Source organism: Abditibacteriota bacterium (assembly GCA_017552965.1).
Lineage (GTDB): Bacteria > Armatimonadota > UBA5829 > UBA5829 > UBA5829 > RGIG7931.
Genome location: JAFZNQ010000117.1, coordinates 1 through 57,671 on the forward strand (window position 1 = coordinate 1; position 57,671 = coordinate 57,671).

The following is a 57,671-nucleotide window of genomic DNA, read 5'->3' on the forward strand; positions in this document are numbered from 1 at the left end:
CGGCGTTTGGCCATTTCCGGGAAGGGATCTCGGGGGGGACCCGTCTGACTCATCCTTGCTCACGCTTGCGTGAGAAGGCAGACGGGGAGGACCCGGTCCTCGGTCCTGACATAAAGACCGGATAAGAGCACGGACCGTTCCGAGGATGAAACAGTTTTCTTTACCTCGTCCTTTGTCGTCACTCGTTCAGGCAAGGGGGGCTTCCCCCCTTCGCATACCCCCCTTTTTTCGTGGGTATTGCATATTTTGCCCCAGCGAAACTTTTTTCGCCGGGGACCCCGTACACACCCGCCCGGGTTGAACAGCTCGTCTCCGGACCACTCTCCTTGGGGCCCCCGCAAAATCGAATGATTTTGTGGGGTGAGAGCGAGCAGGGCCGGCTGCCCCGGACCCCGTCTGCGCGCCCGCCCTTCGCTCTGCGGCGAGGCAAGTCAGAAGCTGCAGACTTGCTATTCTCGCCTTGCGCCTTCGGCGACGCTTGACCGGTCGCTTGAGCAGGGGCTGCGCCCCTCCCACCCCGGGTGATCCGACGCTCCTCTTTCTATCGATGCTCTGCTTTGTCCCGGTAAAGATGTGCTTTTGGCGGGCGCGCAGCGCCTGCCCACACACATTTCACTCCCGCATCGGCCTGCCGTTGCTCTCTCTTGACCACGCCGTTGCCGGGCTGGTATAATAAAGGATGGGGAGCTTGCTTACGCAGGCTGAGAGGAAGCCCGGCTTCGACCTTTGACCTGATCCGGATAATGCCGGCGTAGGCTGCGAACGAATATGCGTCCCCCGGGGCGCTTTTTTTTGTGAGGACAACATGCACACTGCTTTGACTATTGCGGGAAGTGATTCCATAGGCGGCGCCGGCATTCAGGCCGACATAAAGACCATGACCATGAACGGGGTGTATGCCATGAGCTGCATCACGGCCCTGACCGCCCAGAACACCCTGGGAGTTACTGCCATACACGACGTGGATCCGGAGTTTCTCGGCGCTCAGCTCAAGGCTGTGTTTGAGGACATCGTGCCCGACAGTGTCAAGGTAGGCATGGTGTCGTCCGCCCATCTTATACGGCGCATTTCCCTCGCTCTCGGGGAATATGAGCCCCGCACCGTGGTCATAGATCCCGTGATGGTGTCTGCCAGCGGCTCCGTGCTCATTTCCGATGACGCCATCGACACCCTGAAGGAGTCCCTGCTGCCTTTCGGCAGCGTCCTCACTCCCAACGTCTATGAGGCCGCGCTCTTGTCCGGCAGGGAGATCCATTCTCCCGGGGATATGGAGCTGGCTGCCGAGGCTATCTACCGCCTTTTCGGCGCCCCCTGTCTGGTAAAGGGAGGGCACGGCGTCAATGACGCCAACGACTTCCTCTTCGGACCGGACGGCGGCTGCTGGTTCGAGGGAACGCGGATAGACAACCCCAATACTCACGGGACCGGGTGCACTCTGTCCTCTGCCATTTGCGCCGATCTGGCCAAGGGCTTCGGACTCGCGGAGAGCATACAGATGGCCAAGAGCTACGTGTCCGGCGCTCTGGGAGCCATGCTGGACCTGGGCCATGGCAAGGGTCCCGTGCGCCACAACTTCGACCTCTCCGGCAAATACGCCGCCCGGGCATAGCAGACGAAATAATCAGCCGGCCTCGGGCCGGCTGTCTGTTTTGATGCGGTGATCTGCCGCAAAGGATGCGGAGGTCTTCAAAAGTCCACCAGGTATATGCCTATGGCGATCTTTGTATAGGTGCCCTGTTTTTCGACGCCCGTGATCCTGGCTGCCAGGAGCTTGCCTGCGTCCATGAGCCGCGAAAAGATGACGTTGTCTTTTTCGGGCACGTAGCCCAGCTTTTTGCCGCTGTCCGTCAGGACCAGGATAGCCTTGGCGTCGTATTTGTTGTCTTCTCTCTGCAGAGTCAGCTTGTCTCCGGTCCTGATGGTATCCAGCACGCTCTTGTCCTTCAGATGGGAGGTGCCCGCCACGAAGGTGTCAAAGAGGTGTATCTCCTCTATCAGGGGCTTGAGCAGCTCGCCCAGGCCTTTTTCTTCTATGACCGTAACCAGGGAGCTCTCAGGGTTTTGCTTGGCCAGCTTGTCGGACATTTGTTATCCTCCTTGATCCTGCAGTCTGTCTATCACCTGCTGCAGCTCTTCCGCATGCCTGAGATATGCTTCTGTTTCTTCCTTCAGCTCTGCGGTCTTGTTTTCCGTTTCCTCCGGATCCTCGATGATATAGCGCAGGATCCAGGGCTCCGTGGTCATGATCTCTTCTATCTCTGCCCTCAGCTCGATGATCCTGCCCTTTATGTCGGGGATGTCGATCTGCAGTCCGTCCCTGCCCATATCCGTCAACAGCCTGTTTGCCAGTATCTCCAGCTCACTGAGCAGCTTGGCGTCATTGGCGTAGTAGGCCTCTGTTATGCTCAGCCACAGCTCCTTCAGGGGTCCGTCGGATCCTGTCTCGCGGCATATATCGGGATGGAGACGCTTTGCCAAGCGCCGGTAGATCTGCTTGCTCTTTTCCACGTCCTCCGCGGAGGACCGCTCCGCTTTTGCGGCCCGGGCTGCATCTTCCTGCATCTGCAGCAGTCTGTCCCGGTACACCTCCATCTCCTTTTGGATCCGGGCCAGCATTTCCTTCCTGTCCGGCTGCTCGCCCCGGTTGAGGGCTGCCTGGATAAAGGCGATGATCTTTTTGCACCTGATACATTCCACCTTTGCCCGGTAGTTCTTGACCATCAGATCGCCGAACAGCTGCAGATACTCGATGCGTATGGAGACCGCTTCCTTTTTCAGAGCGTCTCTTTTGACCAGCAGGTTCGTGTATTCGAGAGTGTCCGGATCGGAGGCTTTGACTATGTTCATTGGTCTATCCCGTAAACTGTGATATATTCGTAAAGGGCGGTGATGGGCTCGCCCTCTATCTCTGCCTTGGCGAAAAAGTCGTCTATGGTGCGGAACCACCTGTCTCCGAGGCGTATCCCCAGTCCGTCGCCGTCGGGGACTGCTTCCGCTTCATAGTCCTTACCGCCATAGCGGAGCAGCGCCTTTGCGGGGGAGGCGAACACGTGATACAGGTCGTATATGTCCGCGTTCCGGGGATCAAAGGGGCGGAGGGCGTAGATGCCCTCTATCAGCCATTTCATGATGGTCAGGTTGCCGAAAAAAGGGTTGCGGGCTATCCTCTCCGCCAGGACTCCCCTGGCCGTATCCCGGAGCTCCAGGGCTTCGGCGGTCCTGCCCTCTTTGTCGTATATCCCGGCCAGACGGGAATAGATCTCCGGCAGGTGTTCGCCGGGCTTTTTGTAAAGGTCTTTGATGATGGACGCGTATTTGTCATAGTCCCGCTCTACCCAGTAGCCGTTTTTGTACATATCGGCCACCTTGTAGGCCGCCGCAGTGTCACCCATTTTGGCCGCCCTGTCAAAGTAATAAAAGGCCTTTTCGTAGTTCTTTTCCCCGGTCCTGCCGTAGTACCAGATATAGCCCAGATCCGAGATGGCGTATATGTTGTCGTATTCGGCCGCCTGCTCGTAATACTTCAGGGCCAGGTCAAACAACCGCTGTCTGTAGTAGTGGGCTCCCAGCTCCACCATGCAGTTGGGATTCTCGGTCTTCTCTATAAGGAAGCCCATAGCTTCGGTGAACATAAAGGAGTCTTCTTCCGAGGGATTGGAGAGATGATAGAATCGTCTGCGTATTTTTTCGGCTTCGCGAATGGTCATATGTTTCCTCCTTAATAGCTGTTGCCAGGCGCCGGCATTGCGATGGGTCCGGGCTGTAAAAAAGCTCCTTTGCCGGACGGCAAAGGAGCGTGTGTTCTGGGAGCGGGGACAGGATTTGAACCTGTGACCTCCGGGTTATGAGCCCGACGAGCTACCAGCTGCTCCACCCCGCGTTGACATTTATATTATACCACAGAAGGCGCGGTTTGTAAAGAGGCCCGGGGCAAATAGCGAAAAAAGAGGACCGTTTGACACCCCGCCCGCTTTTGGGGTATAATATATATACAAACTAATATATTTGACTGCAAGGAGAGTATTATGGACTTTGAGCCTTTGTTCTACGCAGACAAGCTGCGCCTCGTCAACCCTTCCGGATGCATAGGGGTAGTGTGTCTGTGGACCAAACAGGAACATGCTCTGAAAAAGCTGGCCGAGGCGGGGATCGATCTGGGGCCCTCGTCAAAGGTGGCCCTGATAGGCAACCTGTACGGCAACGGCATTTCCGAGCTGGCTGCCAATCTGATGTATAACCCCCAGATACAGGGGTTGCTCATATGCGGCTCCAACATGTCCGGCTCTGCCGAGGACCTGATAGCCCTGTACACAGACGGCATACGCGAGACCGAGCAGCTGGGCTGCAGGGTCAGGGTCATAGCCGGCAGGGACCGGGTGGTGAACAACGCCCTGGATATGTCCCTCGCAAGTCAAAAGCCGGTCCTCTGCTACGCCGGAGACTTCTCTTCTCCCGACACTCTGACAAAAGCCGCGGATTTCGTCAACGGCTTCACACCCTCTCCCGTGACCTCCGAACGTATAGCCATCACCATGGAAAAGCCTGCGGTGACAGTGTGTCCCACGGAGCCCCGCAGCCTGGTCATCACCCGGGACGACCCTCTGAGCGCCTGGCGGGAGCTGGTGTTCTGCCTCAACAGGTTCGGGGTCCCCGTGATGCTCAGAAAAGGGGAGCGGCGGGAGCTGCAAAACGTGAAGGTGGTCATCCGGGACTTTGACGTCGATGAGGAAGAGCTGAAGAAATACGGCTTCAGGCTCTCCGAGCTGGAGGACTACCGCCAAAAGCTGCTCTCCGGCTATCTGCCTCCGGACCAGGAATACACCTACGGCAACCGCATCAGGGAATACTTCGGCTTTGACTTTCTGGAGAACACCATAGACAAGCTGTCGGCCTATGTGAATGACCGGGACTGCTATCTGTCCCTGTGGGACCCCAAGCGCGACACCTACGGCAAAGACGCTCCCTGCATGGTGAGCCTCTTTTTCAGAGTCTTTCAGGGCGAGCTGACCCTCACTGCGTTTTTCCGCACCCACAACGGGATGGACGCTTGGCTGAAAAACGCCTGGGGCATCAGGGGCCTGCAGGAATACGTGGGGGGCAGGCTGGGAATGAAATGCGGCCCCCTGACCGTCATCAGCCACAGCATCAGCATCGACACCACCAGAGGCGATTTTGCCCAGAGGGTGGCTGCCGGCAAGCAGTTTGCCCTGCACACCGACTACAACGGTCAGGTGGAGATAGGCATAGAGGATGGCGAGATAGTGGTCACCCACGCCCGCCCGGACGGGACTCCCATCAACGTTTACCGGGGGACCGTGACCGAGCGGCTCCAGCATGAGCTGTATCGGGACCGGGTCCTGTCGGACATAGAGCACGCCATCTTCGTGGGCAGAGAGCTGGAAAAGGCCAAGGCGGTCCTGGATGACCGCATCTCCGGGGAGGAGCGGCCCGCGGCGGCTCCCCGGCGGACCCGGCAGCTCTCCACCGGCTGTCCCACGGAGCCCCGGAGCCTGGTTATCACCCGGGACGACCCTCTGAGCGCCTGGAAGGAGCTGGTGTTCTGCCTCAACAGGTTCGGAGTCCCCGTCATGCTCAGAAAAGGGGAGCGGAGTGAGCTGCAGAACGTAAAGGTGGTCATACGGGATTTTGAGATCAGCGAGGACAAGCTTGCCGGCTATGGCTTCAGCATGTCCGAGCTGGAGGACTACCGCAGAGAGCTCTTCCGGGAGGAGCTTCCGGAGGGAGCCGAATACACCTGCGGCAACCGCATCAGGGAATACTACGGCTTTGACTTTTTGCAGTGTGTCACAGACAAGCTGTCCGTGTATTCCAACGACCGGGACTGCTATCTGTCCCTGTGGGACCCCAAAAAGGACACCTTCGGCAGGGACGTCCCCAGTCTGGTGAGCCTGTTTTTCCGGGTCTTTCAGGGCGAGCTGACCCTGACTGCCTCATACCGCAACCACAACGTGACGGACGCCTGGCTGAAAAACGTGTACGGCCTCAGAGGCCTGCAGGAATACGTGGGAAAAAAGCTGGAGCTTGAGTGCGGCCCTATGACCGTGATCAGCATGTCTGTCAGCATCGACGCCAAAAGGAGCGACTTTGCCCGGAGAGTGGCCGGAGAAAAGGGCTTTGCCCTGAATATGGACTACAACGGCCAGGTGCTCATCATGCCGGTGGACGGTGAGATAGTGGTCACCCACACCCGCCCGGACGGGACTCCCATCAGGGTGTACAAGGGGACGGACACGGCTATGCTCCAGCATGAGCTGGCCCGGGACAACGTCCTGTCGGACATCAATCACGCCATCTACATAGGCAGAGAGCTGGAAAGAGCCCGGGCGGCCCTGGAAAAGGGCGCGGAATACGTCCAGGCATAGAGAGGCAGCCGGCAGGGCCGGCTGCTTTTTTTCTGTGACGTCAGAGTTCTATGGCCACGGCCCGCACCGGCGAGCTGTCGCAGGGGATGCTCAGGGGAAAGGCCGCAAAGACAAAGCGCGCGCCTGCCAGCTCCCGGGGGATGACCAGCCCCTCCACCAGAGGTATATCTTTTTCCTGCAGGGCGTTGTGACAGCGAAAGCCCGGCAGGGAGTCCACCGAGGGGACGTCCGTGGCCACCAGTCTGAAGCCCCGGTCCAGTATATACCTGCACAGCGCGTCGGAAAAGCCCGGAAAATCCAGCAAAAAGCTCTTGCCGTCCCGGGTCTTCCTCTGCCAGAAGGTGGCCACCACCAGTATCCCGCAGCCCTCCGCCTCGCAGTCCGGCGCCTGTATCAGTCCGTCCCTTATCTCCGGAGCCACGCACAGGGCTTCTCCATAGAAGGTGGAAAGGGGGAAGGAATCGATCTCCCTGCCGCCGGGAAAGGCGTGCCGGGGAGCGTCTATGTGGGTGCCTATATGGCTGCCCGTCTGCAGATAGGTGGTCTGGGGGCAGGCCTGGGTCACGGTCATGGAGAGGGGATCGTCGCCGGGATAGGTCAGGGTGTCCGGCCCCAGAGGCTGCGAAAGATCGGTGATTTTCATATGCACGTCCTGTCAAAAGATATTCACCTCTATTATACCACAGCTTTCCGGGCGGGAGCTCCGGCCGGGGCCAAAACTATTTTGACGCCGCCTCAAAAAAAAATAGTATTACGGTTGAAATAGACGCGTGCGGGTGGTATAATAATAATGTGTGTGTTCGCAGTACAACGGAATACATTATCAGATAGTTTGGGGCGATAAGGTCCGATTGAGGAGTTGTAGGTTAAATGCCTGTAGTAGAAAACGATATCAACATGGAAGACGTAATGGCTACTCTTCCTACCGAAGACAAGCAGTTAAGAAAGGGCGAGCTCGTAGAGGGCGAGGTGGTCCAGGTCAACAAGGACGAGATCCTGATCAACCTGACCAGCTATTCTCTCAAGTCCGAAGCGAGAATGCCTCTGGATCAGCTGACATCCGACAGCACTGTCACGAGCTGCGAGGAGCTGGTCAAGGTCGGCGACATCATCAAGGCCAGAGTCATAGTGCCTTCCGGCAAGAACGGCATCATTCTGTCCAAGAAGAGCGCGGACTACGATCTTCGCTGGGATGAGATCAAGGATATATACGAAGAGGGCAGGATAGTCAAGGCTGTCGCCAAGGAAGCCGTCAAGGGCGGTCTGGTGGTGGACATACTGGGCTACAGCGCCTTTTGTCCCGCATCTCAGGTGGCCGGGAAGTATGAAAACTTTGCCAAGCATGCCGGAGAGGACATGGAGTTCAAGGTCATAGAGATCGACAAGGCAAAGAGAAGGATCATCCTGTCCAACCGCAAGGTGGTCAACGAGCGCAGACAGGCTGCCAAGCGGGCCTTCTGGGACAACATCCAGGTGGGCGAAGAGCGCGAAGGCACTGTCAAGAGCGTGCTTCCCTACGGCGTGTTTGTGGATATCGGCGGCTTTGAAGGCATGCTCCATATCAGCGAAATGAGCTGGAACCGCATCTCCGATCCTTCCAAGATGTTCAAGGTGGGAGACAAGGTCAGAGTCATAGTGCTCAGCTTTGACGAGACAAAGCAGAGAGTGTCTCTGGGCCACAAGCAGCTGCTGCCCGATCCCTGGCGCTTCGTCAAGGAAAACATCGTGGAGGGCGCCGAGTTCACCGGCAAGATCACCAGAATAGTGGCCAAGGCCGCTTTTATGGATATGGGCAACGGTTTCGAGGGCCTTATCCCTATCTCCGAGATGGCCAACGAGCGCATCGAGACCCCCGACAAGGTATTGTCCGAGGGTGAGGAAAAGACCGTGCTGGTCAAGCAGGTCATCGACAAGGACCGCAAGGTGATACTCTCCATCAAGGCCCTTCTGCCGGCTCCCGAGCGTCCTCAGAGAAGGCACGCCGCCGTCAGCGACAACGATGATTATGACAAGGACTTCGGATACGCCGGCCACGAAGAGGGCGGAGCATCCACCAGCATCGGAGATCTCTATGGAGATCTGCTCAAATCTACAGGCGAAGACGAAGAAGGATAATCCATACGTCAAACAGGAGTGCTGTGTTATCACGGCACTCTTTTATTAAATCACGACACAGCCGAGCCCGGCAACAAGGACAGACACAAATGAAAGGCATTTATTCGAAAGCGGCCATTACCCGGAAGCAACAGTATCCCGCAGGCGACGTGCGCAATTATGCTCACCTGGTGCGAAAAGAGACCTGGCTGGAAAAGGAATTCCGCACCGGCTACTACGTGGACCGGGTCCAATTTACCGAGGGTGAGATATGGACCGACGCCATACAGGCGGCTCTCGACGAAAACAAGCGCGTTTACGTCCCCTATTTCCCCAACAGACTGTACATAGACAAGACCCTTTATATCGGGTCCGGCACCACCCTTGAGGTGTGCGAGGGCACCGTGATCTCCCTGAAGCCGGACAGCAACTGCTGTATGCTGACCAACAAGAACTTCAAGGTGAGCCGCAGCGTCTTCGAGTTTGACTGCCCCGATACGGATATCTGCATCACAGGGGGGACCTGGTCCCTGACCAACAATGGCAGCTACGGCGGCAACGGCAACGAATCCGGCAAAGTCCGGGACAGCGCCGGGGTGGAGCACAACGCCTTCTCGGTGATGAGCTTTACCAACGTCAAGGGGCTGCGGATAAGCAACCTCACCTTTTACGACATTACCCCCTTTGCCCTTTACGTCAGCGGCATAGAAGACTTTGATATAGAGAATCTGAAGTTTGACAAGTGCTACCGGGACGGCGTGCACGTCTGCGGCCCCGCCTCCGGGGGCAGGATACGCAACCTGACGGGCGTCACAGGAGACGACTTTGTGGCCCTCAACGCCTACGACGACTTTGGCTGCGCCCTGAGCCTGGGCAAGATAGACCACGTGCTGGTGGAAAACATAGCCTCCACTCCCGGATGGATGTGGAGCGAGAACAGGCTCCTGGCGGGAATATTCATTGCGGAGGACGGCAGGGAGATAGACTGCAGCGTGGAAGACTGCACCTTCCGCAACTGCCGGGGCTTCCACACCTACAAGGGATATCTGCAGGCCAATCTGGTGCCCGCTCCAGTTGACCGGCCGGACCGGTCCGGGCATATGGACAACCTGACCTTTGAAAACATATTCGTGGACTATATACAGCCCTCTGACTACTATACGGTCAAGCGCTCCGCCTTTGAAATGGGCACCAGCTGCAACAACTTTACGTTTCGCAATATATACTTCAGCTTCCCTCTGGGGGACCCCGAATACGGCGACTGGAGCTGCGTGACCTTTGGCCCCTCCTTCGCTGCTTTTCTGGATTCCAGAGGCATTATGCCCAGCAGGAATATCAGGTTTGAAAACGTGTTCCACCGGGTCGGCGGACGATACGTGGAGGCCGATCCTTCCCTTTGCGCCAGAGTGGTCACTGCCGAAGAGGACGGCGAGGTCATAGGCAAGGGCACTGCAACAGAAATCTATTATAACGAGGAAGATAAAAATGAGTAAAAAATTCAGGATAGGCTTGGTGGGAACAGGCTCCATCTGCAATTACGCCCACATACCCGCTCTGAAAAACATGCCCGAGATCGAGATAGCCGCTATCTGCGACATCGATCCCAAGGCGCTGGACAACACCAAGAAGAACCTGGGCAACGACACTATACCCGCGTTCCTCAGCCACAAGGACATGCTGGGCGCCCGTCTGGATCTGGATGCGGTGCACATCTGCACCCCCAACTACGCCCACTCGCCCATAGCGGTGGACTTTCTGGGAGCGGATATACACGTATTCTGCGAGAAGCCCATTTCCATGACCCGGGCCGAGGCTCAGAAGATGCTGGACGCCGAGAAGAAGTCCAAGGCCGTGCTGTCCGTGGGACACTGCTGGCGCTACAACAACGAAATGGTGGCTCTGAAGAAGTTCGTGGACGCAGGCCGGCTGGGTGAGATATACTACGCCAAGGCCATATCCAACCGCCGCAGAGGCATCCCCGGCTGGGGTGTGTTCTGCGACCTGGAGAAGCAGGGCGGCGGCTGTATGATAGACTGCGGCTGCCACGCTCTGGACACTGCTCTCTGGCTCACCGGCAACCCCAAGCCCGTGTCCGTCAGCGGATGCAGCTACTCCAAGCTGGGCAACAATAAGGATATCGCCGATATGGGAGGCGACTGGGCCTGGGACAGGGACACCTTCAACATAGAGGACTTCTGCACCGGTCTGGTGAAGTTTGAGAACGGTATGACCATGTATATCGAATCCAGCTTTGCCGCCCACATAGAGAAGGATTACTTCGGCGTGCAGCTCATAGGCGACAAGGGCGGAGCCACCACGGCCCCCCTGAAGATATACACCGACGAGAACAAGGTGATGCTCAACATCACTCCCGCCCATCTTCAGCCCTCTTCGCCCCACGCAGACGAGATCAAGGACTTTTACACCGCTCTGGCTGAAGGCGGGGAAATACCCATCAAAGCCTGGCAGGCCTACGACGTGATCAGCATCATAGACGCTATATACGAGTCCGGCCGCACCGGCGAGACCATCAGGCTCTGACGGGCTTACGATCGGGATCTGGAAAAGCATCCCGGAAAATGTGTTCTGCCCGGACTGTCCGGGCAGAACAGTTTTTTTTGTCGCAAGTCACACGATCCGTATCACCTGACAATAAACACTTCGGAGGCGTTGTTTGTGGGGTCGTGGGAATCGCCAAAGAATTTCTTTTCCATACGAAAGCCTGCGAACTCAATTATGATGATCGTCATATTCCCCGCGTCTACCCAGGTGTATTCTGTGTTGGAGGTTCTGTGCTGTGTTACATCGCAGGGGCCCAACAGGGCCTCCACATCCCCGAGGGTCATGGCGCCTGTGATCTTCAGATAGTTGTCTTTGGTGACGAGCGGATTCTTGGTGGTCACGCACGTCATGCTGCCCTGAGCTGCTCCGATCGCTGAGGTTCGTTCTTCTTCAAGGACTTTGGCGCGGACGTGTAAGATGACGCCGCACAGTATCAAAAGCGCGATAGCTATTGCTGCTCCGACGCCGATAAAAATACGCTTCTTTTTCGCTAAATCCATATCGCTTGCTCTTCTCCCTGATTATTATAATTGCTGCAGAGATGTATATCTCTTCATGTACTTATTATATCATTTTTTTTTTCTGAAATCAAGCGGCGGCGTTTTGGGCGATGAGGTAATGTCATACGCCTGCGAAAGACAGCCGGGCGCACACGGCTCCTTTCTATTGAATATGGAGAGCGTTTTTGCTATAATATATATTTGGAATAAGTAGTTTTTCGAGGATAAATATGGCAGAATTTGCAGAATTAGAGCTTCTTCTGAAGGAAGCCACCGACCGAATAAAGCAGGCGCTGCACACAGAGGAGCTGGAAGCGGCAGTCACCGGTTATCTGGGCCGCAAGGGCGAGCTCACCGGGCAGCTGAGAAAGATAGCCACTCTCCCCAAGGAGCAGAAAAAGGATTTTGGCCAGAGAGTCAATCAGATCAAGGACGCCCTCACAGCTCTCGCAGAGGCCAGGAGAGAGCAGCTCGCCGACTCCGAAAAGGCTGCCAGACTGCAGGCAGAGGCCGTGGACGTCACTTTGCCGGGCAGGCTCTTCCGCACCGGGCACACCCACATCATGTTTGACACCATATTCAAGGTGAAGGAAGTCTTTGCGGGTATGGGCTACGAGATAGTGGAAGGCCCCGAGATAGAGTATTATAAATACAATTTTGAAGTTCTGAATTATCCTCCCGAGCACCCGGCCATGGACGAGCAGATGTCCTTTTATATCACTGACGAAAGGCTGCTCCGCACCCAGACCACGGCTTATCAGGGCCGTCAGATCCCCCTGCATTCCATTCCCATGAAGGTCTGCACCGTAGGCAAGTGCTACAGAAGGGAGAACGTGGACGCCACTCACGGTCACACCTTTCATCAGGTGGACTGCTTCTGCATAGACAAGGGCATCAGCATGGCCGACCTGAAGGGCACGCTGCAGGAATTTGCCTCTCAGATGTTTGGCAAGGACGTGAAGGTGCGGTTCCGCCCGGACTTCTTCCCCTTCGTGGAGCCCGGCGCCGAGATCGCCATCAGCTGCGTGCTGTGCGGCGGCAAGGGCTGCAACGTGTGCAAGGGCTCCGGCTGGCTGGAGCTGGGCGGCGCCGGCATGATACACGAAAACATCCTGACCGCCATGGGCATCGACCCCAACGTGTATTCGGGCTTTGCCTTCGGACTGGGCATAGAGAGGACCCCTATGCTCCAGAGAGGCATAAAGGACCTGAGGCTGTTTACCGAAAACGACTTGAGATTTTTGAGGCAACTGTAAAATGAAATTAGCTGTTTCCTGGTTGAAGGATTTTGTACATACGGGCACCGATATCGATTCTCTTGCCGCCGCCATCACCATGAACGGTCTGGAGGTGGAGGAGTCCTACGTTCTGGGCCCCGAGGATTTTGCCGCCGCCGGCGGCGCGAAGGCCGAAGAGCTGTGCTGGGACGTGAAGGTGACCCCCAACAGAGGCGACTGGCTGTCCATACTGGGCGTGGCCCGGGAGGTGGCCATAGTCAACAACGCTCCCATCCGGATGCCCGAGGTCAGGGACGTCCCCATGGGCAAGTGTCCCGTGAGCATCAATATAGCCACGGACAAATGCCGGAGATATATAGGTGTGGCCATCAACGGAGTGCGCCTGGCTCCCTCGCCGGACTGGATGGCAAACAGGCTCATCGCGGCAGGCATGCGGCCCATCAACAACGTGGTGGACATCACCAACTACTGCATGCTGGAGCTGGGGCAGCCCTTCCACGCCTTTGACAGACGGTTCATCAAGGGCGACGAGATAAACGTGCGCCAGGCCTCGGAAGGGGAGAAGCTCACTACCCTGGACGAGACGGAAAGAGTCCTGGATGCAGGTATGATGGTCATAGCAGACAGCGCCGAGCCCGTGGCTCTGGCCGGCATTATGGGCGGCCTGGGCTCGGAAATACGGGAAGACACGGCGGACATCTTTCTGGAGACTGCCATATTTGACTGCACCAACGTGCGCCGCACCTCCAAAAAGCTGAATCTGTCCACCGAGAGCTCTTACCGTTTTGAGCGCACCGTGGATGAAGATATGGCCCTCTATGCTGCCAAAAGAGCCGTGAGCCTCATTCTGGAGCTGGCGGGCGGCGTGATCGAGGGCGGCATGGACGACGTATATCCCGAGCCTTTGGAGCCCCGGATCATCATCTCCAACCCCGAGCGCATCAACACCATGCTGGGCATGGACCTGGACCCCGGCTTTATGGCGGAATGTCTGAACATCGGTCTGCTGCCCACTGTGATAAAGGACGGCTTTCTGGTCACCGAGGTCCCCGCTTACAGGACCGACCTGGTGAAGCCGGTGGATATGGTGGAGGAAGTGGGCAGAGTCTTCGGCTATGACAAGATCGGCACCACTATGCCCAGGACCGACAATGCCGGCAGACAGTCTCCCGAGAGCCTGTTTCATCTGAAGCTGAGGCAGACCCTGCTGAGCGTGGGCGGCCAGGAAATACTGACCCACAGCATGATCAACTCGGATCAGAACGCCTTTTTTGAGAATGCGGCCAGCCAGGTCAAGGTGCGCAACGCCCTGTCAGGAGAGCTGGACGCCATGAGGCTGAGCCTGATCCCCAACGCTCTGGAGGTCATCACCACCAATCAGGCCCATCAGGAAAACGACATCAACCTCTTTGAGATAGCCAAGGTCTATTTCGTCAACGACGAGGGCGTCATAGACGAGGCTATGAGGGTGTCCGGCGCCGCTGCGGGAGGCCTGTGGAACAACAGCTGGGGCATCAACTGCGCGGACTGCAAGACGGATTTCTTCACGGTAAAGGCCATAGTGGAGAACCTGCTGTCCGCTGCGGGCATCAAGGATGCGGAATACAAGCCCTGCGCCCGCAAATACCTGCATCCCACCAGGGCTGCCGAGGTGTTTGCCGGCGGCAGGAGCCTGGGCTGCTTTGGCGAAGCTTCCGCCGAGATATGCGACTATGCGGGAGTAAGAGGCAGAGCCTACGTCTATGAGCTGGATTTTGAGGGGCTGATGGCCCTCTCGGACACCGGCTTTGCATACACCCCTGTGGAAAAATTCCCCGCTATCATCAGGGACATCACCGTGGTGCTCTCGGGCAAGACCTACGACTCCATACTGCAGACCGCCTGGGCTGCGGCGGACGATATAGTCCGGGATATCACCCTGAAGGACGTATTTGAGAGCGAAAAGCTGGGCAAGGGCAACAAGTCCTACACACTGCAGATACTCATGAGGGCCGGGCGCACTCTGACCGACGCGGAGGCCAACGACGCTCAAAACAGGATCAAGGCCGCTCTGGAAGCGGAGCGATAATACAAGGGGCTCCCGAAAGGAGCCCTTTTATACATAAGGCGGATATATTATGATAAAGGTAGCTGTTCTCGGAGCCTGCGGACGGATGGGCTCTCAGGTGATAGAAGCTGTCCTCTCTGACAGCGAATGCGCGCTGACCGGTGCCTGTGACGTGGTCAGAGTGGGCGAGACCATAGGCGGAGTCGTCATCAAGGGGTTTCCGGCCGAGATGATAGCGGAGGAAAAGCCCGACGCGGTGGTGGATTTTGCCAAGCCCTTCAGCATGAAAAACGTGCGCATGCTCATGGAGGCGGGCATAGTCCCGGTGATCGGGACCACCGGCCAGACAGAGCAGGAGATAGAGGAGATGAAGGAGCTGTCAAAGGCCACCGGCTGCGCCTGTTTTCTGATCCCCAACTTTGCCATAGGCGCCGTGCTCATGATGAAATACGCCGGCGAGATAGCCAAATATATGCCCGACGCCGAGATCATAGAGCTGCACCACGACAAAAAGGTGGACTCTCCCTCCGGCACGGCCCTGAAGACTGCCCGGATCATTGCCGAGAGCCGCAAGGCCGCAGGCGTGGAGCCCTCTCTGCCTTTGGGCAGCTTTTCCGACCCGGCCCGGGGCTACAGCGAGATAGACCGCATACCCATCCACTCCGTGCGCCTGCAGGGCTATGTGGCGCACCAGGAGGTCATATTCGGCGGCAAGGGCCAGACCCTGACCCTGAGGCATGACAGCATAGACCGCACCTCCTTTATGCCCGGGGTGCTCCTGTGCGTCAAGGCGGCGGTCACCCGCCATGACTTTGTGTACGGCCTGGAGAACCTGCTCTGATGTATACCCGGGAGCAGTTGACCGAAGACGTGAAGTCCCTGGGTATAGACCCCCGGGGCGTATTGCTGGTGCACTCTTCCATGAAGGCCATAGGCCCCGTGGAGGGAGGCGCCGACACGGTGCTGGACGTGTTTTGCGATTATATGCGGGACGGGCTGCTGGTTTTCCCCACCCATACCTGGGCGACCATAAACAGCAAGCATCCGGGCCCCTATGATTACCGCACCGAGCCCTCCTGCGTGGGGATCCTCACCGAGCTTTTCAGAAAAAGACCCGGTGTGGTAAGGTCCCTGCATCCCACCCATTCGGTGGCCTGCCTGGGCAAGGGGGCCCGGGAGTTCGTCCTGGGCGACCATCTCACTCTGACCCCCTGCGACCCCCGGGGCTGCTGGGGCGAGCTGCACAGGCGCAACGCCCAGGTGCTGCTGGTGGGCTGCGGCGCCAAGCGCAACACCTTTTTGCACTATGTGGAAGAAGCGAACCATATCCCCGACCGGCTGAGCGCCGAGCAGGTGACCATAGATATCGTCATGCCCAACGGCTCGATGTATAAAAAGAAGAATATTTTTCACTCGTCGTCCCGGGGCGACGTGTCCCAGAACTACGACAAGATGGCGCCCGTTTTTCTCAGAGAAGGAGCCATGCGCATGGGGCGTTTCGGCGACGCCAGGTGCTATCTGGGCTTCTGCGGCCCCATGGCGGAGATCACCGGCCGGTATCTCCGGCAGGATCCGGACTTGTTTTCGGACGACACTCCTGTCAAAATGTGAGACTGCCCGACGGGCGGCTATGGCGCTGCTGTCGGAAAAGTGCCCTGAGACGGCGCGAAAGCGCCGCGGCAGGGCATAATTAAATAATGCGTGTCGGAAGCGTATGCGGGCAACAGGACCATAGTGGAACCAGGCGCCCGATCTCCCGAATACAAGATACTGTCGGACAACGTAGTGTGTCAGTCCTATTCCGACGGCAGTGTGGAGCATTGGAAGATCAGCCTGTCGGATGAGGATATTGAGAAAAACCGGGAGAAATGGCGCGAGGAATATACCCGGGAAAACGGCAAGTTTGCAAAGTATGACGCGGGGAACAAACATCTGTTGTGGTGGAACGGAGTCGGCAAGCGCAGATCAATAATGGATGACACCCATATTCAGGCGATGTGGTGTTATCACGAAGGGGGAGAAGAGCCGTCCGCCGAGTCTTATGCTTCAATGATTTTTGCCAAGACAATGGGCGAACCTGCGCGTGTCTCCCGGTCCAGGAGCGCCGCAGGTCCCTCGGCGCAGCGCGCCGAAGCGACCTCAAGCGAAGAAATGGGCAATGCCGCTCCGAGCCTGTTTGCCCGGCTGATAGCGAAGGTGAAGGACTTCTTTGCCGGGCTGTTCGCGTAAGCCGCCGGTATAAATGAACGAAAGCAGGTCTCGGGCGAGACCTGCTTTTTTACCCGGGGTGAATTATACTTCCGCCTCGCCGGGCTTTTTCTTCCACACCTTTTCCGCCAGCATCAGAGCCGCGGGCTTGGGCCTGCGGTGAAAGTCCACGATGGAGGTGTTGCAGGGGCAGGGGTAGTTGTCATGCCCCATCCACAGTATGAAGCCTCCGCAGGCGGGGAATTTGTTCTTGCACAGGCCAACGGCCCGGGTGAGAAGCTCCGCCTGTCTGGCCTGAGACCACAGCACGTATTCCTCGCAGCTCTTGGGCTGCCTGCCCGTTTCCTTGCGGAAGGTCCCGGTCTCCGACCACCAGCCCATGGGTCTGAACCAGAAGGGGTTGTCGTCGGTGATGGGGTAGGGCGACAGGTCGCCTTTGTATTCCTCCAGTATGTCCATGGGTGAGGCTCCGGGGGCTCCGGTCTCCGCCCGAAACATGGAGTCCTCCCGGGTAAAGAGCTCTGTCCACTCCTCCCTGTCCCCGGCCAGCCAGGGGCCGTGGGTGTTGTGGTGGAGTCCCTTGCCGGCGTCTGCGGGGTCGCAATACATCCTGGGGCCCGTAGGCGACGCGGGGATATACCTGCGGCCGGGGTCCAGGGCTGCCACCGTGTCTCCCAGAGCTTTGAGCATGGGGTGCTCCATGCCGCAGGGAGTCGCTATGCCGTCCCTGACGGAAAAGAGCTCGTTGCCGCCGCACCACAGTATGAGGGAGGGGTGGTGCTTGCGTCGCTTGATATAGGTCTCGGCGGTGCGGACCATCATATCTATGACTGCCGGGTCCTCGGAGGGATAGTTGTCTATGGCGGAGGAGCTCTGAGGGAATTCCTGCCAGACCATGATGCCGGCTCTGTCGCACAGGTCGTAAAAGATCTCTCTTTCCAGGATGGCGCCTCCCCAGACCCTGAATATATTGACTCCCAGGGACTTGTAGAGGTCTATGAGCTCCCTGTACATATCCTCTGTGACGTCGGCAAAATTGTGCACCGGGGGCACCCAGTTGACTCCCTGCAGGAACTGAGGCTCTCCGTTGACCGAGCACAGCCAGCCGTCGGCGCCTTCCGGCGCTCCCGCAGTGGGAAGCCACTCTACACGGCGGAAGCCCACCTGCCTGGTGATCTCTCCCAGCTCGTCTCCCTCCGAGGAGATGACGGAGGCTGTCAGGGTGTAGAGGGCGGCTCTGCCGGCGCCGTTGGGCTGCCAGGGCTCCACCGGGAGCCCGGACCAGCTGGCGGTGAAGCGGTCCCCGTCTATGAGCACTGTGTCAGACTTCAGGATAGCGGCGCCGTCCGACAGCTCCAGACTGGCGGTGCCGCCGGTGCTCCCTGTCAGATGACCCGTGAGCTGCAGGCTGCCGCCGTCGCTGTAGTCAGTCTCCATATCGACCCAGTCTATCATGGGGCCGTTGGTCTCGGTGATGGTGATGCTGTCCCAGATGCCCGTCTGGACCAGACGGCAGGTCCAGTCCCAGGTATAGTAGTATCTGGGCTTGCCGCAGGTCATTTGGCCGGTGCTGCCAAAGCAGCCCAGCCAGTAGGGGTTGGCCGTAAACACTATCCTGAGGGAGCAGTCCTCGCCTCTGGACACGCAGTCCGATATGTCTATGCGGTAGTTCTGCAGACTGTTGGCAAAGCGAAGGACGCAGCTGCCGTTGACGAATATCTCGCCCGCGTAGTCCAGCCCCTCGCAGCACAGCCAGGTGTGCCGTTTGCCGGAAAAGCAGGAGCCGGGCACCGTGGTGTCAAACACCCAGTGCCTGTGCTCTATCCATTCGATGCTTCTGTGTCTGTCCCCCGTGAGCCAGTCTTCTATCACCCCGGCATCCAGAAGAGCCTTCTGGACAGAGCAGGGGATATGGCAGCTGACGGGCTTGACGTCGGGCTTGCCGAAGCTTGTCCGCCAGCTGTCGGGATGATAGCCTGTCAGGGTCCAGGTCAGACCCGAAAGATCAAAGGTCATCTATTCTACTATCTCCGTGTCGTATGTCATTTCTCCCAGACCCAGAGCCTGGGCCTCCTCGCACTGGAGATAGGGATTCTTGCCGTGTATCTTCTCCATGAGGTGGCAGTCCTTGTCCTGCAGGGTCAGCTGCTCGGGCAGGGAGGAGGGGATGAAGTTCTCGTATTTGATGCTGTCTATGGAGGCGGTCTCCACCGAGACTATGTCCTCGCCGGCAAAGATGCCTATGTCGGGCACCAGCGAAGGGGAGCTGAAGCCCCAGCAGTCGCAGAAGGGGGTGATGTCTCTCATAAAGTTGATAAAGAGCACCCGCCCGGGCTCAAATTCGTCCAGACAGGCCTTGGTGACCCGGGCCATGCCGCTCTGGAAGGCTCGCATGCTCTCTTCGCCCACCTTGATGGCCTTGGTGGGACAGGACAGGGTGCAGTGCATACAGTAGCGGCAGCTGTGGAGGTCCAGATGAAGGACGTCCTTGTCGTCAAAGGATATGGCGCCTGCCGGGCAGTTGGTCTGGCAGAATTTGCAGTGAGAGCATTTGTCGGCGTCCCAGGTGACCTCGGCTTCCTGCAGCCTGTGGATCTTGCCTCTGGTCTGGTAGGACACGTTGCCCATGCCTATATTCTTGATGGCTCCGCCAAAGCCGCACATGCCATGTCCCTTGCCGTGGGAAAAGACCACCATGGCGTCTGCGTTCACTATCTCGCCGCAGAGCTCGGCTGTGTCCAGGCAGCCGTAGCCGATGGGCACGCTCTTGTAGTAGTTTTCGGTGGCTCCCTGGGCGCTGATGACTGGGCAGCCCAGAGTCTCCTCTGTGTAGCCTCTGTCCTTGGCGGTGGGCACGGCGCTGCCGCCGTCGCACACGAAGGGCCGGCCTCCGGCTTCCTTGATCTTTCTGACCAGTATGCCCATAAAGAGCACGGGGATGGTGGTGTAGCCCAGATGCCCTCCCAGATGCACCTTGATCGCTACTCTTTTGCCGTCAAATCTGTCCGGGAGCTCCAGCTTGTCCAGCATTCTGATGAATTTGGCGGGCAGGGAATAATCGGGGCTGAGTTTTTTGAGTCTTGCGTCTGCAAAGTATATGTGGCTCATCAGTGTCTCCTTTTTGATGAATGCTGCGGCAGGCCGGGCCTGCCGCAGCTAAAACGTGTGTTTATTTGTAGGTGGCCTTCAGGGCTTTGCCCTGGGCGGCGCTCTTGTTGGCCAGATCCAGTATGTGGATGGGTCTTCTGGCGAATTCGCCGGTGATGATCAGGTCATCTTCGCCCATGAGAGCGTCGGACACGTTCTTGTAGTAGGCGGCCCAGTCGGTGGGCATGTTCTTGCCTTCTATGGTGATCTTTTCGCCGTTCAGATTCTTGATGATCTTGTAGCCGTCAAAGTTCATGAGATAGGTGCCTTCGGTGCCCGTGATGCACATGAGGGCCGGCTTGGGACCGCCGTCCAGCTGGGAAATGGTCAGGGTGGAGTAGGTGCCGTTGGCGTATCTGACGACTATGAAGCCTTCATCGTCGTTGGTGTCGTCCTTCCAGGCAGTCTTGTCGTTCCAGTAGCCCTTGTGGATGTAGCCGGACACTTCGTCTATGTCGGCGTTCATGATCTGCAGGGTGTATTCCAGAATATGGACGCCCCAGTCATAGGTGATGCCGCCGGATATGGTCCTGGAGGTGCGCCACCAGTCGCCGGGATTGGCGTAGCTGGCCATATTGGCGTTGACCTTGAAGACGTCGCCGATCACCTTTTCCTTCAGCACCTTCTGGACAGCGGTGAGGATGTGGCCGTCCCAGTGCCTGTTGTGATAGGTGGAGAGCAGCACGTTCTGCTTTTTGGCTTCGTTGATGATGTCGGTGCACTGCTCGGTGGTCAGGGTAAAGGGCTTTTCCGTGATGACGTGCTTGCCTGCCTTCAGGGCCTGCATGGCCAGCTCGTAATGGATGTTGTGAGGGGTGATCACCACCACCACGTCGCAGGCGTCGTCGGCCAGCATGTCCGTGGCGTTGGAGTAGGTCTTGATGCCCGGAAAGTCCTCTGCGCCCGCCTTGGTCCTCTCGGGGTCGATGTCGCAGATGGCCGTGGGGGTCATGCCGCCCGCTTCCCTGGCCTGGTTGAGGTGGGTCCGGCCCATCATGAAGGAAGCGCCGTAACCGATAACGCCTATGCGGATGTCCGCTCTTTGTTTGAAGTTCATGATCTTCTCCGATGTGAATAGTACTTATAATGATTATACCACAAAAGACCCGTGATATATGCTCTGCCGGGAAAAAAGACGCTATCTTTCTACGCTTTCGCCGGTGATATTGTCCTTGATGATGTGCTTGCCGTTCTTGTCATAGACTATGGCTCTCTCGGTGAAGTGCCTGAATATGTTGTCCTTGATGATCCACTCCTTGCAGGTGTCGGACAAAAAGAGGGAGTTGCGGGAGGCCGTGGTCATATGGTTCCAGCTGAAGATCTGGTTGCCCGTAAAGGTGGTGTTGTTGGCATTCATGGCCTCCACCTGATTGTAGGCCCCGTAATTGTTCTTGGAATTGGTGTGTATGGTGTTGCCTATGATGATGTTGTAGCTCGCCTCGCCTCCGCTGTCTCCTATCTGGAGCCCGCAGGCGGCGGATTCTTCGAAGCGGTTGTTTTCGATGCGGTTGTAGTTGGAGCCGGCTCCGGCTATGAGGCCCTTGACGTTGTCCCAGTGATAGTTCATGGAATAGGTGCCGGCGCTGCAGCCGTCCAGAAAACACCCCGAAAGAGGCAGGACGCCGGGGGAGGCGCCGAATTGATTCTGCACTATGTGAAAGTCGTTGGAGGCCTTCATATAGAGCTGGTGGCTCTTGTTGTTCTGGAACAGGCAGCCGGATATCACGTTGGAGGACTGGGGCTTGGAGGGGCTCCCCTCAAATCTGACGCCGCTCTGGGCAAAGCCCATGATGCGGCAGTCCCTGATGGTCACGGAGCCGCAGTGGTCGCCTTTGCCGTCCGGCACGAACACTATGCCCGAGCTCACCTCAGCCGCCGGGTCTCCCTCCAGGGTCAGGTCCCTGATGGTATCGTGCCAGCAGTTGCCCTCGAACTGCATCAGGTCGCCGGGCCCTTCCTTCCTGATCACGGTGGAGGCTCCCGCCCCCTCTATGGTGAGAAAGCAGGTCCCCCGGAAATACAGCGTGTCGGCGACCCTGTATTCTCCGGGCCCGAGCCGTATCCGGCCTCCTGTCCAGGGCATTTCCTTTACGGCCTCCGCCAGCTCCGCGGCGTTGGACACGGTGAACTCCCTGGGCTCCGGCCGCTTTTCCTGGGCAAAGCATACGCCGGTCAGCAGGACGACAAATATGAGGATGGCGATTTTCATACTATGATACCCCTGTAGTTTCTTAATCACATTATAGCATATCGGCTTTCGGCTGTCAAAGTTTGACAAAGCCGCCGGCGTATTCTATAATACTTATGAGACAGCAAAAGAGAGGCGTATGAAAGACATCAAGGGAAAAGCCAAATCCGGCTTTTTATACAAGTTTGCGGAAAGAGCGGGAGCTCAGGGCACCAGTTTCGTCATATCCATGATCCTGGCCCGCCTGCTGCTGCCCGAAGAATACGGTATAGTGGCCATGGTGCTGGTCTTCATCAGCATCTGCGACGTGTTTGTGGCCAGCGGCTTCGGCAAGTCGCTGATCGCCAACAAGAATTCGGACTATCTGGACTTCAGCACCTGCCTGTGGTTCAGCCTGGGGCTCAGCGTGGTCATATACACCCTCGTCTGGTTTTCCGCGCCCCTTATCGCCGCCTTTTATCATGAGAGCATGCTGGTGCCCGTGGTCAGGGTCATGGCTCTCAGACTGCCCGTGACCAGCCTGGCCTGCGTGCAGGAATCCTATACCTCCAAGAACATGTTGTTCCGCAAGTTCTTCTTTTCCACCCTTACGGGCACCCTTGCCTCCGGCGTCATATCCATCACCATGGCCTATATGGGCTGCGGCATATGGGCTCTCGTGGCCCAGAATATCTCCAGAGAGGTGATCAACGCTCTGGTGCTGTGGATCATAGTGGGCTGGAGGCCCCGGGCCGTGTTTTCCTTCGCGAGGCTGAAAAAGATATACGACTTCGGCTGGAAGATACTGGTCATAGGCCTCATAGACACCATCCACAGCCAGCTGCGGAACCTGATCATAGGCAAGCGCTACACCGCCGAGGACCTGGCCTTTTACAGCAAGGGGCATCAGTTCCCCCACACGGGCATCATGTTCATAGAGCCCACCATCAGCGGCGTGCTGTTTCCCGCCCTGTCCCAGGTGCAGGACGACAAGGACCAGATGAGGGATATCACCCGGCGCATCACCCGGGTGTCCAGCTACGTGGTCTTTCCCGTGATGCTGGGCCTGGCTGCCATGGCGGAGCCCCTTATCCGGGTGATACTCACGGACAAGTGGCTGGAAAGCGCCGTGTATCTGCAGATCACCTGTCTGGCCCTTCTGTTCCGCCCCCTGCAGTTCGTCAACAACAGCGTCATCATGGCCAGCGGCAACAGCGCTCTCCTTCTGAAGCTGGACATCCTGAAAAAGGCGGTCAGCATCCTGCTGCTGGGCGTCAGTATGTTTTTCGGCGTCATCTGGGTGGCCTGGAGCCTGGTGGGGGCGAACCTCTTCGCCGCCCTGGTCAACATAGCCCCCAACAGAAAGATACTGGCCTACGGCTACATAGACCAGTTCGGAGACGTGTGCCGGAGCCTCTTTATGGCCCTTGTGATGGGCGGCTGCATGAGGCTGATACTCTTTGCCGGCCTTGCCGGCTGGCAGACCCTGCTGCTGCAGGCCTTCTGCGGGGTGGGGATCTATATGCTGCTTACCCGGCTTTTCCGGGAAGACAGCCTCGCCTATATCATCAAGACTCTGGGCGACCTGGCCCGGGGCAAACGGACCGGCAGGGAAAAGGGAGAAGAAATATGAGCTTTGACACCAAAGACGCGGCAGCCCTCTACAGAGAGGCGCGCAGCCTCTCGGAGAGGCTCGGGCAGGTCAGGCAGGAGGAAGCAAAGGCCCGGCAGGCCATAGTTTCCGCCGCGGAAAAAGCCATCAAGCCCGAGATAGAACAGGGTCTGAGGGATACCCCGGTGACGGCCCTGCAGGATGAGGTGGTCGGCTGGAAGCCGGAGCTGCTCCCCGACAGATACACCAATTATCAGGAGCTGAAGCGGGACATGGCAGGCTCACTGAAGATGTATCTGAAGCCGGAGCCCCTGGCTGCCGTGAAAAAAGCGGTGGAGGACAAGGAGCGGGAGCTGCGGGGACGGGCTGTCCCCCGGATAGACGCGGAGAAAAAGGACCCGATGTCGGCGCTGCTGATGATGGCGGCTGTGAACTACTACAACGACCGGGCGCTCTTTGACAGCATCAGGGATTTTGACGCCCGGCACCCGGACCTTGACCGGCTCACGGAAGAGCTGAAGCCCCTTGCCGGTTTCTTTGGGCGCCTCTTTGCCTCCGGAGACAAAAAGAAGAAGGCTCTGGCGGCCGGGGAGGCTCTGTCCGGCATGGTGCAGGAGTGGAAGGAACCCCGGAGCTCCAAAAACGTCTTGTCGGCCCAGAAGGCCTGGGAGATATACGAGAAAAACAGCATAGCGATATTCGGCATGCTGGAGCGGCTGCTGCCGGACCTGTTCACCGTCAGTGAAGAAGCCGGCGAGGTGTACGGCCTGCCCGAAGAGCTTGCCGAAGCGATAGCCTGCGAAGACCTGAGTCTCGAGGGTCTGGAGTGCACTCTCAGGACATATCAGGAGTGGGGCGTCAGGTATATCCTCAGGCAAAAAAGGACCCTGCTGGGAGACGAGATGGGCCTGGGCAAGACCGTGCAGGCCATAGCCGCCATGGTGTCCGTGCGCAACAGCGGCGGCTGTCATTTTCTGGTGATATGCCCGGCGGCGGTCATAGCCAACTGGACCAGAGAGATAGAAAAGTTTTCGGACATCACCGCCTACCGTATCCACGGGGCCGGCAAGGAGGAGACCATCAAAAAGTGGCGCAGCGACGGCGGCTGCGCGGTCATGAGCTACGAGGGGACCGAGATATTCACCGACGGGGACAGGACCCAGATAGACCTGCTGGTGGCGGACGAAGCCCACTACATCAAGAATCCCGAGGCCCAGCGGACTCAGCGGGCCGCAAAGCTGGCCCGCCGCGCCGGCAGGGTGCTGTTTATGACCGGCACCCCTCTGGAAAACAAGCGGGAGGAGATGGTCAGCATCATCGATATGCTGCAGCCCGAGGTCAGCCGGAGCCTCCGGCGCCCCATGTCTCCCCGGGAGTTCCGGGAAGCCGTGATACCCGTGTATTACAGGCGCAAGAGAGAGCAGGTGCTGGGAGAGCTGCCGGAGCTGACGGACGCCAAGTCCTGGGATGATATGAATCCCGAGGATACGGAGGCCTACAAGAGGGCTCTTGCCGGCGGGAACTTCCACGACGTGAGGCGTGTTTCCTGGATAACGGAGGACATGACCCGGTCCTCCAAGGCTCAAAGGCTTCAGGAGATCATAGAGAATGCCCGGGCCCAGCAGCGGAAGCTGATAGTCTTTTCCTGCTATCTCAAGACTCTGGAAAGGGTGACGGCCCTGCCCGGCGTGGATTTTATGCCCGCCATCACGGGCTCTCTGCCTCCACAGAAGCGGCAGGCTATCATAGACGACTTTGAAAAGGCTCCCGCGGGGACCGTGCTCCCTGCCCAGATACAGGCGGGAGGGACCGGCCTCAACATACAGGCTGCCAGCGTGGTGGTGCTGTGCGAGCCCCAGCTGAAGCCCTCCATAGAAAACCAGGCCATCTCCAGAGCCTACCGCATGGGCCAGACCCGCAACGTGCTGGTGTACCGCCTGCTGTGCGAGGACACCATTGACGAGCAGATACTGGACCTGCTCAAGGAAAAACAAAATATATTCGATCAGGTGGCGGACGTGTCCGAGGCTGCCGGCAAGGACCCTCAGATGGTGAGTCTGCTGAAAGCCGAGCAGGAACGCTACGCCTGATATACGGAGGAAAGATATGCGTTATTTGACCCTATGCGCGCTGGTCGCGCTGTGCCTTGGGGCCTGTTGCTTTGCCCAGGATGGAGACAGATTTGCCGATGACACCGTGTGGTACGACGCGGCAAAGGCTCCCATGACTCTTTGCGGAGTGCTGGCTCCCACGGAAAAGGAGCCCTATTACCACCGGCTGCCCGCAGAGGTCGCCGAGAGCACTTCCGAGGCAGTGGCCCGGCTGAGCTGCCAGACGGCGGGAGGCAGGGTGCGTTTTTATACGGACTCGCCCTACATCACCATCCACGCCTCCTTTTGGGTCTGCGACCCCCTCCTGAATCTCACCCAGATATCCTCCGCCGGCTTTGGCATATACACCCAAAAGGGCCGGGGCCCCGAAAAGTACCTGGCCAAGGTGGTGGCCGGCATGGGGCATTATGACGACAACGAATGGACCGTGTATCTCTCGGGAGAGGGGGAGACGGTCACCATATACCTGCCTCTCTACGGAGGCGTCAGAGACCTCTCTGTGGGAGTCAAGACGGGCTCTCTGGTCCGGGAGGCTCCGGGGTACCGCATAGACAAGCCGGTGGTATTCTACGGCTCCTCCATCACCCAGGGCGGGTGCGCCACCCGTCCCGGCAACAGCTATCAGGGCATGATGGCCCGCTCCATGAGTATGGACTACGTCAATCTGGGCTTTTCCGGAGCAGGCAAGGGCGAGCAGTCCATGGCGAATTATATAGCGGGGCTGGAGCTGAGCGCCTTTGTGCTGGACTACGACCACAATGCCCCCACTCCGGAGCACCTGCGGGCCACCCACTACAACTTTTATGAGACCGTGCGCCGGCAGCATCCCGACGCGCCCATCCTCATGGTGTCCCGGCCGGTCATTGACCCTTCTCCCGAAGAGGTCGAAAGAAGGAACATCATCAGAGAGTCCTGGCAGAAGGCCAGGCTGGCCGGCGACAAAAACGTGTATTTCATAGACGGCTCCAAATTCATGACGGGCTACGCGGCGGACTGCTGGTCCGTGGACGGCTCCCATCCCAACGAGCTGGGCTTTTCGCTGATGGCACGGGCCATGGAAAAGGTGCTGAAGCCCGCTCTGAAAAAATAGACACCGGAGGAACTGTATGCTGCATCTCTTTTTGATATCCCTTATGACTCTGGCCCTGGCCTCTGTTTGCCGGGCCGTCCGATACGAGTCCTCCGTCCTGAAGGAGGACATAGATTGGTATGACGCCACGGAGAGCCCCATGACCCTTTGCGGTGTGCTGCCCCCTGACGACAAGGAAGATTATTACCACAGGATGCCGCTGGAGGTGGCCCGCAAGGCCTCCGAGGACGTGGTGAGCATGTGCCGGCAGACTGCCGGAGGCAGAGTGCGCCTTGTGACGGATTCGCCCTTTGTGGCGATCCATGCGGACCTGTGGCACAATTATCAGTATCCCAATCTCACCCACATTGCCTCCGCCGGCTTTGGCATATACGCCGGAGAGACAAAGGAGGAATACGCCGGCGTGGCTGTTGCCCCCATAGACAACAACGAGGGCAACGACTGGCAGGTGCCCCTGCCCGCCGGGACCAAAAGAGTCACCGTGTGCATGCCTCTCTACGGAGGAGTGAAGACCCTGTATATAGGCGTCCGGCGGGGCTCCCTGCTGAAGAAGGCTCCCCGGTACCGGTATGACAAGCCGGTGGTGTTTTACGGCTCCTCCATCACCCAGGGCGGGTGCGCCTCCCGCCCCGGCAACAGCTATCAGGGCATGATGTCTCTGTCCATGGATATGAATTACGTCAATCTGGGCTTCTCCGGCTGCGGCAGGGGAGAGCAGTGCGTGGCGGAGTATATCGCCGGGCTGGACATGAGCGCCTTTGTGCTGGACTATGACCACAACGCCCACACCCCCGAGCACCTGCGGGCCACCCACTATCCCTTTTTTGAAACGGTGCGCCGCAGACATCCGGAGCTGCCCGTCATCATGGTGTCCCGGCCGGTCCTCAGACCCACTGCCGAAGAGCTGGAGAGGATAGCCATCATCCGGGAGTCCTGCTGCAGGGCCCGTCTGGGCGGCGACAACAACGTGTATTTTGTGGACGGCTCCTGCTTTATGAGAGGCTATGCGGCGGACGCCTGGTCCGTGGACGGCTGTCACCCCAACGATCTGGGCTTTGCGCAGATGGCGCAGGTGCTGGAAAACGTCCTGAGGCTGGTCCTGAAGCCGGACGGCGCATAGCGCAGGTTGATTTTTTCTCCGAAAAGTGGTATAATTTTAATGTTTTTCGCGTTGCGAGCCAATATTGGAATATCCGTGTTGCCGGAGGATAAGCTCCGGAATAGTCTGAAAATAGTCTGAAATATGTTATTCAAAGATTACAAATCCTTATCCGAGTCCAATCTCAACAGAGCCGTGATAGCTCTTGCAGCCTGCTGGGTGGTGCTGCTGGTGGTTTTCGGCATCGGCACCATCAGGGTGGCCGGCTATGCCTCCAAGGCCGAAAAGCAGGTGTACAACCTGTCCGAGATGTCCAACGCCGCCTCTATGCTCATGCAGGGCTCAGCCGTGCTCACAGAGCATGCGAGGCTGTTCGTCATCACAGGCAACAGAGATTATATGGACGCATACTTCAAGGAGGCGGAGGAGGATCAGCACAGAGACAAGGCTCTGGCCATAGTCCGCAAGCAAAACGATCCCAAGCTGGACAACATCTTTCTGGAAGGCCTCAACGCTTCCCGGGAGCTCATGCAGACGGAGTATCACGCCATGAAGCTGGCCTGCCAGGCCTACGGCATCTTCGGCGTTCCCAGGGAAGTGGCGGATTATCCCCTGACCATGAGCGAGATGAGCATGAGCTTTGACGCAAAGAAGGCCATGGCAGTGGACCTGCTCTTCAACAAGGAGTATTCCGCCGCCAAGCTGACCATCACCAATGCGGCTACCGAGTATTCCCGTATGGCGGGCACCCAGTCGGAGAGCTCCGTGTGGTACAACGTGCACCGGCTGAACAGAAACATCATGCTCATGCGCCTGGGTCTTTGCGCCTCCATGGCCGTATTCGTGGGCTTTATGTTCGTGTATCTGATCCTGGGCCATCACAGGCAGAGCCAGGCCAAGAGGCTGAAGGAGATCACCGCCAAGTCCAAGGAACAGGAGCGCAGCATCATCAGCGACCATCTGACCCAGCTGCCCAACAGACTGGGACTGTCGGAGTTCCTGAGCCCCAAGCTGGCCAACCTTTCCAAGGAAACGGATCTCTATGCCGCCTATCTGGACATAGACTTTTTCAAGTCCATCAATGACACCTACGGCCATCTGGAAGGGGACGGAGTCCTCTGCAGGGTGGCGGACGTGTTCCGCAAGGTGTGCGGCGAATACGACGCCTTTTGCGCCAGGATAGGCGGAGACGAATTTGTGTTCGTGTTCAGGGCTGCGGACAACGCGGAGGCGGAGCTCTTCAGATTCAGAGTCAAGGACGCAGTGTCCGCATCCAACGAAGGCCAAAAGATCAAGGTGAGCATATCCATGGGCTACACCCGCTGCGATACGGGAGAGCTGACGGAGATACTCCGCAAGGCGGACGAGATGCTCTACGAGGACAAGAAGAACAAGCATATGAACGTGACCCATTAGAGGCGCGATATAAGCGGCGGGAATACCCGCCGTTTTTTTCGGCTGAGCGCGCCCCTTGCCGGCCTCTTGCGAGAGAGCAGGAAGCCCCGTTTTTTGCGAGGCTTTTGTCGGCTGTCCGCTGTTGAAAGGGGCGCTTTTGATGTGTTATAATATATCTATCAAATACAGGACGGAGACCCTATGGCAAGAATAATCAGCGACAAACCCCTCGAATATATTCACCCTGACCTCAATTCTGCAGAAGGCCTTATTCTTGACGTGTTGTCCCGGCTTCCTGGCGATTATGCCGTCATTACCCCCGACGCTGTCAAATGGTCTTATTTCGGAAAAGAAACAACGGGCGAAAGAGTATTTGTTCTGCTGCACCTGTCCGGAAGCATGCTGCTGATTTACCCTTCGGGCCTGAAAAGCGCCGAGTTCCGATCCAATGCCTGGCATGCAGGAGAGGATGCTCCTGCCGGCGCCGACAAAGCCATAAGCAAAGCAGAAAAACATCTGAAAACGATCCGCGACTCATTTGCCAGCAAACTTTCCGGCAGCAACGCCGAAAAAAATCTGCTTGCAGAGCGGATCCACATGTGCATATGGTTCCCCTTTGCGGATAGTATCGATTACGCCGAGAACCACACGGCAGGCATCAGGCTTTTGTGCGGCGCCGAATACGCAGGGATCAGTAAATATATAGATGAACATACACGGAAAAGAGCAAACAGCTATCCCTTATTCCTTTCCCGCTGGAATGCCCTTGCGTCTGCAATATGCCTGGAGGGGGCAGCTGAGTCGAACAAGGCTTTTGAACAATATGTTGATAAGCTGAAAAGGTTTCGGGCGTCGTCGTTGGACAACTTCACCGGGACAAAGTCTTTCGCTGTATGCGGCGGAGATGATTCCGGCAGGGAAGAGTTTGCCGCTGCGCTCATAGGCAGTATGGAGCACCCGCTTCTCGTATCCCGGGGAGAGCCTTCCTTTGACCGGGGCAGCGCCCTGGTCTGCTCTATGGAGCAGGCGCTTGACGCTGCAGAGAAGTGCGATATATTGGTATGGAACGCCGGTGATTATACCCCGGATGACCTTCGGAAGCTGAAGGACAAGCCGGATCGGGGTATTTTTGCAGTCTTTTATTCTGCCGGCAGTCCGGCTGCCCGGTGGGCCGACGGCTGTGAGGATCTGTGTCACCTGACCTTTGCGGAGCCGCTGGCCTGCAACCGATCGATATTGCGGACGGCAAACAGCCTTTATCCAGCCGACAGAGAGCTCCTTTGGAACACGGAGGAAGGACAGAAGCCCAAGCTGCACCTGCTTACCCGCGCGGTTACCGGAGCCCTGTCTGCCGATGACAAGCGTGCAGCGGAATACAGGATCGTCGAAATACTCCAAAAGCATAAATATGCCACTGGGGACAGCGCGGCTGTTGTCCGTATGTCAATGAGCGGACAGGCGGCAGGAGGCGGTATGTCCTTTATGTATCGGTCGCAGGAAAACGGTGAGGAGACCCGGATCCCTGTCATTTCCCCTGACGCTAAGGACCGGTATGAATGCGTGATCCTCACTGACGTGAGACCGGAGCACTTTGAGGGAGAAAGCCCTCTGCTGTCCCGGGCGACGCTGCGGGGCCTGAGGTTCGTCCATATGATCATGCTGCTGACGGAGGCAGAACAAAAGGAGCTGTTTGCCAAATATGGGGGCAGCCCCGGTGCCTTCCGTGGTGCAATGGAGGAGCAATACGGAATACAAACTTATACGAGCAGCGGCTGGCTGAAGGATAATGATCTGATTAACAGCGCAGGGATCATATACGGCGATTTCAAAAAAGGTGACGCTGCGCTGGCCGAGAAGATCCTCGATCTCAGGAATGAGCCCGGCGGAGAGCTCACCGTCTTTGTGCTGAATCCGCGCCGCGAAGCCTTGATAGAAAAACTGAAGAAACATGGGATAAGCGCAATTGCGTGGAAGGATATAGAGGACAGGCTGGAGAAAGGCGGGCAGCTGAAGCATGTGGCGATCACCGACTTTTCGCCGGTCACTCTGCAAAAGCCTGAAAACGGTCATATTCTCTTTTCCCTTTTCCGACGGGCCTACAAAGCGTTCCTGCTGTCGGACCGGCAGCATAAAAGAGAGCTTGATGCCCTGTGGGAGCCTGAAGGAGCAGAAAGATGAAAGAATGCGATCTCGTTTCAAATCTGGATTTTAACAAAAGCCGTGCCGAAGAACTGCTGTTCTATGCTTTCAAGAATGACGTTGCCGACAGGGGCTGGTTTATCGTTCACTCTCTTCTCCTGAAGGAGGGCGAGTCGGATTTTCTCATTCTGGATAAGGATATGGGCATACTGCTTGTCGAGACCAAGTCGGGCTGCTACCACTCGAGAGACGGCAAGATCTTCTGCGCAAATGACAGAGACACCATAGATCCACTGGAGCAGCTGGACAGATGCAAAAGGTCTGTGGGATCGTATCTGAAAGGGCTGAGAAAGCATAATATCATAGGCGAAAACGAAAAGGTGGAGATCCACCGCTGCGTGTGGATGCCGGACTCAGAGCCCCTGACAGACATTGACGAAGGTGGCGCTGTCTGGATGTATATGCCTTTGCTTGATTATAACCCCCGCAAAAGCAACGATATCCGTCGCAAAGCAGTTGGCGATCAAAAAGTGCAGTTTGAGTTATATGACAGGTGGCGAAAATTGGTGACACCCGGGGGGACCTGTCTGTCGGAGGAATCCTTTGAAACGCTGAAAAGGAAGTTCAACCCCCATCGTTTGGTAGGACAAAGCGCAAACTGGATACGGAAGAGAAAGACATCGGTGTCTGAGGATCTGTGCCGCAGTCAGAATGCCTTGCTGGGTATGCTTGCGCATCAACGGAAGGCTATAGTTGAGGGCGGCGCCGGCACGGGCAAGACCGTGCTGGCTCTGGAAAAGGCATACCGGCTGGCATACGGCGGCGCTGAAGGCAGTGTGACCTATATTTGCTATAACGATTTGCTCAGGCAAAATCTGTCCGAGACGTTTTACAAAGAACGGGATCCGGACAGAAGAGTCCGCTTTGTTAATCTGTTTACAAAATACGGCGTTGATTATACAAATTGCGCTAATCCGCAGGAAGAGGTCGCAAAGGAGATCAGAGCGCTCGGGGACCGGTGCGATCTGTGCAACGTGATCATTGACGAAGCCCAGGACTTCGGACAGGATGTGCTGCAGGCTCTCTTTGACGCCTCGGACGCAGCCGGCGGCGCCTTTTATGTGTTTTGTGATCTCAAGCAGTGCGTCCATAAGGACAGTCCCGCTGCCTGGCTGAAGGATGAGCATCCCGGAATGCCCCGGATCACCCTGAGCCGCAATCTGCGGAATACCCGAGAAATTGCCGTGTCCGTCGCCGGCCCTGTCGGTCTTCCGGACGCCTACTGCAACACCAGTCTCAGCGGGCCCAAGCCCAGAGTGTGGCTCTCCGCTCCGGCGGACAGGTTTGATCTGGCAGGCAAGATAATAGCCAATTACAAGGCGGAGGGCGTCGATACGGACACGGTGATCCTGACCGTGATGGGAATAGGGAGTTTAAGGTATAAATATAACGAAGAAAGATTTATCAGAGTGGGAGAAATAAAGCTTCTCCCGGACAACGAGGACAAGAATAAGGTGAGTTGTTTTTCGGCTAAGGACATATTGTTTACCACTGCCCGCAAATACAAGGGCCTCGAAGCCAATCATGTGATAGTCATAGACCTGGACGGCCATTTTCTCGATGACGACGAACTGACTTATACTGCCGCGTCCCGTTCCTGTATGTATCTGGACGTGATCCTGTCCTCAAGGAGCATGGATACCGGGCTCCTTGAAAAGGCTGTGAAAAAGCTGAATATGGAGCCCGGCAGTTTATGACGCGCAAAAACACACAGGCGGAGCCGCGAGGCTCCGCCTTTTTCTCTTGTTTGCTTTCGGCTGTCACTCCACCGTGAGGGTGAATACTTCTCCGAAGGAGCAGCGCTCTTTGGCCAGGAGCCTCAGCTCCAGACTGCCCTTGCTCTCTGCCTTTACCCTGAGGGTGACCCTCTCTCCGGTTTTCACCGGCCGGGGCAGGGTATAGGCCTTGCCGTTGGCCGTCAGCTGCACGGAGCCTTCTCCGTCTCCGTCCAGCCATGTGGCTTCGTTCAGGTTGGCGATAGTGACCTCCAGCAGGTCGCCATTCTTCACAGTGGCGCCCTTTTCCAGCCTCTTGCCCCTCAGAAACACGCCGTCAAAGGCGCCGTCCACGTATTTGGGAGGATTCGGGACTCCCGGGACAAAGGGGTCGTTGGTGACGGACACGTAGTCGCAGGTCCGGGTGTCCGTCCCCCGGGCTTCGGCTCTCAGTCCGGGCTTTTTGCCTGCCTCAAACAGGGCGGGGTATCTGTCCTCCACCTGATTGTAGAGCATCATGGCGTCGGTGTAGTCCACGTTTTTGGAGGTGTCCACCGTCAGATAGCAGCCGGGCTCAAAGGAGGGGCTCGCGAGGAACCTGGGGCCCATCTCCCTGATCACCCTGGTGACGGGCTTGTCCGAATCGTCCGGATTGATGATGCCGTAGTCGCTCGCCTCCAGCACTCTGTAGCCCCCGGGCCAGAACCACCAGAAGACTCCGTTGACTCCGCCCTCTATGAGCATCCTGTAAAAGTCGGCGAAGTACTGAGCCTGCTTGGCCAGTCCCTGCTCCGTGACGTAGGGGCTGTCGCCCTCGATGGTCTTGTAGCCCACCTCGGCATACACCATGGGAGACTCCGGCGCGGACATTTGGGCTATGGCTCTGGTGAAGGCGCCGGTCTTGATATGTTCGTCCCAGGTGGTGCCCATAGCGTAGGCTTCGGGAGCAAAGAAATCCACCGCCTTGCCCAGATAGTAAAAGCTGTAGGGCAGCAGTCCGTACCAGGAGCAGACGTCTCCCGCTGCGTGCATCCTGAAGGACACCAGGTGGTTGGGGTCCGCTTCCCTGTAGAGGTCCCGGGCCAGCCGGTATTTTTTGTAGCACTCGTATTCCAAAAAGCGCCTGTAGGCCAGGGCCTCGCCCCTCTTGGGGGAGTCTCTGTGCACCGTGGGCACGTCGGGATTGGTGATATTGCCGTCGCTGTCCCGGGTGATGGAGCAGCCCCATATCTTTTCCGCGGCTTCCACAGAGCCGTAGCGGTCACGCAGCCACTCCTGCCAGTCTCCGTCAAACTGCTTTCTGTAGCCCGGGTCCAGCCAGGTGGGCTCCCAGTGGATGTCGTAGGCTATGAGGTTCCTGTGCTCCGGCAGTCTCAGCTCCTTTATGATGGGCAGCCAGTATTCGTATCTGTCCCTGAAGTCCGGCTCCGTGGGGTTTGACACCAGGGCCAGATTCACGTAAATGCCGTGCTCCGCGCACCTGCGGAGAAAGTCCGTCACGTTGTCGTATTTGGGAGGATTGGGAAAAGAGCTGAATATCTGCACGCTGACGGCGTTGATGCCGAGATCGTTCATGTTGGTCAGATCCCGCTCTATGACCTCCGGATCATAAAAGTCCTTGCCGAACCATTCCAGAAACAGGGCCCAGTTCCAGCTGGAGGTGGTGCAGGTGGGGTGGTAGTTGACGCCGTGGAACTTCAGCTCTTTGTCCCCCGCGTAAAACCGGCCGTTTTTCGCAGTGACGAAGGGCGCGGCGGCGTCGGGCTTCCACAGGCAAAAGTCATGGCTCACGGTGTCTATGAGCCGGTCGTCCATGCTTACGTTCACGGTCACCCTGCAGCCCGCCGCCGGCCATTTTGCCATGGGCAGGGCAAAGGACTTGTCCATGCTGCCCTTGGGGCCGATGGCGCAGGTCTCTCTCCTGTCAAAGAGCCTGGCGCCCGTGTCCTTGTCCGTGACTGTGATCCTCCAGGCGATGCTCCGCTCTTCGCCGGACACGTTTCTCAGGTCCGCGCCTATGGTGACGGGCTGACCCTCCGCGTAGGTAAAGCGGTCCGCTCCCGCCGACCGGATATACACGCCTCTGTCCATGCTCTCTATGATCCCGGCTATGTATTTGTGGGTGGAGGGCTTGGCGTACCACTCCCTGTCCCGGACGGCTATGGCGGCGTAGCGGCTGTATTTTTGGGCGTTGTCAAATCTCACCAGTCCCGCGGCCGGGTTGCCCCGCCATTTGCCGTCTGCCGTCCTGCACACGGACCAGCTGAGCCAGCGCCAGTCTCTCGTCTTGCCGTAGCCTGCCGCCGAGGGTCTCATGTGGGAGGACTTCATGCTGCGGGGCATATCCGGCTTGGCCGTCACTCCCGGAGCCTCAAAGGAGGCCACGTCGTGCATGTCAAAAAAGGCGTTGTCCGGGCCCAGAGACATGTAGTCCATGCCCGTGTTGTCGATGGGCTTCATGGCCCGGGTGTTGTCCGAGGAAGGGCAGGTGCCCACGGCCCCTATGTCAAAGGTGTGCTTGCTGTAGGTGTTGTTGGTGGAGCCGTCCAGCCCCACGAAGAACCGGCGGGCTCCGGCGGGGTCGAATTTGGTGCCGCTGCGCTTGTCGTTGCCGCTGGCGTATTCAAAGTCCTCCGCCTCTATGTAAAAGATATTGGGCCGGGTGTCCAGCACAGTCTTTTTCTTCCAGCGGGAGCCGTCTTCTTCCACCCAGCCCACTGCTATGGAGCTGGTGTGGCTGTCGCCCCGGGCTGTAAACACAGTGACCGAGTCGCCTTCCCTAAAGGCGCCTTCGCCCACGTCCAGATGCACGTAGTCATAGCCGCCGGGAAAGTCTGCGGTGAACTCGTAGTAATAATAGCCGCAGGAGGGGTCGTGCTTTTCGCGCCAGCCCATGATGGCGTTGGTCTCCTGAGCCTCTCTTTTCCAGCTCTTGCAGGAGCCGTTGCGGAAGTCGTAGATGGGGTGCTCGGGCGTGGTCATGGCGGCCCGGCGGGCGTATTCGCTGCGCTCCGTCAGCCTGCCGTTGATCTTCACCAGAGGACGCTCCCAGGCAGGGGCCTGAAAAAACACCGCCAGCTTGTCGTTGTTGAGATAGTGCCAGAAGTCAGTCAGCATGCTCTGGGGCAGACAGGCTCCGTCGCAGAATATCACCAGGTCAAAGGAGGACCAGTTGCCCGGGTCGCTGATGCTGCGGGATTCGGTGCTGTAGCCGTTCATTTCCGCCGCGGCTATGGCCGCCCGGGTAAAGGTGGCGTCGCCTCCCCAGGCTTCCAGCACCAGGGCGCTCTTGGCCAGGGCGGCGGTGGCCGCCAGAGTCAGCAGAATGGAGATAAACAGATATTTCATGAGGGCCTTCCTTAGCCGCAGCCCTTGCGGGCTTTATTGATGATGGCGGTGGTGGACCAGTCGTCCGCCTCCGTCACCTCCAGAGGGATGATCACCACCCGGCCTCCGTAGCTGCGGACGATGGGGGTCTCGGGTATCTTTTCGGCGTCGTAATCGCCTCCCTTGCAATACACGTCCGGCTTCAGCAGCTCTATGGTCTCGGAAGCGGTGGCTTCGCCGAAGAGCACCACGTAGTCCACGCAGTCAAAGCCGGACAGCATCTCCGCCCGGGAGGCCTGATTGTTGAGAGGCCTGGAGGGGCCCTTGAGGGCCCGGACGGATTCGTCCGTGTTGAGGCCTATCACCAGCATATCGCCCAGACTGCGGGCAGCCTGAAGGCACCGGAGATGTCCTATGTGGAGCACGTCAAAGCAGCCGTTGGTAAAGACCACCTTTTTGTCTCCTCTCGCGGCCAGCTTTTCGGCCAGCTCTTCTCTCGTCAGCACCTTTTTTTCACGGGTAAAATACCGCTGCATCTGCTGCAGCTCTTCTTTGGTCATCATGACTGTATCCTCTGTAAAGTGTGTATCAAAGCCTCTCGGCTGATGGTCCCTTCTCTGAGTATGCGGGGCTCCCCGCCCGTCAGGTCCAGTATCACCGATGCGGAGCCTATCTCCGACGGTCCCATATTTATGACTATGTCCGCCCCTTCCCTGATCTCCGGGTCCAGCCTGTCGCAGGCTGACGGAGCCGGCCGCCCGGACACGTTGGCGCTGGTGGCGCAGATAGGCTCCCCCAATATCCCGAGCAGGGTCTGCAGGAAGGGATGGTCCGGTATTCGCAGGGCCACCGTGTCGCCTCCGGCGCAGACTATGTCCGGCACGGAGGGCTTTTTGGGGAGTATGACCGTGAGGGGGCCGGGCATATATATGCCCTCCAGGGCCGCCAGAGCGGGATGGCTCTCCGCCGCCAGCTCTATACGGGCCACAGAGTCCACCATCACCGGCAGAGGCTTGGATCGGTCTCTCTGCTTCAGGTCGTATATGCGTTCCGCGGCCTCCGGGCGGCTCATCAGGCAGCCTATGCCGTACACGGTCTCTGTGGGAAATACGGCTGTCCTGCCCTCGGAGAGGACCCGGGCGGTCTCCCGGGCCGCAGCCTCGACCCCCGCAGGGGTGGCTGCAGTGACGTCTATGTATATCATGTATCCTTCTTTCCGGCTATGACTGTCCTGTCAAGGCCTGCGTAGTCTTTGCCGAGCTCCGGCAGAAAGCCCTGTGAGCGGGCTATGGCGCACACCGCCTCTCCCTGGTCGCTGCCTATCTCGCAGGCTATGAAGCCTCCGGGAGCGAGATGCTCCTTTCCCCGGGTAAAGAGGACCCTGTAGGCCGCCAGCCCGTCGGGACCTCCGTCCAGAGCCAGCCGGGGCTCAAAGTCCCGGACGCAGGGCTCCAGAGTGTCTATGACGGCGGTGGGAATGTAGGGCGGATTGGATACTATGGCGTCGAACAGGCGCCCGGACAGACCTTCGAACCAGTCGGTGAGCAGGGTCTCCGTCCTGTCTGTCAGCCCCAGCCGGGCCAGGTTCCGCCGGGCCAGGGCGAGAGCCTCCTCCGACACGTCGCAGGCAGTGATATGGCAGTCCGTCACCAGGGACGCAATGCCCGCCGCCACCGCTCCCGAGCCGGTGCCCATATCGCACACCCGGGCGCCGGCGCCCAGCCGGGCGGCGGCTCTCTCGCACAGGAGCTCTGTCTCCTGTCTGGGGATAAGGGCTCCCGGCGCCGTCAGCAGGGAGAAGTCCAAAAACTCTTTGGAGCCGGTGATGTAGGCCAGAGGCCTCCCGGCGGCTCTTTGGGACACGCAGTCGGCGTAGCGGCTCTCCTCATCGGGAGACAGCAGCTTGTCGGGGTGGACCAGCATTTCCAGCCGGCTCATGCCCGTGGCGTGGGCCAGCAGGCACTCAGCCTCGAGAGAGGGGCTGTCCAGGTGAGAGAGTCTCTCCCTGGCGTATCCGAGAGCCTGACCGCAGGTCATGAGAGAGTGTCGATATAGCTTGTCAGCTCGTCGGCGCCGGTGAACACGTGGCCATGGATGCCGCAGGCCTCCGCTCCCTCCGTGTTCATGGCCAGGTCGTCGGTGAACAGGCATTCCTCCGGCTGCAGGGAGTATTTGTTCAGCAGGTGCATGTATATGTCCGCGTTGGGCTTCACCATATGTATGGGGCCGGAAAACACCAGGCCGTCAAAGGTGTCCAGCAGCGAGGCTATGCGGGGGGTCTCGGGATAATGCAGGGCAAAGTCTATGCTGATGTTGGACAGGAGGAATATGCGGGCGCCCCGCTCCCTCAGTCTGCCTATGAGCGCCCGGGTGCCGGGTATCTCAGCGGCGTTGTCCCGCCAGTTGGCAAAGGACAGGACCGCCTGCTCTGCCAGCTCGCCTTCAAATCTCTTTTTCAGGGCTTCTATCACCTCGGCGTCCCTCATGGTGCCCATATCCAGCTCCTTCCAGTATTCCCGGGAGCCTACGGCAGCGGCCACTTCCTCCCTTTTGGAAGGGTCGGTGACGTAGGGGATCACCATCTTGGAGGGGTCAAACTCAAAGAGCACGTTGCCAAAATCAAATATGAAGTTTTTTATCACAGCTTTTCACCTTGCGCTTTAATAACATTTAGATTTTACCACATATGGCCGGATAATAAAAGCGGACCGGCCCCGGCGGCCCGGCGGGCACTTGAGAAAAGCGGCAAAATAAGATATAATATATACGGAAAACACTGTTCCGAAAACGTTTTGGGAGGGCGATATGCCAAAGGTACTTGTAAGCGACAAATTGGCAAAGGAAGGCATCGCTATACTGGAAAAGGTCAGCGATGTGGACGTGAACACCGGGCTCAGCGAGGATGAGCTGTGCGCTATCATAGGCAACTATGACGGTCTGGTCATACGCTCCGGTACCACGGTGACGGCAAAGGTATTGGAGCACGCCTCCAGACTGAAGATCATAGGCCGCGCCGGCGTGGGAGTTGACAACGTGGACGTTCCCGTTGCCAGCTCAAAGGGCATCATCGTGTGCAATTCCCCCGGAGGCAACACTCTGGCAGCCGCCGAGCTGTCTGTGGCCATGCTGATGGCTCTGTGCCGCAACATTCCTCAGGCTGTCATATCCATGAAAAACAAGGAGTGGAAGCGCTCTCTCTACAAGGGCATCGAGCTCTACGGCAAGACCATAGCCATACTGGGTCTGGGCAAGATAGGGCAGACCGTGGCCAAGCGCTGCCAGGCCTTTCACATGAAGGTGATAGCCTACGATCCCTTCCTGCCTGCCGAAGTGGCTCAGAATATGGGCGTAGAGCTCATGGAGCTGGACGAGTGCCTGGCTCAGGCGGACTTTATCAGCCTGCACCTGCCCAAGAACAAGGACACTCTCGGCCTCATCAACAAGGACAAGTTTGCCGTGATGAAGGACGGAGTCAAGATAGTCAACTGCGCCCGCGGCGGCATCATAGACGACAACGATCTGATCGCTGCCCTCAAGAGCGGCAAGGTGTCCGGAGCGGCTCTGGACGTATACGTCAGCGAGCCCCCCGATTTTTCCTGCGAGCTCTTTGAGATGGACAACGTGATCACCACTCCTCACCTGGGCGCCTCCACCGAAGAGGCTCAGGTGGGCGTAGCCGTGGACGTGGCCGAGCAGATAGCCTGCGTGTTCGGTGGAGGCACTGCCCGCAGCGCCGTGAATATGCCCTCCATCCCCGCAGACGTGATGGAAAGCATCGCTCCCTATATGGACCTGGCGGGCAAGCTGGCGGCCTTTGCCGGCGGTCTGGCCTCTCAGGCGGCGGACACTCTGGAGATAGTTTACGCCGGCAAGATAGCGGCGGCCTCCAACACCGAGTACATCAAGCGCAGCGCCATAGTGGGACTGCTGTCCTCTGCTCTGGGCAACAGCGTGAACATGATCAACGCCAACGACGTGGCCAAAGAAAGAGGCCTGAAGATCATCGAGACCAAGAACGAGAACAGCGGCGACTATTCGTCTCTCATCACCGTCAAGGCCGGCGGGGTCGTGATCAGCGGCACCGTGTTTGACGGCTCTCTGGGCCGCATCACCGGCCTGAACGGCTACAAGCTGGACGCCTCCTGCGAGGGCATCAACCTGGTGATCATGCACAGCGACAAGCCCGGCGTCATCGGCAATATAGGCTCCGTGCTGGGCAACGCCGACATCAATATAGCCGGCATGCACGTGGGCCGCAACAGCAAGGGCTGCGAAGCCTGCATGCTGCTGACCATCGACAGCGAGGCGGATCAGGCGGCCATAGACGCCCTGACCGCTCTGGACAGCGTGATCTCGGTAAGCCAGATCCACATCGCATAGCGAGAGCCTGCAGGACACACCTGACAGACAGGCGGCAGCCCCATGAGCGGGCTGCCGCTTTTTTGCCGCGTTCCGCGCCCCCGACCCCCACAGGGACCCCCTGTCAAAAACGCCGTATGGGCGAAAATAAGGCCGTTTGCGGGCGTTTTTTGCAGAGCCTCTTTGACCGGGAGGGCTTTTTGTGGTATAATGGTATTGGTATAATATAATCAGAATACTAATATTTTAATTATAAGGGGTATCCACATTGAGCGACATAGCCAAGGAATTTTTCGGCGTCAACATAGTAGACGAGCTGAAGACCTCCTACATGGATTACGCCATGAGCGTCATCATATCCAGAGCCCTTCCCGACGTCCGGGACGGCCTGAAGCCGGTGCAGAGAAGAATACTCGCCGCTATGAACGACCTGAACCTCGTTCCCTCCAGCCCTCACAGAAAGTCGGCCAAGATAGCCGGCGACACCTCGGGTAACTACCATCCCCACGGCGAGGCCATCATCTATCCTACCATGGTGCGCATGGCCCAGGTGTTCAACGCCCGCTATCCGCTGATAGACGCTCAGGGAAACATGGGCTCCATAGACGGCGACCCACCCGCAGCTATGCGTTATACGGAAATGCGTATGTCCAAATACGCAGTGGAGATGCTGCAGGACCTGGACAAGGACACGGTGGAATGGGACGCCAACTATGACCAGTCCCGCAAGGAGCCTCTCATACTCCCCGCCAAGCTGCCCAACCTGCTGGCCAACGGTTCCTCCGGCATTGCCGTGGGTATGGCCACCAACATACCGCCCCACAACTTAGGGGAGCTGTGCGACGGTCTCATATACCTCATAGACAATCCCGGCTGCGAGGTAAAGGACATCATGCAGTTCATCAAGGGCCCGGACTTCCCCACCTACGGTCTCATCAGAGGCTCCCGGGGCATCCGGCAGGCCTACGAGACAGGCCGCGGCACCGTGGTCATGGAGGCCAAGGCGGACATAGAGGAGCTGCCCAACGGCCGGCAGGCCATCATAGTCACCGAGCTGCCCTATCAGGTGAACAAGACCGCCCTCATAGAAAAGATAGCCCGTCTGGTGAAGGACAAGCGTCTGGAGGGCATATCGGACATACCCGACTACTCCGGCCGCAACGGTATGCGCATACAGATAGAGCTGAAAAAGGACGCCCATCCCAGACACATACTGAACTATCTCTTCAAGCACACTGAGCTGAGGAAGACCTTCGGAGTGAATATGCTGGCCCTGGTGAACGGCGCGCCCAACATACTCAATCTGAAGCAGATCATGAGCTACTATCTGGAGCACCGTTACGACGTGGTGGTGCGCCGCACCAAATACGAGCTGAGGCTGGCTTTGAGGCGCGCCCATATAGTGGAGGGTCTGCTCGTCGCCATAGACAACATCGACGACGTGGTGTCCATCATCCGCAACGCCTCCAGCGCCGCAGCGGCCAGAGACGAGCTGATGACCCGCTACGGGCTCACCTGGCAGCAGGCTACCGCCATTCTGGACATGCAGCTGAGACAGCTGGCCGGTCTGGAAAGAGGCAAGCTGGAAGAGGAAAATATCCGCCTGCTGAAGAACATCGCTGCCATGGAAGACCTGCTGAGCGAGGACAGCAAGATATTTGGCCTCATCAAGGACGAACTGAGGCAGGTGAAGGCCAAGGACGGAGACGAGAGACGCACCCGCATCATCGGCGAGGTGACGGAGGCCGAGGCCGACCTGATACCCAACGAGCACAACATATTCACCATCACCAAGGCCGGCTACGTAAAACGTATGGATCCGGCGGAGTTTCACGCTCAGACCAGGGGCGGCGCAGGCATCAAGGGCTTTGTCACCAAGGAGGGAGACTATCTCACCAACATATTCCTGGCCAATACCCGCAGCGTGCTGCTGTTCTTTACGGACAAGGGCAAGGTGTACAAGCTGAAGGGCTTTGACATCCCGGAGGGCTCCCGCTACGCCCAGGGGTCGGCCATCATCAACCTGATCAACATAGAGCAGGGCGAGACCGTGGTGGCCAATCTGGTGCTGGACAGCGAGGACCAGCCCGGCTTTATGGTGATGGCCACCGAAAAGGGCGAGGTGAAGCGCACCAGCATGGACAACTTCCGCCATATCAGGGCCAACGGCCTGAAGGTATTTGAGGTGGAGGAGGGCGACACTCTCCACTGGGTGCAGGTGTCCAACGGCGATCAGGATATCATACTGGTGACCGAGAGAGGCATGTCCATACGCTTTGCGGAGACGGACATCAGAGCCTCAGGCAGGACCTCCGGCGGCGTGAGAGGCATCAGGCTGGCCGAGGATGACAAGGTGGTGGGCATGACTCTGTCCAGAGAAAACGGCAAGCTGTTCTGCGTCACCGAAAACGGCCTGGGCAAGAAGACCGGCCTGGACGAATACAGGATACAATACAGAGGCGGCAAGGGTATCAAGACCCTGAAGGAGACCGAAAAGACCGGCCGGGTCATCAGCGCCGTGGCCGTGAACGACGCCGACAGCCTGATAGTGGTGGCCAGCGACAGGCGGGTCATCAGATTTGAGCTGTCTGACGTGAGAGAGACCGGCAGGGCCACTCAGGGAGTGAAGGTGATCAGACAGTCCACCAAGAAGACCGAGGGCGAAGAGCCCGCAACGGTGATCTCCATAGAGAGGATACCCGGCGAAGAAGAGCTGCAGAGAGCCATAGAGGAAGCGGGCTCTCTCTACAAGGACCCCGGCGCCGGCAGCTCCGGCGACCCTGACGAAGAGGGCTTGCCGGAAGAAGAAGGCTACGAGGACGCCTCGGGAGAGGACCAAGCCGGGGACGCTTTGTCAGAGGAAGAATGACCTGCGCAGCCAACCGGCGCAGCAGATAAAAAAGCGGCAGGCGCGTGAGCGCCTGCCGCCGTTTTTTCTCTTTACTTCCACAGTCCGGTGATCCTGATCTCCGCTGCTCCTCTGTCCACAAAGACGCCCCAGCCTCTGGGGTCCCGGTTTTCAAAGGGCACGCTGAGCTGCAGATACAGCTTGCCGTCTATGAACGCGTCCAGTCTGTCATAGCATCTGACTATGTGCAGAGCGTAGGTCCTGCCGTATTCCACCGGGAAGCTGCGGCAGTTCACGTTGTGGTTCAGATTCACCAGCTTGTCGCAGAACACCTTCTGAACGTCGTGGTCCAGTATGATGCCCGTGTCCTCCATGGCAAAGGGGTGTCCGAAAGGCCTGAGGGTTATGCCCGCGGCGGAGCCGGAGAGCAGAGTCACCTCTGCCTCTATCTCCGAGTAGTCGTCGCAGCCGGCTATGATCTCCGCTGCCTGCCAGCCGGTCTCGGCCGAGCCCTTGTATATATTGCCCTCCCGGGTCCAGACGCCCTCGTTGAAGACCCACGCAGGGTGGGCGCAGATGCACTTTGCGTCCAGGTCCCGCAGGTCCGCCGGGTCTCCCAGCCGGGCCTCGGGTATGTCGTAAGGGTAGGCGGGATAGAGATGCCCGGCAGCGTCTGTCTTCAGCTCGTAGGGCCGGGAGGCGGTGTCGTCCAGCCGTCCCGTGAAGCGCTGGGTGAATATCAGGTAGCGCTTGCCCCTGAACATGAGGCTCTTGCAGGAGTAGCCGCAGCCTCCGCCTATGAGCACATTGTCATCTTCCAATTGCCTGTAGGGCCCGAAGGGGTTGTCGCAGACCGCGTAGATGGTGCCGTTGGAGATATTGGGGTCGCTGTAAAAGCCTCTGTTGCCATAGCCGTGTCCCACCAGACAGGTGAGATACCAGCGGCCGTCCAGGAAAAACACGTCGTGGGCCTCCACGCAGGCCATGTTCCCGGGCACGAACACCGGGTCCTTCTGCTCCCAGGTCACCATATCCCGGCTCACCGCACAGGCTATACAGGCGGTGGAGGAGGGGGTGGAGCCCTTGATGCGGGTGACGAAATAGCCTATATAATAGTCCTCATAGGGCACCACCACCATATCCCGGCAGTCCACGCAGCCGCAGGCCTCCCGGGTGTTGATGTATCTGTCGTCCGGGAAAATGATGGGGTTGCCCTCGTATTTGGTAAATGTGTAGCCGTCGGGGCTGGTGGCCAGGCCTATCCTTTGGATGGGTTCGTCCTTGCCCCGCATGGTGTAAAACAGGTTGAACCGGTCCTTGTCATATATGCAGCAGCCGGTCCAGGGCTGTATGTTGTCGTCGGGTCTGTCCGAAGGTCCGTGGGCGTAGGGGCATTCCTCCCAGTGGATCAGGTCGCGGCTCACCGCGTGGCCCTGCCAGTCGCCGTCTGTGACGGGGCGGGGAGAGCCGGGCTCGTGAGACTGCAGATAATACATGTGCGCCACTCCGTCGCGCTCCACGCACCAGGTGTCCCACACGCTTATGCCGTCGGGCTTATAACATCGCTGTTTGCTCATAGTGAACTCCGTAAAAATGATTTCTCTACTTCTATTGTAGCAGAAAAAAACAGGGTGTGTGAATACTTTTCCTGCTCAAGGTTTTTTGTTAGGGCGGAGGACCGGGCGCCGAGCCTCGATACAGGCGCAATACCCAGAGATCGTCCGACACCGGGACTGCTTTCTTTCCCTCGTGCTGTTCCACGGCTCTTTCAGGCAAGGGGGGCTTCCCCCCTTCGCATACCCCCCTTTTTTTTCGTGGGTACGGCGTACCCACACCCGCCCGGGGCTTTTCGAAGCGCCCCGGACCCCCCTCACGACCAGGGCTTGCTGCCCTGGACCCGTCTGCGCCTCAGGTCTGCGCTCTGCGGCGGGGCAGAAAAGAAGCTGCATTTCTGCCTTTTCCGCCTTGCGCCTGACGGCGACGCTTGCCCTTCGGCTTGAGCAGGGGCTCCGCCCCTCCCACCCCGGCTTGGTCCGTGACCCGGGCACGTTTGCTTCGATTGGGCGGTATGGTTATCTCCCAGCGAAATCGCTGATTTCGTTGGGTGATAACTCTTGTGTCATCCAGACGAAAATGGGTAAGAATATCAAACGCGACTGCGTTTGGCCATTTCCAGGGAGGCCCCCGGAGTCCTCGGGAATTTGCGCCGGAAAGACCGATTCGCGCAGGCCCCGGTCACCCGCGAGGAGGCAATTTGCAGCGGGGAAAGGCGCCTTGGGCGGGCGCGGGAGCGCCCGCCCAAGGCTAACAAAACATTGGGTGTTGCCGGTCAGTTTGTTTTTATCACTTGAATAATGTATAATGAAGTTGAATCTCACCGTTTCATGACGGCGCAAAACAAGGAGACCTGTATGACAAGAATGTGCAAACATGCGGCGATGGCGCTGCTGATAGTATTATTATCGGCCGCCGGGCTTTTCGCGGAGACCATCACCATCAACACGGAGGCGGACCTTTTGGCTCTTCAAACGGGTGATTATGTCATCAAGGCGGGGGACACTGTGGAGTTTGCCGCCGGCAAGACCTTTGACCTCAACGGTGTTGCGGTGAAAGGCATTGATGAAAACAACGGCACCGTAGAAGGTAACGGAGCCACGATCATCGCTCCCTTCGTCAAGTCGGACGTCACGTTCGGCGGCTTTTTCAATAGTAACAAAGGTGTCATCCGGGATCTGCATTTTGTGCTTGCCAAGGACAACGTGCCCGAAGGTCCGGAGTATTACGCCATTATCTGCTGTGATAACATGGGCGTAATAAGCGGCTGTTCCGTGGATGGAGGGGGATACGGGGTCGTTCCCGACAGCAGCTTCGGAGCCATTACCGCTTTAAACGCCGGCGAGGTGTATGACTGCCACGTGAAAAACCTGTTCGTCAGGCCCGAGAGTGACCGATCCGCCGTCGGCTTCATAACGGCGTATTCCGACGGCAGTATTTGCGCCTGTTATACCACAAACTGCACTGCAGAAAACGCCAGATACATCGGCGGGATAGTCGGCCAGGCCAACGACGGAGAGATCAAAAGGTGCGCCGCGTGGAACATGTTTGCGCAAGCCCGGCCCGAATACGTGGGTCCGGACGGAGAAGTACTGGACGAATGGGCCAGCTCCGGCGGGATAGGAGGCATGGTGGACGCCGTCGCCATATCCGAATGCGCATCTTATCACAACACTTTCGCCGGCGACTACTGCGGAGGCCTGGTCGGGTATATGTCGCATGCCACGTTGAACAACAGCTACTCCTGTGTCAACTCCTGCCATCCATATCACTTTGAGGGCCTTCTTCTGGGATGCGGACTGGAAGCCGAGGGCATCAACAACTATGTCTGTGAAGACGCGGACGTCATCGGCTCTGAAGAAGTCTGCGATATCGAATGGGATTTCCTTAACGCCGCCCTGTTTACCGACGGCACCCTGCTCGAGTTTCTGAGTGGCGGACAGTGGTATGAGGGCCCGGACGGGTATCCTATGCCCTTTGAATATTCGGATAACGTGCCCGTCAGAGGAGTCATTCTGGACCTCCATTCCGTGACTCTGGAGGTGGGCAAGACCAAACGCCTCACTGCCACCGTGGCTCCCTCCGACGCCACCAATCAGGAGCTGGTGTGGTCCTCTTACGATAAGACTGTGGCCAAGGTGAGCTCCACGGGCAAGATCACGGCTGTCGGCCCCGGCTCCACCACCATCCGGGTGAAGACCAAGGACGGCGGCTTCATCGACAAATGCAAGGTAAAGGTGACGGAGGCCGTGATCCCCGTGACCGGTGTGACTATCAGCAAGACCACTGCCAAGGTGGAGAAGGGGAAGACCCTCACCCTGAAGGCCACCATTGCGCCGGAGAACGCCACCAATCAGAACGTGACCTGGCAGAGCTACGATACGTCCATAGCTACCGTGACCTCCGAAGGGAAGGTGAAGGGTATCGCTGCCGGCACCACCACCATCAGAGTGAAGACCAAGGACGGCGGCTTTACCGCCAAGTGCAAGGTGACCGTGACGGTGCCCACCGTACCCGTCACCGGCGTCATCCTCAACAAGACCGTGGCCTCCGTGGCCAAGGGCAAGACCTTTACCCTGAAGGCAGTCATCACCCCCACGGACGCCACCGACCAGAGGGTGACCTGGTCAAGCTATGATACGTCTATAGCCACCGTGGACTCCGACGGCAAGGTGAAGGGCATAGCTCCCGGCACCACCACCATCAAGGTGAAGACCAAGGACGGCGGCTTTACCGCCAAGTGCAAGGTGACGGTGGTCATACCCGTTACAGGCATCAGCCTGAACATTAACAGCGTGACCTTGAAGGCGGGCAAGACCAAGACCCTGACGGCCACGGTGAAGCCTGCGAACGCCACCGTGACCAAGGTCATATGGACCTCCAGCAATCCGACGGTGGCTACCGTGAACTCCTCCGGCAAGATCACCGCCGTGAAGAAGGGCAAGGCCACCATTACCGCCACCACCAAGGACGGGGGCTTTAAGGCCACCTGCGCAGTGACAGTCCAGTGACGGAAGATATATTTTGATCACTGCTCCCCTTCGGCAACGCCCGAAGGGGAGCCGCTTTTTGTGGTGAAAGCAGCGCCCGGCGGTCAAAAATAACGTCATCTCGGCGACAAGCCGTTAGGCTTGGCGGTAAGAGATCTCCTCCGATGGAAGGACAGGTTCCGTTGCGGCACTATGCCCACCGCCGGAATAGTGTTCTTCGATCGGGCGGCGACGTTTTCTCTCGTCATCCCGGCGGAAATCGCAAATGTGTAATGCGTTAGCATTGCGCGATTTCCGGGAAGGGACCTTCGGCGGGAGGGCCGTATCCAAGCACTGACGAGAAGTGCGGGAGAGTTTCCCATTGTTCCGCTCAGCTTGTTCGGCAGCGGAGGCTCGCGGTTCTGCCGAAGGGGACTTCTTACCGGTGAGGGCCTGAGGAGCCCTCACCGCCGAAGTGACGTCGTTATTGAATTGGACAAAGTGCCCGGGCTTAGGCCGAGGGTGCATCCTGCAGCGGGAAAAGGCGCCTTGCGGCGGCGCGGAAGCGCCGCCGCAAGGCATAATAAAACAGTGTGCGTTGGCAGGCGCGCAGTGCCTGCCAACGCACACATCTCTCCGGGAGGACGCGAAGGGCTTTTCTCAGCCTATCATTCGCCGGACTCGGGCTGCCTGGTATTAAACTGGTCTCTGTAGATGCTGCAGCAGATGATGATATAGATGATGATGCAGACTACCACGATCAGGGTCTGCTTGAGATAGCCTGCGAACGCGCATATCAGGCCTCCCAGCAGGAGCAGTACGCTGCAGCCCTGACAGGAGCTTTCTTTGGAGCCGACTATTGCGCCTATCAGTATCACTGCAGCCAGGATGGAGATCAGCTCCCACAGGAGCATGTGCCCTATGTCGGCCGTGATGTGTTCGGAGTCGGGGCTGAAGACGGCCAGCAGCAATGAGGGCACCGCGATCAGCATCAGCGCGCCGGATCCGGCGGCGAGCCAGGCTCTGTTGGCCGCAGCCCTGCGCTGCTCTTCCGCGAGAGAGATCTGCTGCCACTCTGCCACCCGGCCTTGATACGACGCTCCTTCGCCCAGCTTTTCCAAAAGGGCTGTGACCGTCAGGTCCAGCCCGCAATTCGGGCAGCTGCGCATATTCCGGGAGATCTGCGCCCGGCACTCGGGGCAGGTCCTTTGGCTGTAGCAGTCCCGTAAGTCGAGGATAGGTTTGTCTGCCATGCGTTTGAGAGTGTGTGAGCTTGGGGTGGGCGGGGCGGCCCGGAGGCTTTGTTATCCGCCCTTCAGGTTCCGGAGGGCTTCGTCGTTGTTGGCGATGACCATGGCTGCCTTGGAGCAGGACTCCAGCTCGGCGCAGGAACCGCAGGTGGGGAGCTGCTTTTCCATGGCGCATTTGCGTATGGGGCACAGCTCGCTGCAGTAGTGGAACTTGACGCCCTCTGTCCGGCAGCCCTCGCAGTTGATGTATTCGGGCAGGATGGTCACGTTGTTCATCCTGCTCCATTCTTCGGCAGTCTTGCGGCGCAGCTCGTCGTCGTTGTTTTTGGTGGCGATATAGGCGTCGCACTTTTTGCAGTCAAGGCCGCAGCAGGCTATAAATTTGTTCATGATATTCTCCTGTGATGGTGATATACGGTGTGCTCGGCTTCAGCGCCGGCGGGGGAAGTGCAGCCAGCCGAGCCTGTTCTTTCTGTGGTGTTCGATGGTGTATCTGACCAGATAGCCGACGAAATCGTCCCTGCTCCTGAAGCCCTGGGGGATGGTCACATAGGTGTACCATGCTCCGGGATAATCCCACTTCTCCTCAAAAAAGGCTTCCGGGGGATAGGGGTCAAGGATCTCCTCTATCCCGGGGTCCCTGATCCTCGCCTTTTCCAGAGCCTCCTTGTGTATGGCGTCTCTGAATCTGGCGGCGTCCTTCAGGTCGCGTTCGGTGTATGGGGGCATGTTGTCTCCTCTCTGTGATCGCCGGCGCAAGAGTCCGCCGGTCCGCAGTCCGGCCAAAGGCCCGGGACCTGCAATTTCATTATAGCATATCCGGGGCAAAAACGGCCCGGCAGGCCCGGATGGTGATATAATAAAGAAAAAGAACGCTGTATATCGGGGAGTGACTGTATATGCTGCAGCTGAAACAGGAGACCATAGCGCTGCTGGAGGACATAGAGCGGCGGATCGATCCGGACGCGGAGGACCGTCTGGACGCGGACTGGCTCGCCTTTCTGCGGGGTGAATATGAGGGGGATATCTTCCGGCCCCGCAGGGACCGGGTCTCTCCGCCGGGGACGCCTCTTGCTCCCGTCAACATCAACGACGCCCTGGAGGACCCGGAGACTATGCTCACCGGCGAGATGCAGACCGTGTCCCGGGCTCTGGGGTCCGAGGGACTGAATCTGGCTGTGCGGGCCAACTACGGCACCGCCATTCTGGCTTCGCTCTTCGGGGCCGAGATCTTTGTGATGCCCAGAGAATACAACACCCTGCCCACTGCCCGGTCCTTCGGAGATACGGACCGTATCAGAGAGATCGTGGAGGCGGGGGCGCCGGATTTGGACCGGGGTCTGGGAGAGCGGGTATTCCTGTGCGGGGAGCTCTTCAGGGAGATAGGGGAGCGGTATCCCCGGATAGGGAGCCGGGTCACCGTGTATCATCCGGATCTGCAGGGGCCTCTGGACATCTGCGAGCTCATGTGGGGAGGGGACATGTTCTACGCCATGTATGACGAGCCTGAGCTGGTCCACGCCTTCATGAGCCTCATCACCGACGCCTATATACGCTTTATGGAAAAGTGGTTCCGGCTGTTTCCCTGCGGCGTGGAGATGAATGCCCACTGGGTCAGCCTGCGCCACCGGGGCCGGCTGTGCCTGCGCTGCGACAGCGCCATGAACCTGTCTCCGGCGCTCTACGAGGAATTTGCCGTGCCCTATGACAGGATACTGCTGCAGCGCTTTGGGGGCGGCATCATGCATTTTTGCGGCAGGGGAGACCACTATATTTCCCTGCTTTGCGCTCAGCCCGGGCTCACCGGGGTGAACATGTCTCAGCCCCATCTCAACGATATGGAGGTCATCTACCGCAACACAGTGGACCTGGGCATCCTCCTGCTGGGCTTTCCCGCGGACCGGGCGGCGGAGGATGCGGGCAGAGGCTTTCACCACCTGATGCAGGTGTGAGGCGCAAGGGACCGAGGGGCGCAATGAGGGGCCTCCGTCCTGTGACGCATGACGGTCCCGATGTGGTATAATAGAGGTGTAAAGCCGGGGTCTTCGGGGACTTGCGGCAAAAGGGAGGCCCGGAATATGAACATACTCATCATCGACGCTCAGGGAGGCGGCATAGGCAGACAGCTGATAGCCGCGGTCCGGGAGGCGCTGCCCGAGGCCCGGATCACTGCCGTGGGCACCAATTCCGCTGCCACCGCCAACATGCTGAGAGCCGGGGCTCACGAGGCCGCCACCGGCGAAAACCCGGTGACTGTCTGCTGCGCCAGGGCGGACGTCATAGCGGGGCCCGCGGGCATAATCATGGCTGACGCCATGCTGGGGGAGATCACTCCCCGGATGGCTCTGGCGGTGGCTCAGAGCCGGGCGCAAAAGGTGCTGCTGCCCTTCAATCAGTGCGGCACAGTGATAGTGGGCGTCACCGAAAAAAGCATGGGGGCTCTGGTGCAGTCCGCCGCCGATGAAATAAAGCGCCTGGCGGAAAAAATCGTTGACAAAAACCGGCCCTCGGGTATATAATAAGGTTGTATGAGTCCGGCATGAAGCCGGCGCCGGCGCCGAAGCGCCGCAGTATGCAGATATTATCGTATCGCGTTCGCGAAGACGCGGGGCGTGCGCGCCCGCGCCTTTTTCGTAAAACGCGCGGGAAACATGTATTTACGGAGGATCATTATGGCATGTTTTTTGGTATCCGCTGCCGAAGCGGTAGTTGCGACCGTTGCCTGTAAGGTGATGGAGAAAAAAGAAAAGTCCGACAAGAAGCACGGGGGCATTCCCTTTTCCGTCAAGCTGGGTTGGCTCAGAAATATGCTGTGGGGCGGCACCGCTCTGCTGGCCTTTGAGCACGTGTGGCACGGCGAGGTGACTCCCTGGGCCCCGTTCCTGACGGCCATGAGCGATCCGGCGGACACGGCGGAGATGCTGGGTGAGATGTCCACGGTAGGCGTCAGTATGGCCTGCCTGGTCACCGGCGTGTGGCTGGTGATGCTGGGCGTCAGCGCGGTCATCGAAAAGAGAGCGGCCAAGCGAGTCGAAGCAGAAGGGTAAGAGCCATGACTCTGCTGATCTGCGTGCTTGCAGCTGTGGCTTCCACCATAGTCTGGTATTCGTCGGAGGAAAGCCGGATCATGAGATCGGCTGTGCTCATGTGGATGTTCTGGGGAGCCTCCCTCATGTGGCTCATAGACGCCGTGTTCGAATACAGAGAGCTGGGAGCCGAGTATTTTACTCCCGCCATACCCGATATGGTAAACGACGCCTTCCTGGGGCTTTCCGTAGTGGCTCTGGGGCTGGTGATATGGGTCGTCGTGTTTTTGATCGCGGACCCGAAGGGAGTCATCAGAAAGACCGTAGTCAAAGAGTAACCCCCGAAAGGGTATGCGGACGGCATTTTGCCGTCCGTTTTTTTTATTCGAGCTCCAATCGATAGACGTAGTCGTCCATAAAAAAGCCGCCGCCTATGTCTATCTTCTCCGGGCGGAGTATCTCAAAGCCCATGCGCTCATAGGCAAAGCGGGACTCGTTGCGCTTGTTGACGTTCAGCTCGATGGCCGTCAGCCCCTGCTTCCTGGCCTCCACGGCGATAAAGCCGATGATCTGCCGCCCATAGCCTCTGCGCCGCTCCTGCCGATAGAGATAAAACTTGCTCAGATACATGGCGGAGCCTCTGGGGTATATGGCAAAAAAGCCCACCTGTCTGTCTCCGTCCAGCGCGAAGAAATACCTGTATCCCTCCGCCAGCTGCTTTGCTATGGCCGCCTCGCTCTGAAATCTGGCCAGCATGTAGTCGTTCTGCTCTTTGCCTATCAGGGGGTCGTAGTATTCCCTGACGATGTCGGTGGCCATGCGGGACATCTGCCGTATCCCCTCCGTGTCCTCCGCCGTCAGTTCCCTCACTTTCATTGTCTGCTCTCCCGTGAATGTCTGTGATTTGTGTAAAAGCGCCTTATGCCCCTGCCGTATCCGGGCGGGCAAAAAAGCCACCGGCTCCGGAGACGTCCGGGGCCGGTGTGTCTTCTGTGTGTGGGGCAGGCTTACATCATGCCGCCCATGCCGCCGGGCATGCCCATGCCGCCGCCCATGCCGCCTGCGGGCATAGGAGGAACGGGCTCGGGTATCTCGGTGATCACGCACTCGGTGGTCAGCAGCAGAGCCGCTATGGACGCTGCGTTCTCCAGAGTGGTGCGCACCACCTTGGTAGGATCGATGATGCCGCTGTCTATCATATTGACGTATTCGCACTTGGCTGCGTCAAAGCCCATGTTCTTGTCGTCGAAGGACTTGATCTTGTTGATGATGACGCTGCCCTCCAGACCTGCGTTCTCCACTATCTTGCGGAGAGGAGCCTCCAGAGCCTTTCTCACGATGTTGACGCCGATCATCTCGTCCCGATCCAGCTCTATGGCGTCCAGAGCGGACTCGGCGTTGAGCATGGTGACTCCGCCGCCGGGGACTATGCCTTCCAGGGCCGCTGCCTTGGTGGCTGCCAGAGCGTCTTCGATGCGGCTCTTCTTTTCCTTGAGCTCGGTCTCGGTGGAAGCGCCTACCTTGATGACGGCTACGCCGCCGGCCAGCTTGGCCTTGCGCTCCTGCAGCTTTTCTCTGTCATAGTTGGAGGTGGAGCGGTCGTACTCGCCCTGTATCTGGCTGATCCTGCCCTTGACGGCGGAGGAATCGCCGGCGCCCTCTATGATGGTGGTCTTGTCCTTGGTGATCTTCACGGACTTGGCCCGGCCCAGCATGCTGATGTCCAGGCTTTCCAGCTTCATGCCCAGGTCCTCGGTGATGAACTGGCCGCCGGTGAGGATGGCTATGTCTTCCATCATGGCCTTGCGTCTGTCGCCAAAGCCGGGGGCCTTGACTGCGGCCACGTTCAGGGTGCCGCGGAGCTTGTTGACTACCAGGGCAGCCAGGGCTTCACCGTCCACGTCCTCGGCGATGATGACCAGAGGGCGTCCCATCTGCACTATCTTTTCCAGAATGGGCAGGATGTCGTTGACTGCGGATATCTTTTTCTCAAAGAGCAGGATAAAGGGCTCTTCCATCACGGCTTCCATTCTCTCGGCGTCCGTGACCATGTAGGGGGAGATGTAGCCCTTGTCGAACTGCATGCCTTCCACCCAGTCCATGGTGGTCTCGGTGCCCTTGCTCTCTTCGACGGTGATGACTCCGTCGTTGCCCACCTTGTCCATAGCGTCGGCGACTATCTTGCCGATCTCTTCGGAGTTGGCGGAGATGGCCGCTACCTGCTCGATGGAGCTGCGGTCGGTGACCTCTACTGCCTGGGCCTTGATGGCCTCTACCACGGCGGCGGTGGCCTTTTCGATGCCCCGCTTGATGGCCATGGGGTTGGTGCCGGCGGCCACGTTCTTGAAGCCCTCTCTGATAATGGCCTGGGCCAGGACGGTGGCTGTGGTGGTGCCGTCGCCGGCCACGTCGTTGGTCTTGGAGCTGACTTCTCTCACCAGCTGGGCACCCACGTTCTCAAAGCGGTCCTCCACCTCTATCTCCTTGGCGATGGTGACGCCGTCGTTGATGATGAGGGGGCTGCCGAACTTCTTCTCGATCATTACGTATCTGCCCCGGGGGCCCAGGGTCACGCTTACCGCATCGGCCAGCTTGTCTACGCCCTTTTCAATGAGACGGCGGGCGTCCTCCGAAAACTTCAGATCCTTTGATGCCATATTATATTACTCCTTGATTATTCTATCACTCCGAGGATGTCTTCGGCCCGGAGAATGACGTATTCTTCACCCTCCACCTTGACCTCGGTGCCGGCATATTTTCCGTAAACTATTTTGTCACCGACCTTCACGTCTATGGGAACGATGGTCCCGTCGGAAAGGCGGGAGCCTTCTCCTATGGCGATGACCTCTGCCTCCACGGGCTTTTCCTTGGCTGTGTCGGGCAGGTAGATGCCGCCGGCGGTCTTTTCAGCCATGTCAAGAGTCTTGGCTATCACTCTGTCGCCTAAAGGTTTGAGCATATGCTCCTCCTGTTATCCATAAAAGGTATTAGCACTCTCGCTTGCCGAGTGCCAACTATATTTTACTACATTTCGCCCCGTCCCCGCAAGGCTCGCAAGGGGAGCGAAAATAATTTTCGTGAAAATTTTTCGCTCTATTGCATTTTTTCGGGATTTTAAGGTATAATCAAAGTAGGTAAGTTAATTAACGATACTTCAGGCAAGGATACCAAGTATGAAAAAATCTATCTTAATGCTTCTTTTGGCGATGCTGATGGCAGCGTCTATGGTGCTGTTTTGCGGCTGCGGCAGTGATGACAGCAGCTCCGACAGCTCTTCGTCCTCTTCCGATGACGAATACAATGCCGACGGTACTGCCAGCATGAGCTCGGGCGCTTCCGGCCCCGCTATGCCCACCATGCCCAGCACGCCCAGTTTGCCCACCATGCCCGGCGCTACCGGCGCCCCCGGCGCGGCCGCTGCTCCCGCAGCCCCCAAGGCAGCGGACACCATATCCTTCGACGAGGCCAAGACTGTCACCGTCCCCAAGCTGTTTACCAACAAGTCGGGTCAGTCCTACTACGTCTTCAAGTTTGCGGATGAAAGAGGCGCTATATATACCTGCAAGCTGCCCGAGGCAGAGGCCGACGGCAAGTGGAGCAAGGGAGGCTGGCTGGCCACCTTCAAGGCCTATATGCTGCCTTCTCAGGCTGCCGCCAACGAGCTGGCCGCTCTCACCACCAAGGAAAAGCTTTCGAGCTATCCCTTCCTGACTGCTGCCAACGCTTCCATGACAGTGCCCGGCTACGGTCTGCCCAAGACAGCCAGCACCGGCGTGTTTGTCATATCCCCCAGCAGAGGCGGCTCTATGAACGGTTTCGGCATCGGCACCGGTACAGGCACCATGGGTATGGGAATGTCCGGTATGTCCGGTATGGGCGGTATGATGCCTACTCCCACTATGCCCGGTATGTCCGGTATGGGCGGCGGCTATGACACCATGGGCGGTATGTCCATGCCTACGCCTACCATGCCTACTCCCTCTATGCCCGGTATGGGCGGCGGCTATGACACCATGGGCGGTATGTCCATGCCTACGCCTACCATGCCTACTCCCACCTTGCCCGGTATGGGCGGCGGAATGGGCGGCGGCTATGACATGGGCGGCGGAATGGGCGGTATGATGATGCCTACTCCCACTATGCCTACGCCGACTATGCCCGGTATGTATTATTAGTACCCTATGCCTGTTTACACATACAAGTGTGAGGAGTGCAAACGCAGGTTTGAGGTCCGTCAGTCCATGACAGATCCGGAGATAGAGGTCTGTCCCGACTGCGGAGGCAAGGTGCACAAGGTCATCGGCCAGACGGGAGTCATATTCAAGGGGTCGGGCTTTTACGTCAACGACAACGCCTGTCCCAAGGCCGACCTGGACAGCCACGACAGCCCATGTCATTCCTGTCCCCACGCTCACAAATGAATATCAAGCGCAGTTCTCACAGAGAGAGCTGCGTTTTTTTTTGGAGATCATCATGAAAAAGACAGTGTTTTGGGTCCTGGCTCTTGTGGCGCTCTGCGCCCTGGCGGCGGCAGCCGCCCCGGAGAGCGAAGGCGGCGCCGAGGACACAGCGGCAGCCCTGACCGCCAATGAGAAGGGCGGCATGGCCTATGAGATAAAGTATATCAAGGACCGCAAGGCGGGCAAATACTCCATAGACCTGAGATACCCCCTGCTGAAGTCGGAGGCCGGCTTTGCAGCGGCTGCCAACAAGGACATAAAGGAGAGCTATGACAGCTTTGCCAAGGGCTTTCGCGAGATCCTGGGCGAGG

The 57,671-nt window shown here is 58.3% G+C and carries 48 protein-coding genes, 1 tRNA gene and 1 riboswitch (1 of these 50 running past the window's edge); of the genes, 27 read left to right on the forward strand and 22 right to left on the reverse strand.

Going from position 1 to position 57,671, the window contains the following annotated elements:
- The first annotated feature begins 670 nt into the window (after nucleotides 1–670).
- Nucleotides 671–774: riboswitch (TPP riboswitch) on the forward strand.
- Between the two features lie 31 nt (nucleotides 775–805).
- Nucleotides 806–1,609, forward strand: coding sequence for a bifunctional hydroxymethylpyrimidine kinase/phosphomethylpyrimidine kinase (thiD, locus tag IK083_09975; GenBank protein MBR4749880.1), 804 nt, complete (start codon nucleotides 806–808; stop codon nucleotides 1,607–1,609).
- 77 nt (nucleotides 1,610–1,686) lie between these two features.
- Here thiD and IK083_09980 read toward each other — a convergent pair whose 3' ends face one another.
- From IK083_09980 to IK083_09995, 4 genes are all read right to left on the reverse strand, one after another.
- Entirely contained in the window at nucleotides 1,687–2,085 is a 399-nt protein-coding gene (locus IK083_09980; GenBank protein ID MBR4749881.1) for an HIRAN domain-containing protein, read from the reverse strand.
- 3 nt (nucleotides 2,086–2,088) lie between these two features.
- Nucleotides 2,089–2,847 (reverse strand): hypothetical protein, encoded by a 759-nt coding sequence (locus IK083_09985; GenBank protein ID MBR4749882.1) that lies wholly within the window; start codon nucleotides 2,845–2,847, stop codon nucleotides 2,089–2,091.
- Nucleotides 2,844–3,707, reverse strand: coding sequence for a sel1 repeat family protein (locus tag IK083_09990; protein ID MBR4749883.1), 864 nt, complete (start codon nucleotides 3,705–3,707; stop codon nucleotides 2,844–2,846). Before IK083_09990 ends, IK083_09985 begins: the two co-directional genes overlap by 4 nt.
- Nucleotides 3,708–3,804: 97 nt before the next feature.
- Nucleotides 3,805–3,880: transfer RNA gene (locus IK083_09995), tRNA-Met, on the reverse strand.
- A gap of 145 nt (nucleotides 3,881–4,025) precedes the next feature.
- Here IK083_09995 and IK083_10000 point away from each other — a divergent pair.
- Entirely contained in the window at nucleotides 4,026–6,383 is a 2,358-nt protein-coding gene (locus tag IK083_10000) for a DUF4346 domain-containing protein (protein MBR4749884.1), read from the forward strand.
- Nucleotides 6,384–6,423: 40 nt separating this feature from the next.
- On the opposite strand, the gene IK083_10005 is transcribed toward IK083_10000, so the two are convergent.
- Nucleotides 6,424–7,026, reverse strand: a complete 603-nt coding sequence (locus IK083_10005) for a cyclase family protein (GenBank protein ID MBR4749885.1) — start codon at nucleotides 7,024–7,026, stop codon at nucleotides 6,424–6,426.
- A 227-nt stretch (nucleotides 7,027–7,253) separates the two neighbouring features.
- Between IK083_10005 and IK083_10010 the strand changes: the two genes are divergently transcribed.
- The 3 genes from IK083_10010 (at nucleotide 7,254) to IK083_10020 (ending at nucleotide 11,018) form a co-directional block, all read left to right on the forward strand.
- Nucleotides 7,254–8,498: a S1 RNA-binding domain-containing protein gene (locus IK083_10010; GenBank protein ID MBR4749886.1), complete on the forward strand. Its 1,245-nt coding sequence runs from the start codon at nucleotides 7,254–7,256 to the stop codon at nucleotides 8,496–8,498.
- 89 nt (nucleotides 8,499–8,587) lie between these two features.
- Nucleotides 8,588–9,970 carry a hypothetical protein gene (locus tag IK083_10015; GenBank protein MBR4749887.1) on the forward strand — a complete coding sequence of 461 codons (1,383 nt, stop codon included), beginning with the start codon at nucleotides 8,588–8,590 and terminating at the stop codon, nucleotides 9,968–9,970.
- Nucleotides 9,963–11,018 (forward strand): Gfo/Idh/MocA family oxidoreductase, encoded by a 1,056-nt coding sequence (locus IK083_10020; protein MBR4749888.1) that lies wholly within the window; start codon nucleotides 9,963–9,965, stop codon nucleotides 11,016–11,018. The genes IK083_10015 and IK083_10020 overlap by 8 nt, the downstream gene beginning before the upstream one ends.
- A gap of 101 nt (nucleotides 11,019–11,119) precedes the next feature.
- Here IK083_10020 and IK083_10025 read toward each other — a convergent pair whose 3' ends face one another.
- Complete coding sequence (locus IK083_10025) at nucleotides 11,120–11,539, reverse strand: hypothetical protein (GenBank protein MBR4749889.1); 420 nt, start codon at nucleotides 11,537–11,539, stop codon at nucleotides 11,120–11,122.
- Between the two features lie 230 nt (nucleotides 11,540–11,769).
- On the opposite strand from IK083_10025, the gene pheS reads away from it, so the two are divergent.
- The 5 genes from pheS to IK083_10050 all read left to right on the forward strand — a co-directional run bounded on the left by pheS (nucleotide 11,770) and on the right by IK083_10050 (nucleotide 17,053).
- Nucleotides 11,770–12,795 (forward strand): phenylalanine--tRNA ligase subunit alpha, encoded by a 1,026-nt coding sequence (gene pheS / locus IK083_10030; GenBank protein ID MBR4749890.1) that lies wholly within the window; start codon nucleotides 11,770–11,772, stop codon nucleotides 12,793–12,795.
- A 1-nt stretch (nucleotide 12,796) separates the two neighbouring features.
- Nucleotides 12,797–14,845, forward strand: coding sequence for a phenylalanine--tRNA ligase subunit beta (gene pheT, locus IK083_10035; GenBank protein MBR4749891.1), 2,049 nt, complete (start codon nucleotides 12,797–12,799; stop codon nucleotides 14,843–14,845).
- A gap of 49 nt (nucleotides 14,846–14,894) precedes the next feature.
- On the forward strand, nucleotides 14,895–15,665 hold the full coding sequence (locus tag IK083_10040; GenBank protein ID MBR4749892.1) for a 4-hydroxy-tetrahydrodipicolinate reductase: 771 nt from the start codon (nucleotides 14,895–14,897) through the stop codon (nucleotides 15,663–15,665).
- Nucleotides 15,665–16,435, forward strand: a complete 771-nt coding sequence (locus tag IK083_10045; protein ID MBR4749893.1) for an AAC(3) family N-acetyltransferase — start codon at nucleotides 15,665–15,667, stop codon at nucleotides 16,433–16,435. Before IK083_10040 ends, IK083_10045 begins: the two co-directional genes overlap by 1 nt.
- Before the next feature lie 90 nt (nucleotides 16,436–16,525).
- Nucleotides 16,526–17,053 (forward strand): hypothetical protein, encoded by a 528-nt coding sequence (locus tag IK083_10050; protein MBR4749894.1) that lies wholly within the window; start codon nucleotides 16,526–16,528, stop codon nucleotides 17,051–17,053.
- 63 nt (nucleotides 17,054–17,116) lie between these two features.
- Here the strand turns inward: IK083_10050 and IK083_10055 are convergent, their stop codons facing one another.
- The 4 genes from IK083_10055 to IK083_10070 all read right to left on the reverse strand — a co-directional run bounded on the left by IK083_10055 (nucleotide 17,117) and on the right by IK083_10070 (nucleotide 22,388).
- Complete coding sequence (locus tag IK083_10055; GenBank protein MBR4749895.1) at nucleotides 17,117–19,048, reverse strand: hypothetical protein; 1,932 nt, start codon at nucleotides 19,046–19,048, stop codon at nucleotides 17,117–17,119.
- Complete coding sequence (locus IK083_10060; GenBank protein MBR4749896.1) at nucleotides 19,049–20,140, reverse strand: DUF362 domain-containing protein; 1,092 nt, start codon at nucleotides 20,138–20,140, stop codon at nucleotides 19,049–19,051. It lies immediately after the preceding gene.
- Between the two features lie 61 nt (nucleotides 20,141–20,201).
- Nucleotides 20,202–21,236 carry a Gfo/Idh/MocA family oxidoreductase gene (locus IK083_10065; GenBank protein ID MBR4749897.1) on the reverse strand — a complete coding sequence of 345 codons (1,035 nt, stop codon included), beginning with the start codon at nucleotides 21,234–21,236 and terminating at the stop codon, nucleotides 20,202–20,204.
- A gap of 81 nt (nucleotides 21,237–21,317) precedes the next feature.
- Entirely contained in the window at nucleotides 21,318–22,388 is a 1,071-nt protein-coding gene (locus tag IK083_10070) for a right-handed parallel beta-helix repeat-containing protein (protein MBR4749898.1), read from the reverse strand.
- A 118-nt stretch (nucleotides 22,389–22,506) separates the two neighbouring features.
- Between IK083_10070 and IK083_10075 the strand changes: the two genes are divergently transcribed.
- From IK083_10075 to IK083_10105, 7 genes are all read left to right on the forward strand, one after another.
- The gene (locus IK083_10075; protein ID MBR4749899.1) at nucleotides 22,507–23,979 is read left to right on the forward strand and encodes a lipopolysaccharide biosynthesis protein; all 1,473 of its coding nucleotides are present in this window, start codon (nucleotides 22,507–22,509) and stop codon (nucleotides 23,977–23,979) included.
- Nucleotides 23,976–26,048, forward strand: coding sequence for a DEAD/DEAH box helicase (locus IK083_10080; protein ID MBR4749900.1), 2,073 nt, complete (start codon nucleotides 23,976–23,978; stop codon nucleotides 26,046–26,048). Before IK083_10075 ends, IK083_10080 begins: the two co-directional genes overlap by 4 nt.
- Nucleotides 26,049–26,064: 16 nt before the next feature.
- Nucleotides 26,065–27,159 carry a hypothetical protein gene (locus IK083_10085; GenBank protein ID MBR4749901.1) on the forward strand — a complete coding sequence of 365 codons (1,095 nt, stop codon included), beginning with the start codon at nucleotides 26,065–26,067 and terminating at the stop codon, nucleotides 27,157–27,159.
- A gap of 16 nt (nucleotides 27,160–27,175) precedes the next feature.
- A complete protein-coding gene (locus IK083_10090) occupies nucleotides 27,176–28,279 on the forward strand; it encodes a hypothetical protein (protein MBR4749902.1) in 1,104 nt (367 codons plus the stop codon).
- 123 nt (nucleotides 28,280–28,402) lie between these two features.
- Entirely contained in the window at nucleotides 28,403–29,674 is a 1,272-nt protein-coding gene (locus IK083_10095; protein ID MBR4749903.1) for a GGDEF domain-containing protein, read from the forward strand.
- Nucleotides 29,675–29,854: 180 nt separating this feature from the next.
- Nucleotides 29,855–31,831 carry a hypothetical protein gene (locus IK083_10100; protein ID MBR4749904.1) on the forward strand — a complete coding sequence of 659 codons (1,977 nt, stop codon included), beginning with the start codon at nucleotides 29,855–29,857 and terminating at the stop codon, nucleotides 31,829–31,831.
- Entirely contained in the window at nucleotides 31,828–33,549 is a 1,722-nt protein-coding gene (locus IK083_10105) for an NERD domain-containing protein (GenBank protein ID MBR4749905.1), read from the forward strand. Before IK083_10100 ends, IK083_10105 begins: the two co-directional genes overlap by 4 nt.
- A 63-nt stretch (nucleotides 33,550–33,612) precedes the next feature.
- On the opposite strand, the gene IK083_10110 is transcribed toward IK083_10105, so the two are convergent.
- Genes IK083_10110 through IK083_10130 form a run of 5 tightly spaced genes read right to left on the reverse strand, consistent with a single transcriptional unit; the run spans nucleotide 33,613 to nucleotide 39,536 of the window.
- The gene (locus IK083_10110; protein ID MBR4749906.1) at nucleotides 33,613–36,915 is read right to left on the reverse strand and encodes a beta-galactosidase; all 3,303 of its coding nucleotides are present in this window, start codon (nucleotides 36,913–36,915) and stop codon (nucleotides 33,613–33,615) included.
- A gap of 11 nt (nucleotides 36,916–36,926) precedes the next feature.
- Nucleotides 36,927–37,454 (reverse strand): D-glycero-beta-D-manno-heptose 1-phosphate adenylyltransferase, encoded by a 528-nt coding sequence (gene rfaE2, locus IK083_10115; GenBank protein MBR4749907.1) that lies wholly within the window; start codon nucleotides 37,452–37,454, stop codon nucleotides 36,927–36,929.
- Nucleotides 37,454–38,098 (reverse strand): threonylcarbamoyl-AMP synthase, encoded by a 645-nt coding sequence (locus IK083_10120; GenBank protein ID MBR4749908.1) that lies wholly within the window; start codon nucleotides 38,096–38,098, stop codon nucleotides 37,454–37,456. The genes rfaE2 and IK083_10120 overlap by 1 nt, the downstream gene beginning before the upstream one ends.
- Nucleotides 38,095–38,931, reverse strand: coding sequence for a peptide chain release factor N(5)-glutamine methyltransferase (prmC, locus tag IK083_10125; protein MBR4749909.1), 837 nt, complete (start codon nucleotides 38,929–38,931; stop codon nucleotides 38,095–38,097). The genes IK083_10120 and prmC overlap by 4 nt, the downstream gene beginning before the upstream one ends.
- Nucleotides 38,928–39,536: an HAD family phosphatase gene (locus IK083_10130; GenBank protein ID MBR4749910.1), complete on the reverse strand. Its 609-nt coding sequence runs from the start codon at nucleotides 39,534–39,536 to the stop codon at nucleotides 38,928–38,930. Before IK083_10130 ends, prmC begins: the two co-directional genes overlap by 4 nt.
- Nucleotides 39,537–39,699: 163 nt before the next feature.
- Between IK083_10130 and IK083_10135 the strand changes: the two genes are divergently transcribed.
- Nucleotides 39,700–41,274, forward strand: coding sequence for a phosphoglycerate dehydrogenase (locus IK083_10135; GenBank protein MBR4749911.1), 1,575 nt, complete (start codon nucleotides 39,700–39,702; stop codon nucleotides 41,272–41,274).
- 310 nt (nucleotides 41,275–41,584) lie between these two features.
- On the forward strand, nucleotides 41,585–44,122 hold the full coding sequence (gyrA, locus tag IK083_10140) for a DNA gyrase subunit A (GenBank protein MBR4749912.1): 2,538 nt from the start codon (nucleotides 41,585–41,587) through the stop codon (nucleotides 44,120–44,122).
- 71 nt (nucleotides 44,123–44,193) lie between these two features.
- On the opposite strand, the gene IK083_10145 is transcribed toward gyrA, so the two are convergent.
- Entirely contained in the window at nucleotides 44,194–45,678 is a 1,485-nt protein-coding gene (locus IK083_10145) for a hypothetical protein (protein MBR4749913.1), read from the reverse strand.
- An 834-nt stretch (nucleotides 45,679–46,512) separates the two neighbouring features.
- Here IK083_10145 and IK083_10150 point away from each other — a divergent pair.
- Nucleotides 46,513–48,666 carry an Ig domain-containing protein gene (locus IK083_10150; GenBank protein ID MBR4749914.1) on the forward strand — a complete coding sequence of 718 codons (2,154 nt, stop codon included), beginning with the start codon at nucleotides 46,513–46,515 and terminating at the stop codon, nucleotides 48,664–48,666.
- 626 nt (nucleotides 48,667–49,292) lie between these two features.
- Here the strand turns inward: IK083_10150 and IK083_10155 are convergent.
- From IK083_10155 to IK083_10165, 3 genes are read right to left on the reverse strand one after another with little or no spacing between them, the layout of a single operon-like run.
- Nucleotides 49,293–49,877, reverse strand: coding sequence for a hypothetical protein (locus tag IK083_10155; GenBank protein ID MBR4749915.1), 585 nt, complete (start codon nucleotides 49,875–49,877; stop codon nucleotides 49,293–49,295).
- A gap of 51 nt (nucleotides 49,878–49,928) precedes the next feature.
- Complete coding sequence (locus IK083_10160; GenBank protein ID MBR4749916.1) at nucleotides 49,929–50,264, reverse strand: DUF3795 domain-containing protein; 336 nt, start codon at nucleotides 50,262–50,264, stop codon at nucleotides 49,929–49,931.
- Nucleotides 50,265–50,303: 39 nt separating this feature from the next.
- Nucleotides 50,304–50,603 (reverse strand): hypothetical protein, encoded by a 300-nt coding sequence (locus IK083_10165; GenBank protein MBR4749917.1) that lies wholly within the window; start codon nucleotides 50,601–50,603, stop codon nucleotides 50,304–50,306.
- A gap of 170 nt (nucleotides 50,604–50,773) precedes the next feature.
- Between IK083_10165 and IK083_10170 the strand changes: the two genes are divergently transcribed.
- The 4 genes from IK083_10170 (at nucleotide 50,774) to IK083_10185 (ending at nucleotide 53,238) form a co-directional block, all read left to right on the forward strand.
- Nucleotides 50,774–51,826, forward strand: a complete 1,053-nt coding sequence (locus IK083_10170; GenBank protein ID MBR4749918.1) for a hypothetical protein — start codon at nucleotides 50,774–50,776, stop codon at nucleotides 51,824–51,826.
- 126 nt (nucleotides 51,827–51,952) lie between these two features.
- Nucleotides 51,953–52,393, forward strand: coding sequence for a DUF3842 family protein (locus tag IK083_10175; GenBank protein MBR4749919.1), 441 nt, complete (start codon nucleotides 51,953–51,955; stop codon nucleotides 52,391–52,393).
- Between the two features lie 153 nt (nucleotides 52,394–52,546).
- Nucleotides 52,547–52,921 carry a hypothetical protein gene (locus tag IK083_10180; protein ID MBR4749920.1) on the forward strand — a complete coding sequence of 125 codons (375 nt, stop codon included), beginning with the start codon at nucleotides 52,547–52,549 and terminating at the stop codon, nucleotides 52,919–52,921.
- A gap of 5 nt (nucleotides 52,922–52,926) precedes the next feature.
- Nucleotides 52,927–53,238: a hypothetical protein gene (locus IK083_10185; GenBank protein ID MBR4749921.1), complete on the forward strand. Its 312-nt coding sequence runs from the start codon at nucleotides 52,927–52,929 to the stop codon at nucleotides 53,236–53,238.
- Nucleotides 53,239–53,281: 43 nt separating this feature from the next.
- On the opposite strand, the gene IK083_10190 is transcribed toward IK083_10185, so the two are convergent.
- The 3 genes from IK083_10190 to groES all read right to left on the reverse strand — a co-directional run bounded on the left by IK083_10190 (nucleotide 53,282) and on the right by groES (nucleotide 55,859).
- Nucleotides 53,282–53,776, reverse strand: a complete 495-nt coding sequence (locus IK083_10190; protein MBR4749922.1) for a GNAT family N-acetyltransferase — start codon at nucleotides 53,774–53,776, stop codon at nucleotides 53,282–53,284.
- Between the two features lie 131 nt (nucleotides 53,777–53,907).
- The gene (groL, locus tag IK083_10195) at nucleotides 53,908–55,557 is read right to left on the reverse strand and encodes a chaperonin GroEL (GenBank protein MBR4749923.1); all 1,650 of its coding nucleotides are present in this window, start codon (nucleotides 55,555–55,557) and stop codon (nucleotides 53,908–53,910) included.
- 17 nt (nucleotides 55,558–55,574) lie between these two features.
- Entirely contained in the window at nucleotides 55,575–55,859 is a 285-nt protein-coding gene (groES, locus tag IK083_10200; GenBank protein MBR4749924.1) for a co-chaperone GroES, read from the reverse strand.
- 214 nt (nucleotides 55,860–56,073) lie between these two features.
- On the opposite strand from groES, the gene IK083_10205 reads away from it, so the two are divergent.
- The 3 genes in view from IK083_10205 to IK083_10215 are tightly spaced (at most 52 nt apart) and all read left to right on the forward strand, a layout consistent with a single transcriptional unit that may run on beyond the window.
- Entirely contained in the window at nucleotides 56,074–57,075 is a 1,002-nt protein-coding gene (locus tag IK083_10205) for a hypothetical protein (GenBank protein MBR4749925.1), read from the forward strand.
- A gap of 6 nt (nucleotides 57,076–57,081) precedes the next feature.
- Nucleotides 57,082–57,321 carry an FmdB family transcriptional regulator gene (locus IK083_10210; protein MBR4749926.1) on the forward strand — a complete coding sequence of 80 codons (240 nt, stop codon included), beginning with the start codon at nucleotides 57,082–57,084 and terminating at the stop codon, nucleotides 57,319–57,321.
- Nucleotides 57,322–57,373: 52 nt separating this feature from the next.
- Nucleotides 57,374–57,671, forward strand: the beginning of a protein-coding gene (locus tag IK083_10215; protein ID MBR4749927.1) for a DUF3298 and DUF4163 domain-containing protein. It continues 1,172 nt past the right edge of the window; the window shows 298 of its 1,470 coding nt (coding positions 1–298); the start codon lies at nucleotides 57,374–57,376; the stop codon falls past the right edge of the window.

Excerpts from the sequence above, each read along its gene's own strand:
- thiD (MBR4749880.1), top strand. The coding sequence starts at position 806 with ATGCACACTGCTTTGACTATTGCGGGAAGTGATTCCATAGGCGGCGCC.
- IK083_09980 (MBR4749881.1), bottom strand. The coding sequence starts at position 2,085 with ATGTCCGACAAGCTGGCCAAGCAAAACCCTGAGAGCTCCCTGGTTACG.
- IK083_09985 (MBR4749882.1), bottom strand. The coding sequence starts at position 2,847 with ATGAACATAGTCAAAGCCTCCGATCCGGACACTCTCGAATACACGAAC.
- IK083_09990 (MBR4749883.1), bottom strand. The coding sequence starts at position 3,707 with ATGACCATTCGCGAAGCCGAAAAAATACGCAGACGATTCTATCATCTC.
- IK083_10000 (MBR4749884.1), top strand. The coding sequence starts at position 4,026 with ATGGACTTTGAGCCTTTGTTCTACGCAGACAAGCTGCGCCTCGTCAAC.
- IK083_10005 (MBR4749885.1), bottom strand. The coding sequence starts at position 7,026 with ATGAAAATCACCGATCTTTCGCAGCCTCTGGGGCCGGACACCCTGACC.
- IK083_10010 (MBR4749886.1), top strand. The coding sequence starts at position 7,254 with ATGCCTGTAGTAGAAAACGATATCAACATGGAAGACGTAATGGCTACT.
- IK083_10015 (MBR4749887.1), top strand. The coding sequence starts at position 8,588 with ATGAAAGGCATTTATTCGAAAGCGGCCATTACCCGGAAGCAACAGTAT.
- IK083_10020 (MBR4749888.1), top strand. The coding sequence starts at position 9,963 with ATGAGTAAAAAATTCAGGATAGGCTTGGTGGGAACAGGCTCCATCTGC.
- IK083_10025 (MBR4749889.1), bottom strand. The coding sequence starts at position 11,539 with ATGGATTTAGCGAAAAAGAAGCGTATTTTTATCGGCGTCGGAGCAGCA.
- pheS (MBR4749890.1), top strand. The coding sequence starts at position 11,770 with ATGGCAGAATTTGCAGAATTAGAGCTTCTTCTGAAGGAAGCCACCGAC.
- pheT (MBR4749891.1), top strand. The coding sequence starts at position 12,797 with ATGAAATTAGCTGTTTCCTGGTTGAAGGATTTTGTACATACGGGCACC.
- IK083_10040 (MBR4749892.1), top strand. The coding sequence starts at position 14,895 with ATGATAAAGGTAGCTGTTCTCGGAGCCTGCGGACGGATGGGCTCTCAG.
- IK083_10045 (MBR4749893.1), top strand. The coding sequence starts at position 15,665 with ATGTATACCCGGGAGCAGTTGACCGAAGACGTGAAGTCCCTGGGTATA.
- IK083_10055 (MBR4749895.1), bottom strand. The coding sequence starts at position 19,048 with ATGACCTTTGATCTTTCGGGTCTGACCTGGACCCTGACAGGCTATCAT.
- IK083_10060 (MBR4749896.1), bottom strand. The coding sequence starts at position 20,140 with ATGAGCCACATATACTTTGCAGACGCAAGACTCAAAAAACTCAGCCCC.
- IK083_10065 (MBR4749897.1), bottom strand. The coding sequence starts at position 21,236 with ATGAACTTCAAACAAAGAGCGGACATCCGCATAGGCGTTATCGGTTAC.
- IK083_10070 (MBR4749898.1), bottom strand. The coding sequence starts at position 22,388 with ATGAAAATCGCCATCCTCATATTTGTCGTCCTGCTGACCGGCGTATGC.
- IK083_10075 (MBR4749899.1), top strand. The coding sequence starts at position 22,507 with ATGAAAGACATCAAGGGAAAAGCCAAATCCGGCTTTTTATACAAGTTT.
- IK083_10080 (MBR4749900.1), top strand. The coding sequence starts at position 23,976 with ATGAGCTTTGACACCAAAGACGCGGCAGCCCTCTACAGAGAGGCGCGC.
- IK083_10085 (MBR4749901.1), top strand. The coding sequence starts at position 26,065 with ATGCGTTATTTGACCCTATGCGCGCTGGTCGCGCTGTGCCTTGGGGCC.
- IK083_10090 (MBR4749902.1), top strand. The coding sequence starts at position 27,176 with ATGCTGCATCTCTTTTTGATATCCCTTATGACTCTGGCCCTGGCCTCT.
- IK083_10095 (MBR4749903.1), top strand. The coding sequence starts at position 28,403 with ATGTTATTCAAAGATTACAAATCCTTATCCGAGTCCAATCTCAACAGA.
- IK083_10100 (MBR4749904.1), top strand. The coding sequence starts at position 29,855 with ATGGCAAGAATAATCAGCGACAAACCCCTCGAATATATTCACCCTGAC.
- IK083_10105 (MBR4749905.1), top strand. The coding sequence starts at position 31,828 with ATGAAAGAATGCGATCTCGTTTCAAATCTGGATTTTAACAAAAGCCGT.
- IK083_10110 (MBR4749906.1), bottom strand. The coding sequence starts at position 36,915 with ATGAAATATCTGTTTATCTCCATTCTGCTGACTCTGGCGGCCACCGCC.
- rfaE2 (MBR4749907.1), bottom strand. The coding sequence starts at position 37,454 with ATGACCAAAGAAGAGCTGCAGCAGATGCAGCGGTATTTTACCCGTGAA.
- IK083_10120 (MBR4749908.1), bottom strand. The coding sequence starts at position 38,098 with ATGATATACATAGACGTCACTGCAGCCACCCCTGCGGGGGTCGAGGCT.
- prmC (MBR4749909.1), bottom strand. The coding sequence starts at position 38,931 with ATGACCTGCGGTCAGGCTCTCGGATACGCCAGGGAGAGACTCTCTCAC.
- IK083_10135 (MBR4749911.1), top strand. The coding sequence starts at position 39,700 with ATGCCAAAGGTACTTGTAAGCGACAAATTGGCAAAGGAAGGCATCGCT.
- gyrA (MBR4749912.1), top strand. The coding sequence starts at position 41,585 with ATGGATTACGCCATGAGCGTCATCATATCCAGAGCCCTTCCCGACGTC.
- IK083_10145 (MBR4749913.1), bottom strand. The coding sequence starts at position 45,678 with ATGAGCAAACAGCGATGTTATAAGCCCGACGGCATAAGCGTGTGGGAC.
- IK083_10150 (MBR4749914.1), top strand. The coding sequence starts at position 46,513 with ATGACAAGAATGTGCAAACATGCGGCGATGGCGCTGCTGATAGTATTA.
- IK083_10155 (MBR4749915.1), bottom strand. The coding sequence starts at position 49,877 with ATGGCAGACAAACCTATCCTCGACTTACGGGACTGCTACAGCCAAAGG.
- IK083_10160 (MBR4749916.1), bottom strand. The coding sequence starts at position 50,264 with ATGAACAAATTTATAGCCTGCTGCGGCCTTGACTGCAAAAAGTGCGAC.
- IK083_10165 (MBR4749917.1), bottom strand. The coding sequence starts at position 50,603 with ATGCCCCCATACACCGAACGCGACCTGAAGGACGCCGCCAGATTCAGA.
- IK083_10170 (MBR4749918.1), top strand. The coding sequence starts at position 50,774 with ATGCTGCAGCTGAAACAGGAGACCATAGCGCTGCTGGAGGACATAGAG.
- IK083_10175 (MBR4749919.1), top strand. The coding sequence starts at position 51,953 with ATGAACATACTCATCATCGACGCTCAGGGAGGCGGCATAGGCAGACAG.
- IK083_10180 (MBR4749920.1), top strand. The coding sequence starts at position 52,547 with ATGGCATGTTTTTTGGTATCCGCTGCCGAAGCGGTAGTTGCGACCGTT.
- IK083_10185 (MBR4749921.1), top strand. The coding sequence starts at position 52,927 with ATGACTCTGCTGATCTGCGTGCTTGCAGCTGTGGCTTCCACCATAGTC.
- IK083_10190 (MBR4749922.1), bottom strand. The coding sequence starts at position 53,776 with ATGAAAGTGAGGGAACTGACGGCGGAGGACACGGAGGGGATACGGCAG.
- groL (MBR4749923.1), bottom strand. The coding sequence starts at position 55,557 with ATGGCATCAAAGGATCTGAAGTTTTCGGAGGACGCCCGCCGTCTCATT.
- groES (MBR4749924.1), bottom strand. The coding sequence starts at position 55,859 with ATGCTCAAACCTTTAGGCGACAGAGTGATAGCCAAGACTCTTGACATG.
- IK083_10205 (MBR4749925.1), top strand. The coding sequence starts at position 56,074 with ATGAAAAAATCTATCTTAATGCTTCTTTTGGCGATGCTGATGGCAGCG.
- IK083_10210 (MBR4749926.1), top strand. The coding sequence starts at position 57,082 with ATGCCTGTTTACACATACAAGTGTGAGGAGTGCAAACGCAGGTTTGAG.